The 55,590-nt window shown below is 71.7% G+C and carries 54 protein-coding genes and 2 tRNA genes (2 of these 56 only partly in view); 28 read left to right on the top strand and 28 right to left on the bottom strand.

Annotation, left to right across the window (positions count from 1 at the left end):
• The 4 genes in view from ACWGO8_RS08485 to fdxA are tightly spaced (each overlapping or abutting the next) and all read left to right on the top strand, a layout consistent with a single transcriptional unit that may run on beyond the window.
• On the top strand, nt 1-932 hold the 3' portion of the coding sequence (locus ACWGO8_RS08485; RefSeq protein WP_452042634.1) for an ABC transporter permease. The gene continues 61 nt to the left of window position 1, outside the view; 932 of the gene's 993 nt are visible here — the last part of the coding sequence; its start codon lies off the left edge, out of view; its stop codon occupies nt 930-932.
• Nucleotides 929-1,750, top strand: a complete 822-nt coding sequence (gene cobA / locus ACWGO8_RS08480) for a uroporphyrinogen-III C-methyltransferase (protein WP_452042633.1) — start codon at nt 929-931, stop codon at nt 1,748-1,750. Before ACWGO8_RS08485 ends, cobA begins: the two co-directional genes overlap by 4 nt.
• Nucleotides 1,747-3,228, top strand: coding sequence for an FAD-dependent oxidoreductase (locus ACWGO8_RS08475; protein WP_452042632.1), 1,482 nt, complete (start codon nt 1,747-1,749; stop codon nt 3,226-3,228). Before cobA ends, ACWGO8_RS08475 begins: the two co-directional genes overlap by 4 nt.
• Nucleotides 3,225-3,551, top strand: coding sequence for a ferredoxin (fdxA, locus tag ACWGO8_RS08470; protein ID WP_452042631.1), 327 nt, complete (start codon nt 3,225-3,227; stop codon nt 3,549-3,551). Before ACWGO8_RS08475 ends, fdxA begins: the two co-directional genes overlap by 4 nt.
• A 30-nt stretch (nt 3,552-3,581) precedes the next feature.
• Here fdxA and ACWGO8_RS08465 read toward each other — a convergent pair whose 3' ends face one another.
• Nucleotides 3,582-4,286, bottom strand: coding sequence for an arsenate reductase/protein-tyrosine-phosphatase family protein (locus tag ACWGO8_RS08465; protein ID WP_452042630.1), 705 nt, complete (start codon nt 4,284-4,286; stop codon nt 3,582-3,584).
• Nucleotides 4,283-5,569: a glycosyltransferase family 4 protein gene (locus tag ACWGO8_RS08460; protein WP_452042629.1), complete on the bottom strand. Its 1,287-nt coding sequence runs from the start codon at nt 5,567-5,569 to the stop codon at nt 4,283-4,285. The genes ACWGO8_RS08465 and ACWGO8_RS08460 overlap by 4 nt, the downstream gene beginning before the upstream one ends.
• A gap of 217 nt (nt 5,570-5,786) precedes the next feature.
• Between ACWGO8_RS08460 and ACWGO8_RS08455 the strand changes: the two genes are divergently transcribed.
• The 6 genes from ACWGO8_RS08455 to ACWGO8_RS08430 are packed head-to-tail and all read left to right on the top strand — an operon-like array spanning nt 5,787 to nt 13,296.
• Nucleotides 5,787-7,796 carry a glycosyltransferase gene (locus ACWGO8_RS08455; protein ID WP_452042628.1) on the top strand — a complete coding sequence of 670 codons (2,010 nt, stop codon included), beginning with the start codon at nt 5,787-5,789 and terminating at the stop codon, nt 7,794-7,796.
• Complete coding sequence (locus ACWGO8_RS08450) at nt 7,793-8,977, top strand: glycosyltransferase family 4 protein (RefSeq protein ID WP_452042627.1); 1,185 nt, start codon at nt 7,793-7,795, stop codon at nt 8,975-8,977. Before ACWGO8_RS08455 ends, ACWGO8_RS08450 begins: the two co-directional genes overlap by 4 nt.
• Entirely contained in the window at nt 8,974-10,107 is a 1,134-nt protein-coding gene (locus tag ACWGO8_RS08445) for a glycosyltransferase family 4 protein (protein ID WP_452042626.1), read from the top strand. The genes ACWGO8_RS08450 and ACWGO8_RS08445 overlap by 4 nt, the downstream gene beginning before the upstream one ends.
• Nucleotides 10,104-11,135, top strand: a complete 1,032-nt coding sequence (locus ACWGO8_RS08440) for a glycosyltransferase (protein WP_452042625.1) — start codon at nt 10,104-10,106, stop codon at nt 11,133-11,135. Before ACWGO8_RS08445 ends, ACWGO8_RS08440 begins: the two co-directional genes overlap by 4 nt.
• Entirely contained in the window at nt 11,132-12,253 is a 1,122-nt protein-coding gene (locus ACWGO8_RS08435; protein ID WP_452042624.1) for a glycosyltransferase, read from the top strand. The genes ACWGO8_RS08440 and ACWGO8_RS08435 overlap by 4 nt, the downstream gene beginning before the upstream one ends.
• Nucleotides 12,250-13,296, top strand: coding sequence for a glycosyltransferase family A protein (locus ACWGO8_RS08430; RefSeq protein ID WP_452042623.1), 1,047 nt, complete (start codon nt 12,250-12,252; stop codon nt 13,294-13,296). Before ACWGO8_RS08435 ends, ACWGO8_RS08430 begins: the two co-directional genes overlap by 4 nt.
• Nucleotides 13,297-13,331: 35 nt before the next feature.
• Here the strand turns inward: ACWGO8_RS08430 and ACWGO8_RS08425 are convergent, their stop codons facing one another.
• Nucleotides 13,332-14,489 (bottom strand): glycosyltransferase family 4 protein, encoded by a 1,158-nt coding sequence (locus tag ACWGO8_RS08425; protein WP_452042622.1) that lies wholly within the window; start codon nt 14,487-14,489, stop codon nt 13,332-13,334.
• Between the two features lie 79 nt (nt 14,490-14,568).
• Here ACWGO8_RS08425 and ACWGO8_RS08420 point away from each other — a divergent pair, with 79 nt between their 5' ends.
• Nucleotides 14,569-15,387 (top strand): ABC transporter permease, encoded by an 819-nt coding sequence (locus ACWGO8_RS08420; protein ID WP_452042621.1) that lies wholly within the window; start codon nt 14,569-14,571, stop codon nt 15,385-15,387.
• A 123-nt stretch (nt 15,388-15,510) separates the two neighbouring features.
• Here the strand turns inward: ACWGO8_RS08420 and ACWGO8_RS08415 are convergent, their stop codons facing one another.
• A complete protein-coding gene (locus ACWGO8_RS08415; protein ID WP_452042620.1) occupies nt 15,511-16,035 on the bottom strand; it encodes a hypothetical protein in 525 nt (174 codons plus the stop codon).
• A 242-nt stretch (nt 16,036-16,277) separates the two neighbouring features.
• Here ACWGO8_RS08415 and ACWGO8_RS08410 point away from each other — a divergent pair, with 242 nt between their 5' ends.
• Nucleotides 16,278-17,486: an ABC transporter ATP-binding protein gene (locus ACWGO8_RS08410; RefSeq protein ID WP_452042619.1), complete on the top strand. Its 1,209-nt coding sequence runs from the start codon at nt 16,278-16,280 to the stop codon at nt 17,484-17,486.
• On the opposite strand, the gene ACWGO8_RS08405 is transcribed toward ACWGO8_RS08410, so the two are convergent.
• Nucleotides 17,467-18,618 carry a glycosyltransferase family 4 protein gene (locus ACWGO8_RS08405; RefSeq protein ID WP_452042618.1) on the bottom strand — a complete coding sequence of 384 codons (1,152 nt, stop codon included), beginning with the start codon at nt 18,616-18,618 and terminating at the stop codon, nt 17,467-17,469. The two genes, ACWGO8_RS08410 and ACWGO8_RS08405, sit on opposite strands and share 20 nt — an antisense overlap.
• Nucleotides 18,619-18,680: 62 nt before the next feature.
• On the opposite strand from ACWGO8_RS08405, the gene ACWGO8_RS08400 reads away from it, so the two are divergent.
• Nucleotides 18,681-19,748: a glycosyltransferase family 4 protein gene (locus ACWGO8_RS08400; protein ID WP_452042617.1), complete on the top strand. Its 1,068-nt coding sequence runs from the start codon at nt 18,681-18,683 to the stop codon at nt 19,746-19,748.
• On the opposite strand, the gene ACWGO8_RS08395 is transcribed toward ACWGO8_RS08400, so the two are convergent.
• Nucleotides 19,745-20,704 carry a glycosyltransferase family 2 protein gene (locus ACWGO8_RS08395; RefSeq protein WP_452042616.1) on the bottom strand — a complete coding sequence of 320 codons (960 nt, stop codon included), beginning with the start codon at nt 20,702-20,704 and terminating at the stop codon, nt 19,745-19,747. The two genes, ACWGO8_RS08400 and ACWGO8_RS08395, sit on opposite strands and share 4 nt — an antisense overlap.
• Nucleotides 20,705-20,824: 120 nt before the next feature.
• Between ACWGO8_RS08395 and ACWGO8_RS08390 the strand changes: the two genes are divergently transcribed.
• The gene (locus ACWGO8_RS08390; RefSeq protein ID WP_452042615.1) at nt 20,825-21,838 is read left to right on the top strand and encodes a glycosyltransferase family 2 protein; all 1,014 of its coding nucleotides are present in this window, start codon (nt 20,825-20,827) and stop codon (nt 21,836-21,838) included.
• The gene (locus ACWGO8_RS08385) at nt 21,835-22,824 is read left to right on the top strand and encodes a hypothetical protein (RefSeq protein ID WP_452042614.1); all 990 of its coding nucleotides are present in this window, start codon (nt 21,835-21,837) and stop codon (nt 22,822-22,824) included. Before ACWGO8_RS08390 ends, ACWGO8_RS08385 begins: the two co-directional genes overlap by 4 nt.
• Nucleotides 22,825-22,833: 9 nt before the next feature.
• Here ACWGO8_RS08385 and ACWGO8_RS08380 read toward each other — a convergent pair whose 3' ends face one another.
• Nucleotides 22,834-24,336: a polysaccharide biosynthesis tyrosine autokinase gene (locus ACWGO8_RS08380; RefSeq protein WP_452042613.1), complete on the bottom strand. Its 1,503-nt coding sequence runs from the start codon at nt 24,334-24,336 to the stop codon at nt 22,834-22,836.
• A gap of 70 nt (nt 24,337-24,406) precedes the next feature.
• On the opposite strand from ACWGO8_RS08380, the gene ACWGO8_RS08375 reads away from it, so the two are divergent.
• Nucleotides 24,407-25,567 (top strand): hypothetical protein, encoded by a 1,161-nt coding sequence (locus ACWGO8_RS08375; protein WP_452042612.1) that lies wholly within the window; start codon nt 24,407-24,409, stop codon nt 25,565-25,567.
• On the opposite strand, the gene ACWGO8_RS08370 is transcribed toward ACWGO8_RS08375, so the two are convergent.
• The 5 genes from ACWGO8_RS08370 to dcd form a co-directional block, all read right to left on the bottom strand.
• Nucleotides 25,564-26,961: an O-antigen ligase family protein gene (locus tag ACWGO8_RS08370; protein WP_452042611.1), complete on the bottom strand. Its 1,398-nt coding sequence runs from the start codon at nt 26,959-26,961 to the stop codon at nt 25,564-25,566. The two genes, ACWGO8_RS08375 and ACWGO8_RS08370, sit on opposite strands and share 4 nt — an antisense overlap.
• Before the next feature lie 114 nt (nt 26,962-27,075).
• On the bottom strand, nt 27,076-27,354 hold the full coding sequence (locus ACWGO8_RS08365; protein ID WP_452042610.1) for a PqqD family peptide modification chaperone: 279 nt from the start codon (nt 27,352-27,354) through the stop codon (nt 27,076-27,078).
• Nucleotides 27,351-28,220 carry a nucleotidyltransferase family protein gene (locus ACWGO8_RS08360; RefSeq protein ID WP_452042609.1) on the bottom strand — a complete coding sequence of 290 codons (870 nt, stop codon included), beginning with the start codon at nt 28,218-28,220 and terminating at the stop codon, nt 27,351-27,353. The genes ACWGO8_RS08365 and ACWGO8_RS08360 overlap by 4 nt, the downstream gene beginning before the upstream one ends.
• Nucleotides 28,217-29,284: a glycosyltransferase gene (locus ACWGO8_RS08355; protein WP_452042608.1), complete on the bottom strand. Its 1,068-nt coding sequence runs from the start codon at nt 29,282-29,284 to the stop codon at nt 28,217-28,219. The genes ACWGO8_RS08360 and ACWGO8_RS08355 overlap by 4 nt, the downstream gene beginning before the upstream one ends.
• A 124-nt stretch (nt 29,285-29,408) precedes the next feature.
• Nucleotides 29,409-30,014 (bottom strand): dCTP deaminase, encoded by a 606-nt coding sequence (gene dcd, locus ACWGO8_RS08350; RefSeq protein ID WP_376953008.1) that lies wholly within the window; start codon nt 30,012-30,014, stop codon nt 29,409-29,411.
• A gap of 110 nt (nt 30,015-30,124) precedes the next feature.
• Here dcd and ACWGO8_RS08345 point away from each other — a divergent pair.
• Together ACWGO8_RS08345 and ACWGO8_RS08340 are read left to right on the top strand one after the other, a co-directional pair.
• Nucleotides 30,125-30,195: transfer RNA gene (locus tag ACWGO8_RS08345), tRNA-Gly, on the top strand.
• 339 nt (nt 30,196-30,534) lie between these two features.
• A complete protein-coding gene (locus tag ACWGO8_RS08340; RefSeq protein ID WP_452042607.1) occupies nt 30,535-31,851 on the top strand; it encodes a DUF2252 domain-containing protein in 1,317 nt (438 codons plus the stop codon).
• A gap of 18 nt (nt 31,852-31,869) precedes the next feature.
• Here ACWGO8_RS08340 and ACWGO8_RS08335 read toward each other — a convergent pair whose 3' ends face one another.
• Nucleotides 31,870-32,256 carry a hypothetical protein gene (locus tag ACWGO8_RS08335; protein WP_452042606.1) on the bottom strand — a complete coding sequence of 129 codons (387 nt, stop codon included), beginning with the start codon at nt 32,254-32,256 and terminating at the stop codon, nt 31,870-31,872.
• Between the two features lie 243 nt (nt 32,257-32,499).
• On the opposite strand from ACWGO8_RS08335, the gene ACWGO8_RS08330 reads away from it, so the two are divergent.
• Nucleotides 32,500-32,844, top strand: coding sequence for a hypothetical protein (locus ACWGO8_RS08330; protein WP_452042605.1), 345 nt, complete (start codon nt 32,500-32,502; stop codon nt 32,842-32,844).
• 115 nt (nt 32,845-32,959) lie between these two features.
• Nucleotides 32,960-33,031: transfer RNA gene (locus ACWGO8_RS08325), tRNA-Gly, on the top strand.
• Between the two features lie 37 nt (nt 33,032-33,068).
• Here the strand turns inward: ACWGO8_RS08325 and ACWGO8_RS08320 are convergent.
• Nucleotides 33,069-33,752, bottom strand: a complete 684-nt coding sequence (locus tag ACWGO8_RS08320) for a TetR/AcrR family transcriptional regulator C-terminal domain-containing protein (protein WP_452042604.1) — start codon at nt 33,750-33,752, stop codon at nt 33,069-33,071.
• A 116-nt stretch (nt 33,753-33,868) separates the two neighbouring features.
• Here ACWGO8_RS08320 and ACWGO8_RS08315 point away from each other — a divergent pair, with 116 nt between their 5' ends.
• The gene (locus ACWGO8_RS08315) at nt 33,869-34,906 is read left to right on the top strand and encodes an NAD(P)-dependent alcohol dehydrogenase (protein ID WP_452042603.1); all 1,038 of its coding nucleotides are present in this window, start codon (nt 33,869-33,871) and stop codon (nt 34,904-34,906) included.
• Between the two features lie 95 nt (nt 34,907-35,001).
• Nucleotides 35,002-35,490, top strand: coding sequence for a DUF6326 family protein (locus tag ACWGO8_RS08310; RefSeq protein WP_452042602.1), 489 nt, complete (start codon nt 35,002-35,004; stop codon nt 35,488-35,490).
• 21 nt (nt 35,491-35,511) lie between these two features.
• Here the strand turns inward: ACWGO8_RS08310 and ACWGO8_RS08305 are convergent, their stop codons facing one another.
• The 4 genes from ACWGO8_RS08305 to speB form a co-directional block, all read right to left on the bottom strand.
• Complete coding sequence (locus ACWGO8_RS08305; RefSeq protein ID WP_452042601.1) at nt 35,512-35,781, bottom strand: hypothetical protein; 270 nt, start codon at nt 35,779-35,781, stop codon at nt 35,512-35,514.
• A 7-nt stretch (nt 35,782-35,788) separates the two neighbouring features.
• Nucleotides 35,789-37,384, bottom strand: coding sequence for a class I adenylate-forming enzyme family protein (locus tag ACWGO8_RS08300; RefSeq protein ID WP_452042600.1), 1,596 nt, complete (start codon nt 37,382-37,384; stop codon nt 35,789-35,791).
• Between the two features lie 175 nt (nt 37,385-37,559).
• A complete protein-coding gene (locus ACWGO8_RS08295) occupies nt 37,560-38,093 on the bottom strand; it encodes a hypothetical protein (RefSeq protein WP_452042599.1) in 534 nt (177 codons plus the stop codon).
• Between the two features lie 116 nt (nt 38,094-38,209).
• Nucleotides 38,210-39,175 carry an agmatinase gene (gene speB / locus ACWGO8_RS08290; RefSeq protein WP_452042598.1) on the bottom strand — a complete coding sequence of 322 codons (966 nt, stop codon included), beginning with the start codon at nt 39,173-39,175 and terminating at the stop codon, nt 38,210-38,212.
• Nucleotides 39,176-39,294: 119 nt separating this feature from the next.
• On the opposite strand from speB, the gene ACWGO8_RS08285 reads away from it, so the two are divergent.
• Both ACWGO8_RS08285 and ACWGO8_RS08280 read left to right on the top strand, forming a co-directional pair.
• Nucleotides 39,295-39,645, top strand: coding sequence for a DUF2200 domain-containing protein (locus ACWGO8_RS08285; protein WP_452042597.1), 351 nt, complete (start codon nt 39,295-39,297; stop codon nt 39,643-39,645).
• Nucleotides 39,642-39,968: a CHY zinc finger protein gene (locus ACWGO8_RS08280; protein WP_452042596.1), complete on the top strand. Its 327-nt coding sequence runs from the start codon at nt 39,642-39,644 to the stop codon at nt 39,966-39,968. The genes ACWGO8_RS08285 and ACWGO8_RS08280 overlap by 4 nt, the downstream gene beginning before the upstream one ends.
• Before the next feature lie 9 nt (nt 39,969-39,977).
• Here ACWGO8_RS08280 and ACWGO8_RS08275 read toward each other — a convergent pair whose 3' ends face one another.
• The 6 genes from ACWGO8_RS08275 to ACWGO8_RS08250 form a co-directional block, all read right to left on the bottom strand.
• The gene (locus ACWGO8_RS08275) at nt 39,978-40,169 is read right to left on the bottom strand and encodes a hypothetical protein (RefSeq protein WP_452042595.1); all 192 of its coding nucleotides are present in this window, start codon (nt 40,167-40,169) and stop codon (nt 39,978-39,980) included.
• A 29-nt stretch (nt 40,170-40,198) separates the two neighbouring features.
• On the bottom strand, nt 40,199-42,025 hold the full coding sequence (locus ACWGO8_RS08270) for a SulP family inorganic anion transporter (protein WP_452042594.1): 1,827 nt from the start codon (nt 42,023-42,025) through the stop codon (nt 40,199-40,201).
• A complete protein-coding gene (locus tag ACWGO8_RS08265; RefSeq protein WP_452042593.1) occupies nt 42,022-43,218 on the bottom strand; it encodes a low temperature requirement protein A in 1,197 nt (398 codons plus the stop codon). Before ACWGO8_RS08265 ends, ACWGO8_RS08270 begins: the two co-directional genes overlap by 4 nt.
• 65 nt (nt 43,219-43,283) lie before the next feature.
• Nucleotides 43,284-44,042 (bottom strand): phosphatase PAP2 family protein, encoded by a 759-nt coding sequence (locus tag ACWGO8_RS08260; protein ID WP_452042592.1) that lies wholly within the window; start codon nt 44,040-44,042, stop codon nt 43,284-43,286.
• A complete protein-coding gene (locus ACWGO8_RS08255; protein ID WP_452042591.1) occupies nt 44,039-44,833 on the bottom strand; it encodes a phosphatase PAP2 family protein in 795 nt (264 codons plus the stop codon). Before ACWGO8_RS08255 ends, ACWGO8_RS08260 begins: the two co-directional genes overlap by 4 nt.
• Nucleotides 44,834-44,888: 55 nt before the next feature.
• Nucleotides 44,889-46,073 (bottom strand): low temperature requirement protein A, encoded by a 1,185-nt coding sequence (locus tag ACWGO8_RS08250; RefSeq protein WP_452042590.1) that lies wholly within the window; start codon nt 46,071-46,073, stop codon nt 44,889-44,891.
• Nucleotides 46,074-46,149: 76 nt separating this feature from the next.
• Here ACWGO8_RS08250 and ACWGO8_RS08245 point away from each other — a divergent pair, with 76 nt between their 5' ends.
• Nucleotides 46,150-47,925: a glycosyltransferase gene (locus ACWGO8_RS08245; RefSeq protein WP_452042589.1), complete on the top strand. Its 1,776-nt coding sequence runs from the start codon at nt 46,150-46,152 to the stop codon at nt 47,923-47,925.
• On the opposite strand, the gene ACWGO8_RS08240 is transcribed toward ACWGO8_RS08245, so the two are convergent.
• Together ACWGO8_RS08240 and ACWGO8_RS08235 are read right to left on the bottom strand one after the other, a co-directional pair.
• Nucleotides 47,904-48,467 carry a dihydrofolate reductase family protein gene (locus ACWGO8_RS08240; RefSeq protein WP_452042588.1) on the bottom strand — a complete coding sequence of 188 codons (564 nt, stop codon included), beginning with the start codon at nt 48,465-48,467 and terminating at the stop codon, nt 47,904-47,906. The genes ACWGO8_RS08245 and ACWGO8_RS08240 overlap by 22 nt on opposite strands.
• Before the next feature lie 37 nt (nt 48,468-48,504).
• Nucleotides 48,505-49,716, bottom strand: a complete 1,212-nt coding sequence (locus tag ACWGO8_RS08235; protein ID WP_452042587.1) for a serine hydrolase domain-containing protein — start codon at nt 49,714-49,716, stop codon at nt 48,505-48,507.
• A 292-nt stretch (nt 49,717-50,008) separates the two neighbouring features.
• On the opposite strand from ACWGO8_RS08235, the gene ACWGO8_RS08230 reads away from it, so the two are divergent.
• Both ACWGO8_RS08230 and ACWGO8_RS08225 read left to right on the top strand, forming a co-directional pair.
• Nucleotides 50,009-50,416 (top strand): DUF4383 domain-containing protein, encoded by a 408-nt coding sequence (locus ACWGO8_RS08230; protein WP_452042586.1) that lies wholly within the window; start codon nt 50,009-50,011, stop codon nt 50,414-50,416.
• Nucleotides 50,417-50,427: 11 nt separating this feature from the next.
• Nucleotides 50,428-50,982, top strand: a complete 555-nt coding sequence (locus ACWGO8_RS08225; RefSeq protein ID WP_452042585.1) for a hypothetical protein — start codon at nt 50,428-50,430, stop codon at nt 50,980-50,982.
• Between the two features lie 125 nt (nt 50,983-51,107).
• Here ACWGO8_RS08225 and ACWGO8_RS08220 read toward each other — a convergent pair whose 3' ends face one another.
• On the bottom strand, nt 51,108-52,433 hold the full coding sequence (locus ACWGO8_RS08220) for an ATP-dependent DNA helicase (protein ID WP_452042584.1): 1,326 nt from the start codon (nt 52,431-52,433) through the stop codon (nt 51,108-51,110).
• Between the two features lie 176 nt (nt 52,434-52,609).
• On the opposite strand from ACWGO8_RS08220, the gene ACWGO8_RS08215 reads away from it, so the two are divergent.
• Entirely contained in the window at nt 52,610-53,656 is a 1,047-nt protein-coding gene (locus tag ACWGO8_RS08215) for a hypothetical protein (RefSeq protein ID WP_452042583.1), read from the top strand.
• A 40-nt stretch (nt 53,657-53,696) separates the two neighbouring features.
• Here the strand turns inward: ACWGO8_RS08215 and ACWGO8_RS08210 are convergent, their stop codons facing one another.
• A protein-coding gene (locus tag ACWGO8_RS08210; RefSeq protein ID WP_452042582.1) for a cytochrome c oxidase assembly protein crosses the window boundary here: on the bottom strand, nt 53,697-55,590 show its 3' portion. Its footprint extends 89 nt past the window's final position; 1,894 of the gene's 1,983 nt are visible here — the last part of the coding sequence; its start codon lies beyond the right edge, outside the window — the gene reads right to left on this strand; its stop codon occupies nt 53,697-53,699.

Below are 55,590 nucleotides of genomic sequence, written 5' to 3'. Positions count from 1 at the left end.
GTCTCGAGACCCCTGATGCCGCGCAGGCGGGTTTCGAGACGCCGCTGCGCGGCTCCTCAACCCGCGAGGCCGACGACCTCCGCAGCCTCGAGGCCGGCCTCGACCGGCTGCAGACCACCCCCGAGCGCCGCGCGAGCGCCTGGCGCCGGTTCACGACGAGCGTGCTGCCGCCCATCCTGTTCGTGGTCGTGCTCATCGCCGCGTGGCAGCTCTACATCGTCGTCGCGCAGCCCCGCCCCGACATCGTCCCCGGCCCGCTCGACGTGCTCGCCGCGATCACCCAGGCGTGGGAGTCCGGCCGGCTCCAGCTCGCCGTCGCCACGAGCCTCGAGCGCGGCGTCATCGGCTTCCTCATCTCGGTCGCGATCGGGACCCCGCTGGGCCTGCTCCTCGCCGAGGTGCGTCCGCTGCGCCGCGCCATCGGCCCGATCATCTCGGGCCTGCAGGTGCTCCCGTCGGTCGCGTGGGTGCCCGCCGCGATCATCTGGTTCGGCCTCTCGGACGCCACCGTCTACTTCGTCGTGCTCATGGGCGCGATCCCCTCGATCGTGAACGGCCTCATCGCCGGCGTCGACCAGGTGCCGCCGCAGCTGCGCCGGGTCGGCACGGTGCTCGGCGCCCGCCGCTGGCGGCTCGCGACCCTCGTCGTGCTCCCGGCCGCGCTGCCCGGCTACGTCGCGGGCCTGAAGCAGGGCTGGGCGTTCTCGTGGCGCTCGCTCATGGCCGCGGAGATCATCGCCATGGGCGGCACGATCGGCTTCGGCCTCGGCTCGATGCTGCAGCAGACGCGCGAGCTGGCCGACCTCGCGGGCGTGCTCGCGACGATCCTCGTGATCCTCGCGATCGGCATCCTCATCGAGCTCGTGGTCTTCGCACCCCTCGAGCGACGGATGCTGCGCCGCCGCGGCCTGCTCGTGGAGCGGGACCGATGACCGCGGCCGGTCGCGTCACCCTCGTGGGCGCCGGCCCCGGCGACGCGGGCCTGCTGACCATCCGCGGACTCCGCGCGCTCGAGGCCGCCGACGTGATCGTCGCGGACCGGCTGGGCGCCCGCGGCGTGCTCGACGGGCTCGCCGCCGAGGGCGTGCAGCTGCGCGCCGAGGTCGTCGACGTCGGCAAGCTCCCGGGCCACCACGCGGTGCCGCAGGACGCCATCAACGAGCTGCTCGTCACGCTCGCGCTCGACGGCAAGCAGGTCGTGCGCCTCAAGGGCGGCGACCCGTTCATCTTCGGACGCGGCGGCGAGGAGCTCGCGTACTGCCGCGACCGCGGGATCGACGTCGAGGTCGTGCCCGGGATCACGAGCGCCATCTCGGTGCCCGCGATCGCGGGCATCCCGCTCACGCACCGCGGCCTCGCGACGACGTTCACCGTCGTCACCGGCCACGACCAGATCCAGTCCCTCGGCGGCGGCCGCGACCACACCGTGGTGCTGCTCATGGGCATCGGCACGCTCGCGAACTCCGCGATCACGCTCGCCCGCGGCGCGCGCGGCGGCGACTGCCCCGTCGCGATCATCGAGGACGGCTACGGACCGCGCCAGCGGGTCACCGTCGGCACGCTCGACACGATCGCGCTGCAGGCCGCGCGTCGCGGCATCCGCTCGCCCGCCGTCGTCGTGGTCGGCGATGTCGTGACCCTCAGCCCATATGCACCCCACCCGTTGGCTGAGCCTGTCGATGCCGGCCTGCCCAAGCTGGTTTCGACGAGCTCAACCAACGAAACGCACCGAAAGGCCACCACCCGATGACCCTCTCCCTTCGCGTCGCGATCGTCGGAGCCGGCCCCGCCGGCATCTACGCGGGCAACATCCTCAACCGCCAGGTCACCGAGGCCGGCGCCGAGGTCGCGATCGACCTGTTCGAGTCGCTCCCCGCGCCCTACGGGCTCATCCGCTACGGCGTCGCGCCCGACCACCCGCGCATCAAGGGCATCGTGAACTCGCTGCACGAGATGCTCGACGCCGGCACGATCCGGCTGATCGGCAACGTCGAGGTCGGCCGCGACGTGACCGTCGAGGAGCTGCGCGAGCGCTACGACGCCGTCGTCTTCGCGACCGGCGCGCTGAAGGACGCCCCGCTGGACATCCCCGGCATCGACCTGCCCGGCTCCTTCGGCGCCGCCGACCTCGTGGCCTGGTACGACGGCCACCCTGACGTGCCGCGCGAGTGGCCGCTCGAGGCCGAGCAGATCGCGGTGATCGGCAACGGCAACGTCGCGCTCGACGTCGCCCGCGTGCTCGCGAAGCACCCGAAGGACCTGCTCACGACCGACGTGCCTGCGAACGTCGTGGCGGGCCTCGAGGCGTCGCCCGTGACCGACGTGCACGTGTTCGGCCGCCGCGGCCCGGGCCACGTGAAATTCACGCCAATCGAGCTGCGCGAGCTCGGCGAGGTGCCCGACGTCGACGTGATCGTCTACGACGACGACTTCGAGCGCGCCGCCGGCGACCCGCACGCCGAGCAGCTGCACGCGTCGAACAACCAGGTGAAGGTCATGACCCGCACGCTGAACGGCTGGCGCCCTTCGGCGGACACCGTTCGCACCGCGTCGCGTCGCCTGCACCTGCACTTCCTCTACAACCCGGTCGAGGTGCTCGGCAAGGAGCGCGTCGAGGGGCTCCGGTTCGAGCGCACGCGCCCGGTCGGCGACGGCAGCGTCGAGGGCACGGGCGAGTTCGTCGACGTGCCCGTGCAGGCCGTCTACCGCGCGGTCGGCTACGCGAGCTCGCCGGTCGCCGGCGTCCCGTTCGACGAGCGCAGCGCCGTGATCCCGAACGACGGCGGGCGGGTGACGGATGCCGCGGGCGCCCACCTCCCCGGCCTCTACGCGACCGGCTGGATCAAGCGGGGCCCCGTTGGCCTCATCGGCCACACCAAGGGCGACGCGCTCGAGACGATCACGAACCTGCTCGCGGACCTGCTCTATGAGCCCGTCGAAGGGAGCGCCACCCGGCGCAGGCTCGCTTCGACCCTTCGACAGGCTCAGGGCACCGCCCTTCGACCGGCTCAGGGCACCGCGAGCTCAGCGAGCGAAGACGACGACATCCTCGAACTGCTCGAAGCCCGCGGCATCCGCTCCACGACCTGGGCCGGCTGGCTCGAGCTGGACGCGCACGAGCGCGAACTCGGCGACGCGTTCGAGGGCGTCGAGCGCGAGCGCGTGAAGGTCGTGCCCCGCGATGAGCAGGTGGAGATCTCCCGCGCCGGCGCGCTGGTCGCCTCGTGACCTACGTCATCGCGCTGCCCTGCGTCGACGTCAAGGACCGGGCCTGCATCGACGAGTGCCCCGTCGACTGCATCTACGAGGGCGAGCGCTCGCTCTACATCCACCCCGACGAGTGCGTCGACTGCGGCGCCTGCGAGCCCGTGTGCCCCGTCGAGGCGATCTACTACGAGGACGACCTCCCCGACGTCTGGGCCGACTACTACACGGCCAACGTCGCGTTCTTCGATGAGATCGGCTCGCCCGGCGGCGCCGCGAAGGTCGGGGCCTACGCCTTCGACCACCCGCTCGTCGCTGCGCTGCCGCCGCAGGGCGACGGGCACTGAGCTCGGCTCGAGCCCGGCCGAGCCGGCACCTCAGGCCTGGCGGCGTCCTCGAGGCCGTTCGTCGTCGCCTGCCGGATCGGACTCGCCTTCGAGCCCGAAGCGCGCCGCCTCCACGGCTTCTTCGTACGCCGCGGCCTCGGCCTTCGGCATCCCGAACAGCAGTCCCGCGATCGCCGTGAGCGCGGGGACCTCCTGGCGCGCCATGAGCCGATAGGCGTCGTCGTCCCTGCCCTGCGGGTCGACGATGTCGTCGCGGTCGCCCGTAGCGGGTGCCATGGCCCGGTTCTCGGCCAGCTTCGCGACTCGCGCCCGCATCTCCTTCGTCGTCGTCGGGGCGATGGACGTGTCGAGCAGGCTCGCGATGCGCCCGGCCTCGCGGATGGTGAACGTCGACCGGAGCGCTCCGGGGACCAGCCCGAGCACGTCGTCGCGCTGCCGGGCGGACGAGACCAGGACCAGGTCGGCGTTGCGGATGGCCGCCTCGGAGATCTGCCGGGCACGGTGCGCCGATCCGTCGGCGCCCAGCGCCTCGGCGATCGTGCGAGAGCGCCGGCCCATGGCGGACCCCTCGGGCGCGCGAAGACCCGCGCTCGTGATGCTGACCCGTCGTGCGGCGTCGGCGGGCAGGTACCAGTCCGTCCAGGTGTCGAGCAGCACCTGCCCGAGCGCCGACCGGTTCACGTTGCCCGTGCAGACGACCAGCACGGTGAAGTCGCCGTCGGCCTGCGCTGTCACGCGGGTCCCGACGCGCTGCTCACGGTGGCGGTGCGCCGCACGACGTCGTCGTAGATCGTCTCGTGCGCACGGCGTCCGCGCGTCGCACGACGACGCACGGCCTCGATCACCTCGTTGTAGAACGTCGCATGGGCCTCGGCGACCTCCACGTCGTCGAGCAGGCCCGGCGTGGACGCGGCGCCGACGCCGAGGCGCTGGCGCAGGGCCGGATCGGCGTCGAGCCGCCGGAGCACCGCGGCGAGCCCCTGCACGTCGCGTGCGGGGAACTGCAGCCCGTTGACGCCGTCGTGCACCCATTCGGTGGGCCCGCCCTCGTCGGCGACCACGACGGCGCGGCCCGCAGCGAGGTACTGCAGCACGTTCTGGCCGAGCGGCTCGGGGCGCGTCGAGGCCTGCACGGCGACGTCCCATTCCTCGATGAGCGCGTCGACATCATCGACGTGACCATGGAAGACGACCTGGTCGGCGACGCCGAGCTCGGCCGCGCGATCCTGGAGCTCCGCCAGGAAGTCCTCGTGGCCGAAGGGCGCCGCACCGGCGAACTCGAGCCGTGCGTCGGTGCCGGCGAACGCCTCGGCGAAGGCGTCGAGCAGCACGCGCTGGCCCTTCCACGGGTCGATCCGGGCGAGCATGCCGACGCGCAGGCCGCCCTGGGTGCGCACGGGCGGCGCCTCGCGGAGCCGGATGCCGGACGCGCTCGGGATGACGCTCATGAGCGCGTCGGGCTTGAGGTAGGGACGGGCCGAGTCGAGCGGCGGGTGCGTGTCGCTGATGATGCCGTCGGCGCGGGGCAGGATGACGCGCCGCATCAGGAAGTGCCCGGTGCGCCCCAGCGCGTCGCGGTCGGTCATGTCGCGCACGTGCACGACGAAGGGAACTCGAGAGAAGCGCGCCGCGAGCGCGCCGTACGCCGCCGCACGAGCCGTGTTGGCGTCCACGAGGTCGGCCGTGCGGAACTCGCGCTGCAGGCGCGTCGCGACGGCCTGGATGGCGAGCCGGACGGTGGCTAGTACCTGGAGGCCGAATCCGCCCCAGCTGACGCCCGCGGGCTGCCGCACGCCGACGACGCGGCACGGCACGTCGGCCGGCAGCGCCTCGTACACGCCCAGCCCCTCGTCGTCGGTGGGCGCGAGCATGATCGACGGCGACCACGGAGCGCCGACCTGCAGCATCCGCAGCAGCGCGAACTCGGCGCCGCCCGCCACAGTGGTGTGGTCGAGATGCAGCACCTTCGGTGCATCCGCGCCCGTGGGTCGACGGCCGGGGCCGGCCTCATGGCTCATCGGCGGGCCCGATCGCGGGCACGACGGCGCACTGCGAGACGCCCGGCGGTTCCACCGGGTCTCACGGCAAGCACAGTGCAGGCGTCGTCGACCACTGTTCTTCCCCCAAGCTTCGGGCCGGCTAGGGCACTCGATCCGTTGCGGCCGACGATGGGTGGTCGCGTGCACGCACGGATATCTTGTAACTGTCAGAGGCAGTCTACGTGGAGGGGGCGGTGTGCGCGCGCTGAGGGTATCGCACAGCGCCGTCGTCGACGAGTGGCGCGGCCGGGAGCGGGCCCTCGCGAGCCTCGGGGTCGATGTCGCCCTCCTGAGCGCCCGGACGTGGCCCGAGGGCGGCGCCCGGGTGGACCTGCACCCACGCCCCGGCGAGCACGTCGACGGGGTGGCCACGATCGGGCGCCACCCCGCCCTGTTCCTCTACGACCCCCGCCCGCTCTGGCGCCGCCTCGGCGAGCACTGGGACGTCATCGACGTGCACGAGGAGCCGTTCTCGCTCGCGACCGCGGAGGTCCTGCTGCTCCGCGCCCTCCGCCGCAACCACGCGCCGGTCGTGCTCTACACGGCACAGAACCTGCAGAAGCGCTACCCGATCCCGTTCCGCTGGCTCGAACGGCACGCGCTGCGCACCGCATCGGGCATCTCGGCCTGCAACACGGATGCCGCGCGCATCGCCGAGGCGAAGGGGTTCGCGGGCCGCGCCCGCGTCATCCCGCTCGGCATCGACCTCGAGCGCTTCAGTGCCGAGCCGGCGGATGCCGCGTCGGCCGCCCCGGCCGCCGCCGACCGCATCGTCGTGGGCTTCGCCGGCCGCCTCGTCGCCGAGAAGGGCCTCGGCGTGCTGTTCGACGCGATGGCCCGCGATCGACGGCTGCACGCGCGCATTGCGGGCGGGGGTCCGATGGCCGACGACCTGCCCGAGATCCTGACGCGACGCGGTCTCCGCGACCGCGTCGAACTGCTGGGTGCACTCGCGCCCGAGGACGTGCCCGGCTTCTACCGCTCGATCGACGTGCTCGCCGTGCCCTCGCTCCCGACGCCGACCTGGACCGAGCAGTTCGGGCGCGTCGCGATCGAGGCGATGGCGTGCGGCGTGCCCGTCGTCTCGAGCGACGCGGGAGCGCTGCCCGACGTCGTCGGCGCGGCGGGCCTCGTCGTCCCGGTGGGCGACGCCGACGCCCTCGCCGCAGCGCTCGCGGAGGCGGCGGGCCCGCGCGCCGACGAGCTGCGGGCGCTCGGACGCGAGCGCGCGGCATCCTGCGACTGGAGCGAGGTGGGCCGCGCGTACCTGGACCTGTACCGGTCGGTGCTGCACGACGCCGAGGCCGTCGCGCCAGCCGGCTCTGCCGGCCCGTCGGACGCCGAGCGCGGCCTCGAGGTCGTCGTCGTGGCCTACGGCGCCCCCGGGCTCCTCCGGCGGGCGCTCGAGCCGCTCGCCGGCCTGCCCGTCACGGTGGTCGACAACTCGTCGCTGCCCGAGATCGCCGCGCTGTGCGCCGAGCTCGGGGTTCGCTACCTCGACCCGGGCCGCAACGCGGGCTTCGCCGCCGGGGTCAACGTCGCGTTGGCCGACCGGCTCCGTCCGGGCGACGACGTGCTGCTCGTCAACCCCGACGCCGTGATCTCCCGCGCCGACATCGACGTACTGCACGCGGCACTGCTGGCCGGGCCCGACCTCGCGAGCGTCGGCCCCTCCCAGGTCGACGAGCAGGGCGCGCCCGCGCAGGTGGAGTGGCGCTACCCGTCGCCGACCGCCACCTGGCTCGAGGCGCTGGGGCTCGCCCGGTTCCGCCGCGGGCCGACGTTCGTCATCGGCTCGGTGCTCCTCCTGCGTGCCGAGGCGCTCGACCAGGTCGGCGGACTCGACGAGGGCTTCTTCCTCTACGCCGAGGAGACCGACTGGGCGTACCGCGCCCACCGCCTCGGATGGCGCCACGCCGAGGTCCCCGCCGCCCGGGCGGTGCACGCCGGTGGCGGCACGAGTAGCGACCCCGCGCGGCGCGAGGCGCACTTCCATGCCTCGCTCGAGCGCTACCTCCGCAAGCACCATGGATCGCTCGGCTGGCAGTCCGCGCGCACGGGGCAGTGGATCGGCTCGATGGCCCGGTCGGTCGCGCTCCCCGGCGAGCGTGGACGCGCCGCTCGCAAGCGCGCAGCGCTCTACCGCCTCGGGCCCGTCCGCGTGGAGGCCAGGTACCTCGAGCCGGCGGACGGAACCGTCGCATGACCCGCATCGTGCAGATCGTGCCGTTCATCGGCCCCGGCTCTGGGGTCGCCGGTGTCGCCTGGAACCTCGAGCAGCAGCTCCGCGCGCTCGGTGCGACCGTCGAGCGCTACACCTTCGACGACGCGCGGCAGGGGCGACCGATGCGCTGGCCGCGTGCCAAGCTGCTGCGGCGATTCGCGCGCGGCTGGCGGGTGGTCTGGTTCAGCACGTTCGGCACGACACGCGCACGTCGCTTCCTGGCCGAACGGCCCGACGCCGTCTCCATCTGCCACAACGACGTCATGGCGGGCGACGTCTACGTCAACCACGGCGTGATCCTCGGGTCGATGCGGGCCCGCGGCAACCCCGCGTGGCTCATGGTGCGCAACCCGTTCCACATCTACATCCACCTGCGCGACCGCGCCCGGTACCGCGGGCGTACCCATCGAGCGGTCGTCGTGCTGTCGCAGCAGGATGTCACGGAGCTGCGCGAGGCGTACGGGCGCGTCCGCCCGCGCCTGCTCGAGATCCCGAACGGGGTCGACCTCGACCGCTTCCGACCGCCGACGCCCGACGAGCGCGTCGAGGCGCGGAGCACCCTCGGGCTCGGCACCGAGGAGCGGGTGGCGGTCTTCGTGGGCCACGAGTTCCACCGCAAGGGACTGCGCTACGCCATCGAGGGACTGCGCTTCGCGCCGTCGGTCCTGCTGCTCATCGTCGGCGGCTCCGACGACATCATCGCCGAGGCCAACGCGTCCGCGCAGGAGCTCGGCGTCGGCGATCGCGTGCTGTTCCTCGGGCCCCGGCACGACCTCGCCCCGTTCCTCGCGGCATCCGACCTGTTCGTGCTGCCCAGCGCCTACGAGGCGAACGCGCTCGTCGTGCTCGAGGCGCTCGCGAGCGGGCTGCCCGTCGTGACGACCCGGGTCGGCTACGCCCCCGAGATCGTGGTGGACGGCGACAACGGCTACCTCGTCGACCGCGATGCGAGGGCCGTCGGCGAGCGGCTCGAGGAACTCGCCGGGCTCGAGGACGACGAGCTCACGGGCTTCCGACTCCGCGCTCGTGCGAGCGTGGAGGGCCACTCGTGGCGCGCGACCGCCGAGCGCTACCTCGCCCTCGCCGAGGAGCTGCTCGCCGAGCGTGCGGCCACGACCGGGCACGGCGCGACCGGCGGCGCACAGGCCAGGGCGGTCGGATGACCCGCATCGTGCAGATCGTCCCCACGATCCGGCCCGGCAGCGGCGTGGCCGGCGTCGCGTACGCGCTCGAACGGGAGTTCGCGGCCGCAGGGGCGACCGTCGAGCGGTTCACGCTGCACGAGGCCGGCAAGCGCCCTCGCCGATCGACCGGGCGCACGACGATCGGGAACCACCTCGAGGGCGCCCGCAACGTGGTCTGGTTCAGCACGATCGGCACGCGGCGGGCGCGCCGGTTCCTCGCGCAGCGTCCCGACGCCGTCTCGATCTGCCACAACGACGTCCTGGCGGGCGACGTCTACGTCAACCACGGACTCCTGCAGGCGGCGATGCGGGCGCGCGGCAACTACGCCTGGCGCATGGTGCGCAACCCCGTGCACCTGTTCACGGCGATCCGCGACCGCATCCGGTACCGGAGTCGCACGCACCGCGCGATCGTCGCCCTCACGTCCGCGGAGGCGGAGCTCCTCGTCGAGACCTACGGACGCGTCCGCGCGCCCATCCACGTCATCCCGAACGGCGTCGACGTCGAGCGGTTTCGCCCGCCCGACGCCGCGGAGCGCTCGCAGGCACGCACGGCGCTCGGCATCGACGACGAGCGCACGGTCGCGGTGTTCGTCGGCCACGAGTACGAGCGCAAGGGGCTCCCGCTCGTGATCGAGGGCCTGCCGCGCGCTGTCGGCGTGACACTCGTGGTCGTCGGCGGCAGCCCCGACATGATCCGCCACGCCGAGTCGGAGGCGCGCGAGCTCGGCGTCGCCGACCGCGTCCGCTTCGTCGGCACGCACGACGACCCGGTGCCGTTCCTCTGGGCCGCCGACACGCTCGTGCTGCCGAGCGCCTACGAGGCGAACGCGCTCGTACTCCTCGAGGCGCTCGCGTGCGGCCTGCCCGTCGTGGCGACGCGCGTCGGGTTCGCTCCCGACCTCGTGCGCGACGGCGAGAACGGCCACCTCGTCGACCGCGACGCGGCATCCGTCGGCGATCGACTCGACCAGCTCGACCGGAGCGACCTCACGGCGCTGCGTGCGGCCGCCAGGGCCACCGCGGAACAGTACTCCTGGCGCGAGATCGCCCGGCGCTACCTCGAGCTCGTGGAGTCGCTCCGGGCCGAACGCGAGCGGCGCGCGTGAACGGCCGGCTGCGGATCCTGCACGCCGTCCGGTCCGACGGGTTCGCCGGCGTCGAGCAGTTCGTGCTGCGCCTCGCACTCGCGCAGGCGGCCGACGGGCACGAGGTGGCCGTCATCGGCGGCGCGGCCGAGCGCATGCGACCCGACCTCGACGCAGCGGGCGTCGAGCACGTGCCCGCCGCTCGTACCGTCGACGTGGAGCGCGCGGTGCGTCCGCGCGCCGCCGAGGTCGACGTCGTGAACACGCACATGACCGCCGCCGATGTCGCCGCCGTCATCGCGCTCACCGGGCGTCGGCGCCCGGCGCTGGTGTCCACGCGCCACTTCGCCCAGCCGCGCGGGCGCCTCGGCCCGGTGCCGATCGACGCGCTCGTGGGGCGGCGCATCGACGCCGAGGTCTCGATCAGCGCCGCCGTCGCGGCATCCGTCGACCGGCCCAGCACGGTGGTGCACACCGGGGTCGACCCGCGCCCGCTGGGCGACGGCCGCCCGCGTGACCGGACGGTGCTCATCGCGCAGCGGCTCGAGCCCGAGAAGCACACGCACGTCGGCATCCGCGCCTTCGCCGCCTCCGGCCTCGCCGCCGACGGCTGGACGCTCGAGGTGGCCGGCGACGGGTCGGAACGGGATGCGGTGCACGCGCTGGCCCGCGAGCTGGGCCTCGAGCCGGTCGTGCGCTTCTCGGGGTTCCGCTCCGACCTGCCCGCGGTGATGGACCGTGCCGGCATGCTCGTCGCCCCGTGCCCGGTCGAGGGCCTCGGGCTCACCGTGCTCGAGGCCATGGCGGGCGGCCTCCCCGTGGTGGCCGCCGCGGCGGGCGGACACGTGGAGCTACTCGAGGGCCTCGACCAGCGCACCCTGTTCACGGCCGACGACGCGGACGATGCCGCGCGGCGGCTCCGAGCGCTCGCGGACGACGAGCCGGGGCGCGCGGACCTCGGGGCCGCGGAGCGCGTCCGCCAGCAACAGGCCTTCTCGACCCGCGCGCAGGCCGATGGGACCGAGGCCGTGTACCGGGAGGTGCTGTGACCGAGCTCGTGGTGGCGTCGCTGGAGCGCTGGGACGACGTTTGGCGTCGCAACCAGCACCTCGTCGCAGGCCTGCTGGAGGCGGACCCCGACCTGCGCGTGCTGTTCGTCGAGCCGCCTGCCGACCCCACGCACGACCTGCGGTCGCGCCGGCGGCCGCGCTTCGGGCGGGGCATCCGGGAGGTCGCGGGCGTGGCGCCCGGGCGGCTGCACTCGGTGCGTCCGGTGAAATGGCTTCCACGGCGGCTCGACCGTCGCGCCGACGACCGGCTCGCCCGCTCGATCATGCGCGCCGCTCGCAAGCTGGGGATGCGGCATCCGTTGCTCTGGATCAACGACCCGGGCATGGCGCCGCTGGCCGAGCAGTCGGGGTGGCCCGCGCTCTACGACGTCACCGACGACTGGCTCGCGGCCGACCGGCCGGCGGCCGAGCTGCAGCGGACGGCCGCGAACGAGGCGACGCTCGTCCGTCTCGCGCGCGAGGTCGTCGTGTGCTCACCCGAGCTGGCCCGGCGCAAGGGCGAGCAGCGGCCCGTCGTGCTCATCCCGAACGCGGTCGACGTCGACGCGTATCGCCGGCCCCGGCCGCGTCCGTCCGACCTCCCGGCGGGACCCGTCGCGCTCTACCTCGGAACCGTGCACGCCGACCGCATCGACGTCGACCTGTGCGAGGCCACCGCGCGGGCGCTCGGCGCGACGGGGACGCTCGTGCTCGTCGGCCCGAACCTCCTCGGCGGCGACGACGTTCGACGACTCGAGGACGCCGGCGCGCGCCTGCTCGGCCCACGCCGACGCGATGAGGTCATCGGATACCTCCAGCACGCCGACGTGCTCGTCGTGCCGCACGTCGTCGACGCGTTCACCGACAGCCTCGACCCGATCAAGTTGTACGAGTACCAGGCCGTGGGACGCCCGGTGGTCTCGACCCCGGTCGCGGGATTCCGCGATGCGGTCGATCCGCGTGTCACGATCGCGGATGGCGCGGGGTTCGCGGCCGCGGTCGCGGCGGCGGTGCCGGCTCGGTCGGCCTTCCCGGCCGGCGCCGATGGGCCGGTGCCGGACTGGGCCCAGCGGGCGCGCGCGATGGGCGAGGTGCTCGGCCGGATGGTTGAGGGATGAACGACATGGAGCGCGAAGCGACAAGACCACCGTTGGTCTCGGTCATCATCCCGCTGTACAACGGCGGGGCGTACATCCGCGAGACGCTCCGCGCGATCCTCGCGCAGACGCACACCGCGCTCGAAGTGCTCGTCATCGACGATGGCTCGTCGGATGACGGCCTCGAGGTCGTGCGACGAATGCTCGACGATCGACGACTCTCGTTGGCTGTCAAGGAGCCCCTCGGCATCGCCGGCACGCGAAACGTCGGCCTCGGGTTGGCGAGTCCCGACAGCGAGTTCGTGCTCTTCGTCGATCACGACGATGTGATCGCGCGCGATCTCGTGGCCCGACTCGTCGAGCTGCTGGCCCGGAGGCCCGACGCCAGTGCCGCGTTCGCGATCGCGGACTTCATCGACAGCCAGGGCGACCCGTTGCATCCCGGGGAGTTCGCGTCGTTCATGCGCGATCGCACAGCGGCGACGCCGGAAGGGATGCGAGCGGTCGCTCCCACCGCAGACGTCACGCTTCCTGAGATCTTCCTCGGGAACCACGTCTACCCGCCCAGCGGGGTCCTCATGCGGATGCCAGCAGTGCGAGCCATCCGCGGCTTCGATCCCGCCTATCGAGTCGCAGACGACTGGGACGCGCTGGTGCGGCTCTCCCGGATCGGGCCTATCGTGCCGCTGGACCTGGTCATGGTCGGGTATCGCCGACACGGCCGCAACGCGTCGATGAATACCGGACTCAACGTCCGTGAGACGCGCGCCGTCTGGGCCAACACGTACTACTCCGACGAGAACGCCGCAGAGGACCGCCGTCGGTTGCGCTCGGCGTGGCGAGTCTTCCAGCGCGACACGAGTAAGCGGAAGCTGACGGACGCCCGGTCCGCCCTCAGGGAACGGCGGCTGTATGAGTCTCTCCGCATCGGAGCTGACGGCGTTGCGCACCGTGCACTCCGCGCTCCGCTTCGACTTTGGCGGCTGCGAGGGCGAGGATCCGAACGTAGGCTCTCCGAGTACGCGGCACTGGCCGTGCGCGAAGGATCCGGCGAACAGGAGTAGCGTGCGGGTCCCGCACGCCTCCATTCCCACGCGGGTCAGAGGTCCCGCAGGACCTCGGCGAGGTTCGACCATGACCACGACCAGTCGTGCCGGACCGCGCGCTCCCTCGCCGCCACGCCCATGCGGGAGCGGAGCGCAGTGTCATCGGCGAGGAGGGCTATAGCGGCCGCCAGAGATCCGAATTCCTCGGGTTCCACGTAGAGTCCGGCCGAGCCGAGCACCTCGGGAATGCCTCCGATCCTGCTCGCGACCACGGGGAGACCCGTCGCCATCCCCTCGCCCACGGTCAGACCACTCGGCTCCGGCCAACGCGACGGCACGACGAGCATGCCTGCCGTACGCATGAGGCCGGGCAGGGCGCGCCGGTCGACGAACGGCTCGAAGACGATGCGGGCGGAACCCTCGGCGACGAGGTGACGCAGCTCCTGCTCGTGGCGGGACAACGGCGCGTTCCGATCGAATCCCTCACTGCCGACGAAGACGAACTCGAGGTCGGAGCGCGCCAGGGAGTTCGCCGCCTTCACGAGGACGTCGGCGCCCTTCTCGCGGACCATTCTTCCCACGAACATGACACGGAACGGACGTTCCGGAGTCGGAACGTAGACCTCGCCCTGCGCCGGTCGGAACTGTTCGCTGTCGACACCGTTGCCCACCGTGTGCACGCGCTCGCGGACCCGCTTGGGCAGGTCGCTGCGCATCCGATCGGCCAGGGAGTCGCTCACGCAGACGATGGCCGCGGCACCGTCGAGCACTCGCGCTGCCTCACCTCTCGTGAACGTGCGCAGCAGGCGGTTGTGCGCATAGAGCACGACCCGGTGCGGCGACTCGCGGAGCAGCCACGGCACGATCGGTGCATTGTGTGCGATGACGATCGACGGCGGCCGCCGCAGGACGACCTCGATCGCCGGACCGAAATACTCGACCTCGGCACGCCGCGCTCGCCCCGAAGCCCCGCGCGCGATGTCCGCCACCCGCTCACGGCGCGACACGGGTGCGTTCCCCGCGAACTCGAGAGCGTCCGCGGTCTCGTAGCGGGGGCGATACGTCGCGGCATCGACGACGACGAATTGCGGCATGTTCGGCGTCGTGCGGGCAGCCGCCCCTGCGAGTCCATTGACGACGGTAGAGGTCGCCGACCCGGTCAAGGGCGAGTAGTGGTCGCCCGGGGTGATGAGGTGGACCACATCTGTCACCTCGCCATGCTATTGCCGAGCGACGGGTAGCATTCGAGGGTCCCTCCGATCGGCGGGTCACCTCTCGAAACGGACCGGCATGCGACCCACGGTGATCACCCCTCCCGGCCGCTTCGCGCTGCCGCACTGGCACGAGCTCTGGGAGGCTCGCGAGGTCGCCCTGCGGTTCGGCCAGCGCGACGTGGTGCTGCGTTACCGCCAGACCGCGATCGGCGTCATCTGGGTGCTGATCCAGCCTCTCGCCGCGGCGGGCATCTTCTCGATCATCTTCGGCGGCGTGGCGGGGCTGCCCACCGGGGGAATCCCGTACTTCCTGTTCACGTTCATCAGCATGCTCGCGTGGACCCTGTTCAGCAGCATCGTGAGCCGTTCCGCGCCATCGCTCGTCGCCAACCAGGCGCTCGTCTCGAAGGTCTTCTTCCCGCGGATGCTGGTGCCGATCTCGACCGTCATGGCCGCGCTGCTCGACTTCGTCGTCGGCCTCGGGCTCGGCATCGTGCTGCTCATCGTCTTCGGCGTGAATCCCGGATGGGGAGTCCTCCTGATGCCGGTCTGGGTGCTGCTCTTCGTGTTGCTCGGGCTCGGCATCGGGCTCGCGACCTCAGCGTGGATGGTGCGCTACCGCGACGTCGCCTACGTGCTCCCGTGGGTCATCCAGATCGCGCTCTTCGCCACTCCGGTCGCCTACTCGCTCGAGGCGGTGCCCGCGGGCCTCGAGCCGCTGTTCCTCGCGAACCCGCTCTCGTGGCTCATGGAGCTCTGGCGCTTCTCGATGCTCGGCACCGCGTTCCCGCCCGCCTGGCAGGCCGTCGGCGCGGTCGTGATCAGCTTCGGCGTCTTCTTCGCCGGCTCGATCGTGTTCCAGCGCAACGAGCGCTCGTTCGCCGATCTGATCTGATCGTCATCCCGACGCGGGCCGACAGCCAGTGGAATCGGTGTGCAGCACACTCACGGCACCGAAGGTGCTGGACAGGCGAAGGGCCCGGTCGATCCGACCGGGCCCTCTGCAACTTCCAATGGATCAGCTCGCTGGCGGCGTGCTAGGGCCGCTGCAGTTCGTCGCGCAGTCGGGCGGAGCCGGGAGCGAGATCGTCTGGACCGTCGGATCGTTGCCGATCTTGTACGAGACGATGAGCGTCGACGCCGAACTCTCCGAGTCGAACAGGATCGCAGTGCCGCCGCAGTTGGGGGCGACCGTCACCGGGACGTTGATCGGGTAGCTGACGCCCGGCGTGAGCGGGGTGAGCGGCTTGTTCGAGTTGTTCACGATGCCGGTGACCGTCGCGACGAGGCCGCCCGGCGGCAGTGCGCACTGCGCACCGACCGTGACGCAGATCTGCAGGATGTAGCCGAACTTGACACCCGTGGAGCCACCAGGGCACTTGCAGCTCTGGCCGCCGAACGACGGCACGGGCGTACAGGGGCTCGCGGCGTAGGCCGGGGCGGGAACGGCGAGGGCGACCGCGGGTACTGACCACGCCATCGCCTTGGCGACCGTGCGTCGGCTGACGCCCGGCTTCTTCTCTTCGAGATCGAGGTCGCTCATGGCGTGCTTCTCCTGGGCTGTGGACTGGAGGCGGTCGCCTGAGCGCGACCGCTATTCGGGTGAATGCTGTGAGTTTGCAACTCTCGGCCTGAGAGTATCGGTTTTCAGGGGCCAACTCTAGAGCAGAAGCAATCCTCAGTCATATCCTCGTCACCCCGCATTCGGGTGCCATGGCGCGGATGTTAGCGTATGAGTCGCCGTCTGCGGAGCAGCTTGGCACGCAACGAGAACGAGGGGATCGCATGGCGAACGGCACCGCGATTTCGGTCTCGAACCTCTCGAAGACCTACCGCATCAGCCACCAGCACCGCAGCAGTCGCGCCACGGAGGCGATGGTCGACCTCCTCCGCCACCCGTTCCGTCGCGCGGAGGTCGAGCTGTTCGACGCCCTGCACGCGCTCGACTTCGAGATACCGCGCGGCGAGGCGTTGGGCATCATCGGCCGGAACGGCGCCGGCAAGTCCACCCTGTTGAAGCTCCTCACGCGCATCACGGCGCCGACCACGGGCCGCATCGAGCTCGCCGGGCGGGTGGGCAGCCTGCTGGAGGTGGGCACGGGCTTCCACCCCGAGTTGACGGGGCGCGAGAACGTCTACCTGAACGGCACGCTGCTCGGCATGCGACGCCGCGAGATCAAGCGCCGGTTCGACGAGATCGTCGAGTTCGCCGGCGTTGAACGGTTCCTCGACACCCCGGTCAAGCGGTACTCGTCCGGCATGTACGTGCGGCTCGCCTTCGCGGTCGCCGCCCACCTCGACACCGAGATCCTCGCGATCGACGAGGTGCTGGCCGTCGGCGACGCGGACTTCCAGCGCAAGTCGATCGCGAAGATGCGCGACGCGGCGGCCGAAGGCCGCACCGTCCTGTTCGTCAGCCACCAGATGCACACGGTGCTCAACCTCTGCACCTCCGCGATGTTCCTGCAGGCCGGGCGACTCGCGTACCACGGCGATGTCGAGACGACCATGCACCACTATCGCGAGAGCTTCGACGAGCACGCCTTGGCGCAGCAGGAGGCGACGCGGCGACCGGGTTCGGGTGAACTCCGCGCCTCCGCGGTCGCCATGGGGCAACCCACCTACGGGGTGACCGAGGGCAAGAGCGTCACCATCTCGATCCCCGCCGGTCCTCCGGAGATCCGCCGCTACTACGTGTCGGTCCACGTCACCGATTCGAACGGCGCGATCGTGGTCCAGTGCGACTCCCGCCTGACCGGCACCTGGCTCGAACCCGACGCACCGCACGAGGTGACCCTCGACATCGACGGACTCTGGCTGCGCCCGGAACGTTACTCGGTCGACGTGTTCCTCTGCGCCTCGGGGGTCATGGACTCCTGGGAGGGCGCCGCGTCCTTCGAGGTGATGCCCGGCCTCCCGTACCCCGACATGGCCACCGACGACGGCTACAAGCGGGCTGCGGTCCTCAGCGACTTCAGCTACGTCGTGCGCTGAGCGCGTCGTCGTAGATCGCCGAATATGCGCGGGCCACGGCCCCCCAGGAGAAGTCGCCGACGCGGGCGCCCCCGGCGCGGCCGAGCGCCCCGGCGAACGCGGGGTCTGCGAGGACGCGACGCAACGCGTCGGCGACCGCCGCCTCGTCGTCGGGATCGATGAGGACCGCGTCCACGCCGTCACGCGTGAACTCGGGCGGGCCGCCGTGCGTGGTGGCGAGCACGGGGATCCCCGCGCGCCATCCCTCGAGCACGGCGATGCCGAACGCCTCGACCCGGCTCGGCACCACGAGCAGCGCAGCAGATCGCATCGCCCCGCCGACCTCCGGACGGGCGAGCATGCCGGGCATCTCCACCCGATCGGCGATGCCGGATGCCGCGGCGAGCCGGTGGAGCGATCCGGCCTCCGGTCCGTCACCGCCGATCACCAGTCCGACCCCATGGAGCTCCGGCTCGCCGGCGACGCGCGCGAACGCTCGGACGAGCACGTCGAAGCCCTTGTTGCCTGCGAGCCGTCCCACGCCGAGCACGTAGCGCTCGGGCAGGCCGGGGGGCGGCGGCCCGACGGGCTCGTCGGGATCCACGCCGTTGTAGACGACGCGCACGCGATCGGGCGGGAACCCGAATCGCTCGAGGTCGCCCGCCGCCCACGCCGAGACCGAGGTCACCGCGTCGGCCCGCCGCAGCGTGCGGGCCAGCCGATCGCGCAGCAGCGCCGAGACGTCGAAGGCGCCGTCGGCGTCGCCGAACGTCTCGCCGTGATGGCTGTAGACGAGCGGAAGCCGGCGGCGGCGGGCGAGCCACTCCGCGTAGACGCCGTTCGGCCCGAAGCACTGCACGTGCAGCACCTCCGGGGCGTCCTCGCGAAGCGCTCGCGTCCAGACCCGGCGAGCCGCCGGTAGGGCGGCGCCGAACCGGGCGACTCCACTGACCGATCGGGTCGGGAGCGGGCAGGGCAGGTACCTGACGCGGATGCCGCGATGATCGCGCAGCGGAACGTCACCCCGATCGGCCGCCCAGACCACGACCTCGTGACCGCGGTCGCGCAACTCGACGGCGACGTTCGCGACGTGCTCCTCGACGCCGCCGACACGAGGCAGGAAGGAGCTCGCGACGAGGGCGACCCTGGCCATGCCCACCTCCTGCGCGGATCCGTGCGGTGCGCACCGACTAGCCTGTGCCATGAGGAGGCCGGATGCCGCACCTGATCCTAGCGACCACCGCATCGAGCAACCCGATGGGTGCGCAGCGGTACGAGCAGGAGATCAGCCGTGGCGCTCCGGCCGCAGTCCCCGAGTGGACGGTGCGCCGTGAGGTCTTCCGATCCATGCGCTCGCCGCTCGAGGGCACCCGTCGGCTGCCCATGGGCTGGCTCGCGGGAGCGACGCCCCGGGAGCGTCGTCTGCTCGGCGGCCTCGCCTTTCCTGGCCGCGACGATCTGGTGCACCGGATGGACCTCGTGCTGCCTCCCGGCCGGGGTGCCGACGTCGTGACCATCCACGACACGGTCGCGTGGCGGTTCCCCGACGAGTCCGCCCCGATCGCCGCCGCACCCGAGGAGGCTCGACGCGCCGATGCGGTCATCTGCGTCTCGGCGTTCACCGCCAACGAGGTCGTTGAGTTCCTCGGAGTGCGTGATCCGGTCGTCGTCCACAACGGCGTCGACGAACGCTTCTTCGGCGCGCCACCGCTGACCCGGCCCGTCCGCGAGCGCTTGGGGCTTATCGAACCGTTCGTTCTGCATACGGGCGGAGCATCCCGGCGGAAGAACCTGACGGCGCTGGCCGAGGCCTGGCCGGCCATCCGCCGCGCCCGCCCCGGGCTCCTCCTCGCCCTGATGGGACCCGAGCATCCTGAGCGGACGCGGCTCTTTGCCGGCCTCGACGGCGTGCGGCTGCTCGGCCGGCAGCCTGACGAGTTGGTGCCCGCCATCATCGCGAGCGCGGCGGCCGTCGTGGTGCCGTCGACATACGAAGGGTTCGGCCTGCCCGCACTCGAGGCGATGGCCGCCGGCGTGCCGGTCGTGGCCGCCGACACTTCCTCGCTCCCCGAGGTGGTCGGCGACGCCGGCCTGCTCGTTCCGCCGACGAGCGCGGGCATCATCACCGGAGTCGTGGACCTGCTCGGTTCACCCGCGGATGCCGCGGCCATAGTCGCGCGCGGTCGCACCCGTGCGGCGGAGTTCACGTGGCAGCGCGCCGTCGAGGGCCACACCCGGGTGTGGCGCTCCGTCGCTGACCGCGGACCGGCGGACGTCGCCTAGCCTGCCGACCGGCCGAGGCGGGCGCGGAGCTCCTTCCCCAGCGCGTCCTCCCTCGGGGCCGGCAGCGGCCGCCAGCGCGCAGAGCGCAGCGCGGCGGCGGACCCCCATGCGATTCCGAGGACCGTGACGCCCGCGCGACGGAGCTTCCCGCCTACGCCCGTGGCCGCGAAAACATCGCGTACCTGCGCGCCGGTCCAGCGGCGCAGTCGCCGCGAGCGCAGCCCGCCATAGCGCGCGAGGAGCACGATGTGGTTGCGACGGCCGTAGAGCTTGTACCGGGTGTCGAACCGGGCCCCGCGAACATGCGGTGCTGGTAGGTGGTCGACCGCGGCATCCGGAGCGAACACGACCCGGCCGCCGAGTGCCCGGATGCGGAGGAACATGTCGGTGTCCTCGCGGAGCGCGGTTCCGGGGTAGTCATCGCGGAAGCCGCCCAGCTCGGCGAGCATCGAGCGTCGGAACGACATGTTCGCCCCGATCCCGTGGTCGACGTCGACGACTCCGAGTGGCAGCGATGCGAAGCCGTCGGTGAGCGTTCCATCGGGCTGCAGTCGGCCGATCGGAAGGTCGTAGTCCTCCTCGCCGGCGACCCCGTTGCAGGTTCTCCCGGCGACCGCCATAACGGTCGGATCGGCGAACGCGGCCGACACCCCGAGCATCCAGCCCGGGCGCAGCACCACGTCGTCGTCGAGGAAGCTCACGATCTCGCCGCGCACCCAGCGCAGCGCCTCGTTGCGGGAACGCGTCATCCACCCGGCGAGCTCCGGCGCGTGCACGTAGACGACCGACGAGCGCATGCCGCGGGCTAGGTCTCCGCGGTCCTCGGACGATGCGTCGACGACGACGACCTCGGCGTCCGCAGGCAGCCCCGCGTCCAGTGATCGCAGGCATCGCTGCAGGAACTCCGGTCGCTCGTAGGTGACGACGCACACGCTCAGGCTCGGTGCTCCGCTCATCATCCCCCGCGTCCCTCGGTGACGGGGCACGATTCTATCCCGCCGCGGCAGGCCCGACGGCGCCCACTCGTCGCCGGCTTTGGGCGGCCACGGCACCCGAACCGCGGTTAGGATGTGCTGGTGTTCGACGACGCCGACCGCGCAACCGGGCGCCGCTCGTTCGGGCTCGTCATCCCGACGCACCGGCGTCCCGAGTTGGTGCTCCAGGCCGTCGACAGTGCGCTCCGGCAGATTCGCCCGTTCGACCGGGTCATCGTGGTGCCCGATGGCCTCGACGACCCGGCCATCGAGGCCCTCGCCGGCGTGCCGGTCGAGCTCGTCCCCATCGTGCACGCCGGCGTCGCGGCCGCCCGCAACGCGGGGCTGGCGCGGGCGACGACCGATTGGGTCTGCTTCCTGGACGACGACGACCTGCTCCATCCCGACTACCTCGCGCGCGTGGAGCAGGCGGTCGAGGTCGTTCCCGAGCGCGCCGCGTTGAGCACCTGGTACTGGAGCTTCGCCGAGACGTCCGGCCCCGACGACGAGATCACCGGCCGCACACTCGACGACTGCCTCGCCGCGGCCGCCGACGCCGTGCCGCGGCGCGACATGTCGTACCTCGACATCGAGGGCCGCAGCTTCGACCTCCTGCTCGAGCGGCTGCGCGGATCGATGAGCACCGCGGCGGTGCGACGGGATGTGCTCGTCCTCGCAGGCGGGTTCCCGAACGGGATGACGACGGCCGAGGACTGGGTGATGTACGTGAACGTCGCCCGTCTCACCGAGTGGCACACGATCGCGGAGCGCCTCGCGTTCTTCCGCGACCACGCCGGCACGAACACCCGCACGGGCTCTCCGGCCAACGGACTGACGACGCTTCGCGCCATCCGCTCGTTCTGGGAGCCGTCGGAGCTGCCCACGCCTCCGCATCGGCCGCTGGACGCCTACCGGACCGAGTACCGGCACGTGCTCGGCTGGGCCCTCGCGGCCGCGGCCGCGCATCGCGATGCAGCGTCGTATCGGGAGGCCCTGGAGCTCGCGCGCGCCGTCCTTCCGAGGCGGAGCGACCGCCTGCGCGCGTCCGTTCCCGGCTCGGTGCGCGACAGGCTCCGTCGTGCACGCCGACTGACGTCGAAGCGCGGCGACCGATGAACGCCTCCCGATCGTCACGCCCGCGCGTGGCCTACGTCGTGCTGACCCATGCCGACTGGCCGCAGGTGCGGCGCCTCGTCGATGCGATCCGCTCGTCGAGCCCCGATGCGTTCGTGTTGATCGCGCACGACGCACGTCGGGAGTCGTTCCCCGACGAGCCGGTCGATCCGCGCGTCGAGGTGTTCGAGCACGGGCTCGCCGCCGACTGGGGATCCTGGGAGTTGGTCGAGGCAACGCTCGTCGCGCTCGACCGCGTCCGGACGCGCGTCGATCCTGACCTCGTCTGCGTCGTGTCCGGGCAGGACTACCCCGCTCGCCGCCTCTCGGCGTGGGAGTCGGAGGCCCTCTCGGCCGGCAGCTGGATCGGGACCGCGTCGCCACTCCGCTACACGCCGCACTGGGGCAGGCGCCTCGGGGACGGCGACGACGCACTCACCCGCTACAGCCACCGCTGGTTCCAGACGCCGGCGGCGCGCCGCGGCATCCGGCTCGACGGATGCATGGGGCGCGCGTGGCGACGAGTACGCGATGCGGTGACGCTGCGCACGGAACCGGTCCTCTCGGTGCGGGTCCTCGAGCGCGGCCGCGGCGTCTTCTACGGCATCCGACGAGCGCGTTCGCCGTTCTCCGCCGAGCAGCCGTGCTTCCAGGGCAGCCAGTGGATCGCGCTGCGGCGAGTCGAGCTCGATCGACTGCTCGATGTCGACCTGGCCCGCGGATCACGCCTGCGGCGACTCTACGAGCACTCCGTCATCCCCGACGAGTCGGCCCTCGTCACGCCGCTGGCGTGGCGAGCAGCGGCGAGTGCGCTCGCCCCGGTCACCCACGTCGAGTGGGACGACGCCCGTGACCAGCCCGCGGTCTGCACGCTGGATCACCTGGAGGCGATCCTGGCCTCGGGGTCGCCGTTCTGCCGCAAGGTCGACTCCGTCGTGAGCGCACCGCTCATGGACGAGCTGGACCGCATCACCGCCGCCGTGGGGTGATGGTGCGGCTCAGCCGCGACGACCGCGACGACCGGTCTGCGCCGTGGCCTCCTCGACGAGCTCGCTCGCGCTGTCGGGCACGACCGTTCCGGCGGGAACAGGAGTCTCGGCGGCCTCCGCGATGTCGCTTCCCTTGGTGTACTCGCGGCGATACTCGTACGAGTACGGCGACGCGTCGACGCCACGCAACGGGGCCTTGTTGAGGACGATGCCCAGCGCCCGGCCGCGCGCCTTGTAGAGCGTGTCGAGCGCCTTGGTCAGCAGGTCGTGGGTCGTCTTCCCGAGCGTGACCACCACGAGCGCACCGTCGGCCTGGTGCGTGAGCACCGCGCCGTCGGTGACCGGCAGGAGGGGCGGGGCGTCGATGATCACGGTCGCGTGCTTCGTGAGGTCGGCGATCAGCGTGTGCATGCGCTCCGAGCCGAGCACCTCGCTCGGGTTGGGCGGGGTGCTGCCGGCCGCGAGCACCAGGAGATTGTTCGACTTGGGGGTGCGCTGCAGCACCTCGGCGAGGGACGCGCGCCCGGCGAGCACGTCGCTCAGTCCGGCGCCGTCGGGGAGGCCCATGGTCTTCGCGACCGTCGACCGGCGGAGGTCGCCGTCGACGAGCACCACCGTGGTTCCCGCCGCTGCGAGCGTCAGGGCGAGGTTGCACGCGATCGTCGACTTGCCGTCGCCCGGGAGCGGGCTCGTGACGACGATGGTCTTCGGCGGGTGGTCGACGTCCATGAACTGGAGGTTGGTTCGCAGGGCGCGCAGCGCTTCGGTGACGGCGAACGTCCCGCCCTTGCCGCCGCTCGGCGCCGACGGGTCGACGAGACGGGTCGCGGCATCGAGACCCGGCGCCACGGGGATCGTGCCGACGACCGCCACACCCGTCCGGGACTCGGCATCCTCCGCGGTGCGGATGCGACGATCGGACACGGTGCGGATGAGCGCGAACGCGACGCCGAACCCGAAGCCGAGGATGCCGCCCACGAGGAGGGCGGTCTGGAGGTCGGGGAAGGTGGGGGTGGTGGGCAGCGAGGCGGAGTCGCCGGGGATGACCGTGACCGCCGCCGATCCCTCGGACCCGTCCCCCTCGATCTGGTCGATCTCGACGATCATCGCCCGGATCCACGCCTCAGCGAGGTTGCGAGCGTCCTCGGGCGTCGACGCCTCGGCGCTGATCTTCATGATCACCGTGTCGGTCGGATTCGTGACGGTCACGCGGCCCACGAGGGCCTCGGGGGTCGTATCGAGGTCGAGCTCATCGATCGCGTTCTCCGCGACCGAACGCCAACCGGCGATGTCGAGGTACGACTGCACCCGCGAACGTGCGAGCCCGTCGCCCACCGTCGAGAGGCTCACGTCCTCGCTCTGCTTCGCCGCGACGTAGCCGCTCGCTCCTGCGGTGTACACCGGGGTCTGCAGCAGCGTCCAGCCATAGCCGGCGGCGACGCCGACCATCGTCATCAGGACGATGGCGACCCAGTGCCGGCGCAGGCCACGCAGGTAGTCGCGGAACTCCATGCCACCTCCGTGGTGCGTTCGGCCATTCCGGCCGCGGCGCGGCTGACCGTCTGTGAGTAGGCTCCATGGTATGCCAACAGCCTTTGATGTGCGCGCGCTCGCGTCGACGGTCCGTGTCGAGCTCGACGACAGCCTCAGCTCCGACGAGCAGCAGGCGATCGCGGCGCAATGGTCCGATCTCATCGTCGACGACGGCGACGCACCGCACCGCACGATCAGCGCCGGCGTCTCGGGCATGCTCGCCGAGGACGGCGCGCCGACCGTCGTGGCGCCCTCGGCCGACATCCTCGCCGATCTCATCGCCACGGAGATCACCCATCAGGGCATCACGGAGCTCCGTGGCCAGGCATTGATGCTGCACGCGGCGGCGGCCTCTCTCGACGATGGTCGCGTCGTCGGCTTCGTCGGCCCGTCGGGTCGTGGCAAGACGACCGCGTCCCGCGCGCTCGGCACCGTGTTCGGCTACGTCACCGACGAGACGCTCGCGGTGCGACCCGACGGCGCGGTCGTCCCCTATCCCAAGCCACTGTCCCTGGGCGAGCGCCCCGGACACAAGCGCACCGAGGGGGCGACGGCCCTCGGACTGAAGCCGGCTGCCGAGGCCCCGCTCCGCCTTGCGGCCATCGTCCTCCTCGACCGCCAGGCGGACGTCGCGGAGCCCATCCTCGTGCACGTTCCGCTGACCGAGGTGCTGGCCGAGCTCGTCCCCCAGACAAGCTTCCTCCCCGAGCTCGAGAACCCGCTCCGCACCCTCGCCGAGCTCGTGATCTCGACCGGTGGCGTACGCCGGGCCGTCTACGCCGAGGCCGACACGCTGCCCGGCCTCGTCGAGCAGATCCTCGCGAACCCGTCCGACGACGGCGACCCGAGGCTGACCGAGGTGGCCACGCCCGAGCGGGACTGCGACTGCTTCAAGCACCTGCTCCCCGAGCAGTACCCCGACGCCGAGCAGCCCCGCGGTGACGGGCCCGCCGGCACGTTCCGCCGAGCGACCCATCGGGACGCGCTGATGGTCGACGACCAGCTGCTCGTGCTCGTACCGGGTACGGTCACGGTGCTCGACGGCATCGGCCCGATCGTGTGGCTGGCCGCGAACGACTCGACCGAGGCCGAGATCACGGCGGCGGCGGTGCGCCAGCTGCCCGAGCCTCCCGAGGGCGTCGATCCGTCGATGGTCGTGAGCGCCGCGATCCGCGATCTCGTCGAAGCCGGCCTGCTCGTCGCCTTCTAGCGGGTCTCCTTCCACGGGGTCGCGGCTCGCGACGGCGGGCGCAGGGATGCCCCGGGGTGCCGCGCATGCGCGGCATCCGGTTCGCCCTTCGTACCCCGCTCCTCGCGATCCAGCGCGCCGAGACAGATGCCGGCGATCACGAACGGGATCGAGACCTGGGCCGCGATCCAGAAGAGGTCGAACTGGCCCTGCACGATTCGGCTCAGCACGACGGCGACCGCGATCGTGCCGTAGCGCGGATCGACGCGCCAGAGCACCACGAGCACGCCGACCCACATCACGATGAAGCCGATCAGCCCGATGATCCCGGCCGACGCCAGGACCTCCATCTCCGCCTGCGGGGGCTGGAACGGCACGGCCGTCTCGTTGTACCAGTACCGGAGGCCGTGTCCGAAGATCGGGGACTCGCGCCAGTAGTGGAAGACTTCGCGGAACCAGTTCAGCCGCTGGAAGACCGAGTTGAACTCGTTCTGCGAGGCGACCTGGTCGGCGACCATGGTGACGATCAGCCAGCCGGCGGGAATCAGCAGGAGCAGCACGAGCCGGGAGCGGCCCGTGACCCGGCGGCGAATGACCACTACGACGACGGCGAGGATCAGTCCGATCAGGGCCTGACGAGACTGGGTCATGAGGATGGCGACGACGAGCAGGGCGAGCGCCCAGCGCGCGAGCGCCCGGTTCCAGCCCATCCAGTCGGGATTCACATAGACGACGATGGCTGCGAAGGCGAGCGCGGTGCCGATGAAGTTCTTGTGCATCCCGAACGGCCAGGAGACGTAGACGGGGCTGAAGTTCCCCGTCAGGTACTGGAGTCCGCCCTGGATCACGGTGATGACGGCGATCGCGCATGCGGCCACGACGAGGAGGGATAGCGCCAGGCGCGCGTAGCCTGCTGCGCCGAGGGCCCAACCGACGATGAGGGCGCCCGACACCAGCACCCAGGCGTGCACCCACTCGATGGTATTGGCCGCATAGGGATTCACGATGACCGTGAAGAGCGTCGTGAATTGGTAGAAGAGGTTGAACCAGAGCAGCGCCCGGAGCGGCCGGCTGTAGGGACGCTTGCCGAGCAGCACGGCGCACCCGAATGCCGCCGCGAGCGCGAAGTCCGACACCGAGAGGTCGCCCGCACCCAGGCCGACGCGCTGCACGATGAAGAGCGCGGGCATCGACATGAGCGCGACGGCGAGCGGCACCGACGGTGTGAGCACCGCGCCGATGACGAGACCGGCGAGGGCGAATGCCGTCATGGTCGCGTTCTCGAGGCCTTGATTGAGGATGATGTAGGCCGCGGCGGCGGCGGCGCCGGCGAGCAGCACCCATCGCCAGAGTCCGGCCCACCACTCGGCGAGCCGATCGCGCCACAGCTGTGCGCGCAAGCTCGTCGAACCCATGGCCGTGCCCTTCGTGGAATCCGCTCCAGTATCGCAGGGTGAGGACGGCGCGGCATCCGGCCCATGAGCCGCCGCGCGCCGGGCCGAGGTCGACGACGCCTCTCGGCGGCGGCGTCAGGTCGCGCCGTCGGCGTCGTCGGCGACGAGCAGCCCGCGTCGCACGAGATCGTCGACGATGCGCTCGACCTCGGCCTGCACCGTCCGCAGCGGTGCGCCGGTCAGCTCGGCGACGCGCTCGGCGATCGACTCGCGCTCGCCGGCGCGGGCCGCGACCCAGATGGCGGCGGCGCCCCCGTCGAGCACCACGATCGGGCCGTCGGGCACCGGTGCCGCGTACACGACATCGCCCGCCTCGACTACGGCGACGCCTGGTGCCGGGCGCAGGCGGGTCATCGCGCGGCCCCCCGTCGTCGCACGCCCCGCCACGCCTCACCGACCGCCCTCGCCGGCCGGGCGACGAACTCCACGACGATCTCACCGCGGGTGGGCGGGCGCCCGAGCCGGTACTGGAGGTGCTCCACGTTCACGAGGGGCGCCCGCACCACGATGCCCACCGCTTCGGACAACGTCGGCGCCGCGCGCACGCGCCCCCACCACTCCTCGGATCGCGTGCCGCCCGTGGAGACGGCCTTCCACAGCCGGTAGTCGCGTTCCCCGCGGTACTCGTCGAGGTCCCCGACGGCTGCCGCGAAGCCCACGTGCGCGTCGAGCTCGTCGACGAGCGCCTCGATCTCCTGCCGGCGCTCGGGGCTGGCCTGGTGCCAGGCGGCGTCGAGATCGCTCGGATTCGCGCCGCGCGCGCGGGCCACGTTGAGGATGAGCAGCAGCGACTGCGCAACGGTGCTCGGCACGGGGCACCCGATGCCCGCGATCTCGACCGAGCTGCGGTCGACCCACAGCCGCTCGAACGCGGCGTCGGGCGCGAGTCGCACGCCCGGGAAGAAGCGGTGGACGTCGATGTACCCCCATACGTCGTGCAGGTAGGTCTGCGCATGGCCGAACGGCGACCCCGAGAAGAACGTGGTGTGCAGGCGCCATCCGTGAGCCCGCATCGCGTGGTCGAGCGCGACGAATTGGGCTGGCCGCACGAGGACGTCGACGTCGGTGCCGTGCATCTCGGGCGGACGCAGCGAGGGGTCGACGGCGGCCCCCTTGATGTGCAGGAGGTCGACCCTGATCGAGTCGGCGAGGTGCTGCACGGCGGCGTGCCCGAAGCGCAGGCGCACCGGGAGCGGCACGCTCACCCGCGACTCGCTCACGCCCGCTGCACCACCGCTTCGATCACGTCGGTGAGCCGAGCGACGTGATCGTCGCGTCCGAAGGAGCGGCCCCAAGCGCGACACGCCTCGGCGTCGAGCCGACGGGCGAGCACGATCGCCTCCGCGAGGGCCTCGGGCGTCTCGGATGCCGCGTGGAAGCCGTTGATCCCGGGGTTCACGGTCTCGAGGTAGCCGCCCGACGCGATCGTGGCGGCCGGGGTCCCCTCGAGCGCGGCCTCGATCACCGTCAGGCCGAAGTCCTCGCGGCCCGCGCCGATGACCACCGCGGCGTTCCGGTACGCCCAGCAGAGCTCGGCATCGCTGATGCGGCCCAGGCCGAAGACGCCCGACTCGGGCTCGTCGTGCGTGTGCGACCCGGACCCGGCGATCACGATGGGCAGGCCGGCGATCCGCGCCGCCTCCACCGCCAGGTGCACGTTCTTGTAGCCGCGGTTGCGGGCGACCACCACGGCGTACTCCGCGGGGAGCTCCCGCGCAGGCGCTACGGCGACCTGCGACACGGGCTCGACCGGCGGATGCACGACGATCGAGTCGATGCCGTACCACCTGCGTATGCGCTGCTGCGTCACCGTCGAGTTCGCGACCACCGCGCCTGCCCGGTGCATGGCATCGTGGTCGCCGTGCCTCAGCAACGGTGTGCTCAAGAAGAGGCCGGCACGGCGCAACGGACTGAGCCGCACCGCGTAGTCGTCGGCGGCGTAGAGCCAGCGTGCCGGGCTGTGCACGTAGACGACGTGCGGGATCTCGAACTGGAACCGGTGGGCCCACCCGCTGCTCGAGACGAGCGCGACATCGCCGCCGTCGACGGTCGTGCGCGCGGCGATCGACGGCAGAGCCGGAAGCATCCACTCGACCTGGTTCGCGAACGCGCCCGGGATGGTGGCACGCACGTCGAGGTCGCGGAACTCGTCGAAGGTCGATGCGGGGGCGTGCGCCAGCGTCACGACGCGCCGTGCGCCGAATCCGGCGGCCCACTCGGCCACGACGCGCTCCGCTCCACCCACCTGCAGGAGGTAGTCGTGGGCGAGGATCACCTCGGGCACCGTTCCCCCTCCCGACATGCCCGCGACGACAACGCGGGCATCGTCGTCATCGTACCTTCACGGAGACGCGGGCGCAGACGGCTCGGGACAGTGGGCGCCTGCCGTCAACGGTTCGCGGCATCCGTCAGCGACCCGCGGACCCCGCCTCGGTCACCCCGACGTCGGTGCGGTGGAAGTTCTGGAACGACCGCGACGCCGTCGGCCCGCGCTGCCCCTGGTAGCGGCTCGAGTAGTCGGCGGAGCCGTACGGCTTCTCGGCCGGCGACGAGAGCCGGAAGAAGCACATCTGCCCGATCTTCATGCCCGGCCAGAGCTTGATCGGCAGCGTCGCGACGTTGCTCAGCTCGAGCGTGACGTGGCCCGTGAACCCCGGGTCGATGAAGCCGGCCGTCGAGTGCGTGAGCAGGCCGAGCCGACCGAGCGAGCTCTTGCCCTCGAGGCGCGCCGCCACGTCGTCGGGCAGCGTGACGGCCTCGAACGTCGACGCCAGCACGAACTCGCCCGGGTGCAGGATGAACGGCTCCTCAGGCCGCACCTCGATGAGGTGGGTCAGCTCGGGCTGGTCCTCGGCGGGGTCGATGAACGGGTACTTGTGGTTGTCGAAGAGCCGGAAGTACCGGTCGAGTCGCACGTCGATCGACGACGGCTGGATCATCCCGGGCTCGTACGGCTCGAGCCGGATGCGCTCGCGCTCGAGCTCCGCCCTGATGTCACGATCCGAGAGCAGCATGCACGCCAGCCTAGCGAGCGAAGCCGCCTCGTTCCGTCGGTCGCCGAGGGCGCGAGAACGGGGCCGGCAGTTGCTACGATGGTCAACGCTGCATCCACGGATGCCGCCACGCCGATGTAGTTCAATGGTAGAACTTCTGCTTCCCAAGCAGACAGCGCGGGTTCGATTCCCGTCATCGGCTCTTCGTGAATAGTGGCTGATCAGACCCGCATTTTCGTCAACACATCGACGTTCGTGAGTTCGATTTGTTTTCCTCGCGTCACGGTTAACTCACGGTAAATGATTCAACTTGCTTTCGTGAGCGGACCGCGCTGGACCGTGCCGCCGGGCACCCAAGAGTTCTGAGCGGGCCTCCGGCCGCGACGGCCACGGCCACGGCCGATGAGTACGGAGCGTTGGGGCGGCCCGTCCCCCGCTCGCTGGCCGTCGCGCGGTAGCCTGACCTATGGGCAACGGCGAGCGACGGTCACCCGCGGACGAAGTCGGGCGCCGGGTGCGCAAGCGTCTGCCGCGGCGAGGCTTGGCCGAGCTGGTCCTGCCCGTCGACCGAGATCCCCTGGGCATTCTCGAGGAGCAGCACGCGTCGAGGCTGAAGGATCTCGTGCCGGTGCGGGTGGGACGGATGCTGCAATCGCCGTTCGCCTTCTACCGGGGCACGGCGGCGGTCATGGCGGCCGACCTGCGCGGTGCACCCACCACCGACCTCGAGGTCGTCTCCTGCGGCGACGCCCACATCTCGAACTTCGGTTTCTTCGCCTCGCCCGAACGCGCGCTCGTCTTCGACCTCAACGATTTCGACGAGGGCGGCGTCGCGCCGTGGGAGTGGGACGTGCGCCGGCTCACCGCGAGCGTGCACATCAGCGGGCGCGACATCGGCTTGAGCGAGGACGCATGCCGAGACGCCTCCTTCGCCGCCGCCGACGCGTACCGCGAGACGTTGCGGAACTACTGCCGCCTCTCCACTCGGGAGCGCTACTACGCCCGGGTCGACACGTCCTCGGTCGCACGTCACCTCGGCGAGAAAGGCGAGCGGACGGTCCGCAAGGCGGCGAAGAAGGCCCGCGCTCGCACGTCCGAGCGGGTCCTCCAGCGCCTGACGACGTTCTCGGTCGACGGCGGCATCCGCATCGTCGATCAACCTCCCATGCTGCGCCACGTCGACCACGCGACCTTGGGCGAGGTCACCGACCTCTTCACTCAATACCGCGCGACCCTGCGCGAGGACATCGCGTTCCTGCTGGAGCAGTACCGCGTGGTCGACTTCGCCCTGCGGGTCGTCGGTGTCGGCAGCGTCGGGACACGCTGCTACCTGCTCGCCGTCGAGGGCCCCACCGGCGACATGCTGTTCCTCCAGGTCAAGGAGGCTCCGCCGTCTGTCTTGACGACCTACGGGGGCCGGCGGTCGGTCATCCCCGGTCGCCCCGGCGTGACGGACTTCGTCGAGGGCCACCGCGTCGTCGCAGCCCAGCGGATCCTGCAGGCGAACCCCGACCTCTTCGTCGGATGGATGCGCGGTTGGGCCGGCGACTCCGCGGACCGCTACCGGGTGGACTACTACTGGCGGCAGTTCCGCGATATGAAAGGGTCGATCGAGCCGGCCACGCTGGACGCCGACCAGTTCCGCTCGTACGGTGCGCTGTGCGCCGCCCTTCTGGCTCGGGCGCACGGGCAGTCCCCCGCCTCGGCCGCGATCGTGGCCTACCTCGGCCGATCCGAGGAGTTCGCGGAGGCGACGGCGGCCTGGTCGGCCGCCTATGCCGATGTCGCCGAGGCCGACTTCGAGCTGCTGCGCCAAGCCGTCGCATCCGGACGCCTCCCGGCCGAGACCGGCGTCTGAGCCGGGTCCGGGCGCCTCTCAGCCCCGAGGGCGGGCCTCCTCGGACCGCTCGTCCGCCAAACGGGCGCGGCGCTCCTCTTCGCGTTTCGAGTATGCCGCCGCGCGGATCGCTTCGTCCGACTCCAGGCCCGTGCCGAGTGCGCCGGCGAGCGTAGCGACGGACGCGACGAACCAGGTGAATACGAACAGGTCGTCGTAGCCGATGGACGTGCCGAGCGAACCGCCCATCACGGCCGGGTCCAGGACGAACAGCGCCCAGACCAGGTTCACGACGTACAGCGCCAGATAGCAGATGACGACCCCGACCGTCAGCGTCAGCAGTGTCGAGGTGTTGTGGAGACGGGACCGTTCCCGAGCCTGCGCAGAGTCGTCGTCGGGCCGGTCCCAGAGTTGACCGTCGATCACGATCCAGGCGACGACGATCGTGATGGAGCCGATGGTCGCGATCCAGAGGCGCCACCCCGAAAGGGAGGAGGCCAGCAGCCAGAACGTCGGCTCGATGCATGCTCTCCTTGATCGGCTGGTCGATGAGTGCCGTCTTCATCGCGGTGATGACGATGCTCATCGCGTGGATGTTCGGCCTTCCGCTCCGGCACGAACCGAAGCTTCGCGCCCGCTGGCTGGCGAACGGCGAGCTCACCCTCACCGGTGTCCTCCCTCGTCGTCGATCTCGGCCACGACGCCGGCATCGACGACCTCGGCAATACCATCGGCTCACTGGCGGTCCTCGCCGCTATCGCCGCCGGCGACGCGATCTGTGGCGCCGTCCTCGGCGAACGCGCCGCCGGCCAGGACCACGGCGACGCAGTTGCGATGCTGCGCCGCACCGAACCGGGTAAGCGGCTTGCCCAGCATCTCGCGCGGCTGATCGACTCGAAGACCGAGACGCAATACTCCCCGCTGCTGCTCACCGAAGCACGCGCCGCAGACCTGCTCAAGGCGGCACGGCGACTCGTCGACGGCATGGACGACGTTCTCCGCACGCTCAGCTAACCGAGACCACCGCTCTCGGAGCTAGTGGTCACTTGATGGTCACGAATTCCGCATCACAGTGATTCACTCGAGCTCACACTCCCCCGTGATTCCGCGCCTCGTGAGCCCGAGTGAAGCCGAGTGAATCACTACTGGATAACTTCTGCTTCCCAAGCAGACAGCGCGGGTTCGATTCCCGTCATCGGCTCCGATCAGGGTTCTTCCCGTCACCCAGCGGCTTAACGTCAGCGAGGCTGCGCGGAGGCTCTCAGTGGCTCGAGGGCGGCGAGGACGAGGTCGAGGCCGAAGATGAACTGCTCCGCCGGGTCGAAGCCGGCAGCGACGAGCGCCGCGGCAGACTCGTTGAGGTAGGGGAACTCGTCAGGCGGAAGCTGGGGCAGGTAAACGCCCTCGGCCATGCCCGCGAGCTCATCGGCGGTGTCGAACGGCAGGCTTGCCTCCTGCAGGGCGAAGCCGTACACGTAGCTGTCGAGCAACCAGTTGGCGTGCGTCGCCATCACGACCGAGAAGCCGGCCCTCCGCAGGCAGGCGGTGACCGCTTCGTGGTGGCGGAGGTTCGCGGGCCCCGGCGAGGTTCGCGACTCCATCAGGCCGACCGCCCACGGGTGGCGCGCGAGCACCTGGCGGGCGGAGACCGCCCGCTGGCGGATCGCCGACTGCCAGTCGGTCTCCTGGGGCGGGAGCTCGATCTCCTGGAACACGATGTCGACCATCGCGTCGAGCAACTCCTCCTTGTTCGCCACGTAGTGGTAGAGCGACATCGCGCCCGCGCCGAGCGTCGCAGCCAGCCGACGCATGCTGAGCCCGTCGACCCCTTCGCGGTCGGCGAGCCGGATCGCCTCGTCCACCACCCGCTGCTTGCTCAGCCCCGCGTCCGGCATGACCTGACGTCGTTCACTCGCAGACACGGGTCTCCTTCTCGCTCGAACTGCTTGACAATGGTACAGCGTACGAGTAATAGTACAGTGTACGAGTACGGTGTACGAGCCGGCGGGAGTCACAGCCCGGACGTGAGGAGGATCTTGTGGGAGTCGAACAGCGATCGGATGCCGGAGCACCCCGGGTGCCGCGTACGAGTCCGGGCGCGGCGACGATGCGGGCCGTCGTCCAGCACCGCTACGGCCCGCCCTCCGTGCTCGAGGTGTCCGAGGTCGGGCTGCCGCTACCCGGTCGAGGCGAAGTGCTCGTCGAGGTGGGCGCGGCCTCGGTGCATCCCGGTGACTACTTCGTCATGACCGGTCAGCCGTACGTGGTGCGCCTGGCTTTCGGGCTCCGACGGCCGCGCCATGGCATCCCGGGCAGGGACCTCGCCGGTGTGGTGGCAGCGGTGGGTACGGATGTCACGGCGCTCCGCCCCGGCGACGAGGTGTTCGGCTGGTGCACCACGGGAACGCTCGCGGAGTACGCCTGCGTCCCGGTGGACCACCTCGTGTCCACGCCTGCCAACCTGTCGGTCAGCGACGCGGCAGCAGTGCCGACGTCGGCCATGACGGCGTTGCAGGCAGTACGCGACGTCGCGAACGTTCGACCGGGCCAGACGGTGCTGATCACGGGCGCGTCGGGCGGCGTGGGCTCCTTCGCCGTGCAGCTCGCCAAGGCGTTCGGTGCCGAGGTGACAGGTGTGTGCAGCACCCGGAACGTCGACCTGGTCAAGTCGCTCGGTGCCGACCATGTCGTGGACTACACGAGGACCGACTTCACCCGCACCGAGAAGCGCTACGACGTCATCCTCGACAACGTGGAAGCCCAGCCCTTGGCGGATCTCCGCCGCGCGCTCACGCCCACCGGCACCCTCATCCCGAACAACGGACACGGCGGCCGTTGGCTCGGCCCCCTCGGCCGGATCGTCAAGGCGCGCGTGCTGTCCGGGTTCACCCGACAGCGGCTGAAGCCCTTCACGTCGTTCGCGAAGCGCCAGGACCTGCTCACCCTGGCCGACCTGCTCGCGACCGGGCAGGTCAGGCCCGTCATCGACCGCACCTACGCCCTCGACGAAGCGGCCGACGCCCTCCGCCACGTCGCGGCCGGCCACACCAGAGGGAAGGTCGTCATCACCGTCTGACGACCCGACCGACGAGAACGACCCACCCGTGCGTATGCACGCCCAGACCTGCCGCCACCCCGGCGGACGGACCGCTCCACTCAAAGGAAGAACCGATGACCATCCGAACGACAACCCCGAACCTGCTCGACAACCCGCCGATCCCCGTGCGGGCCAAGCTCGCCGCCGCATGGACCAGCTTCATGTTCCTGTACGTCTACGTCGACGTCCTCAACTTCTACAAGCCCGGCGTCGTCGACGGCATCCTCAACGGCCTCGTCTGGAGGTTCGACATCAGTTCGACGTTGTTGACGATCTTCCTCGTCTCCGTGTCGATCCCGGCCCTGATGGTGATGCTCTCCATGACGCTGCCCGCCCGGGTGAACCGCGCCACGAACCTCGTCGTCGCCTCGCTCCTCATCCCCTACTCGATCTTCAACGCGGCTGGGGCGACCTGGGACTGGGCCGCCTTCTACGGCATCTCCATCGGAATCGAGGTGCTGCTCCTGGCCTTCGTCCTGCGCTCCGCCTGGACATGGCCTCGAACCTCCGCCGTCCCATCCGGTCCCGCGACGACCGACCTGCGACCGGGCCTTCGACGGTAGGCCCCTGCTCGATCGGCAGACCTACCAGACGGTGCCGCCGCCGGCCGAGATGCCGCCCCACGTGAGCGCGATGAAGATTCCGGCGAACACGACGGGGGCGATGCCCTTGCCGCTGCGCGCGAGTCCCTTCAAGAGGGCGATCACGGCGAGGATCGCGGCGACGATGGAAAGGCCGCCGCCCAGAATCAGCCCGATGAACAGCGGAATGGGCATGAGCACGAGACCAGCCAGTGCGAACCAGAACGCGGCCCAGGCAGTCGGGTTGGAGCGGGGTTCCACGGACGAGGACATTCGTCCATTATCCCGGGTCCCCGGTCCGGCTCTGATCAGGCACGCCCGCGCCGAAGCCGTGCACCGAGCTCTCCGCCATCCGCTTGAGACCCATGCGGTCCACCTTTCCCGTGGCGGTGGAGGGCATCTCGTCGATCACGACGATCTCCTCGGGTGCCTTGTAGCCGATCTTCGCCCGCGCGAAGCGGATCAGCTCGACGTCGGGCGGCCGCTCGCAGCCCTCTCGCAACGTGATGTACGCGCGCACGTTCTCTCCGTGGACCTCGTCACGGATTCCGATGACGCCAACGCTATCGACGCTCGGGTGCTCCAGCAGGACGTCCTCGATCTCCTGCGGGCTGATGTTCGATCCGTCGTGCACGATGATCTGCTTCCGGCGACCGGTGAAGTAGAGGAAACCGTCGGGGTCTGCGCGGAGGACGTCGCCCGTGTCGAGCCAGCCGTCGGCGAACGCGGCATCCGTCGCCGCGGCGTCAGCCCAGTAGCCGACGCAGGCGCCGTTGGTCTTGATCCACGCCCGACCCTCGCCCCCGGCCTCGACCTCGGCGCCGACGTCGTCGCGGATCGAGAGCGAGACGCCGGGTGCGGCCAGGCCGACTGAGCCGATCCTGATCTCGGCGGGTGGACTCACGCTCACGAGCCCGGTCTCCGACAGCCCGTAGGCCTCGTCGATCGTGGTTCCGCTGAGCGCGATGAACTCGCGTTCGAGTTGGGCGGACACCTTGTCCCCGGCCGCCCGGCACAGGCGGAGGGACGAGAAGTCGTCTTGCGTGGCGCCGTGGTCACGGGTCAGTGCGAAGAGGGCCGAGGGCAGCATCGAGAGCACGGTGGGGCGATCGTCGCGCAGGAGCGCGAGCAGCTCGTCTCCGTCGAACGTGCGGGCGACGGCGATGCCCGCACCGGCACTCAGCGCCCCGAACGACACGTAGAAAGCACCGACGTGCGAGAGCGACGATCCGGCCAGCACGAGGTCACCGGGGCCGAACTCGAGCGCGGCCGCCGCAGTGGCGAACATCCAGCCGAGCGTCGCATGCGTGTGCGTCACGCCCTTCGGGGGACCTGTGCTGCCCGACGTGAAGAAGATGACCGCGGGCGCGGTGGGCGCCGGAGGCTCCAGCGGCCTGGCCGGCCCAGCGCGCTCCAGCAACTCCTGGAACGCGGCCCCGCCATACTCCGCCTCCCGGTAGCCGATCGTGCCCAGTGGGAGTTGCGCCACCCGATCGCTCGCAGCCAGGTCCTCCTCGCGCTCGACGTGGGCGAGCAGCATCCGTGCCTCGCTGATACCGAGCGCGTGGTCGATCTCAGCAGCCGTGTAGCGGTAGTTGAGCGGGGTTGCGACCAGGCCCGCCGTGAAGCAGGCGAGGTAGTGGACGATGAGTTCGTACCGGTTGGGCATGAGCGACGCGACCCGGTCACCCGGCTCAAGGCCAAGCTGGAGGTATCCGGCTGCAAGCCGGTCGGTGAGGTCCTCGAGCGCCTCCCACGACAGGCGCGCCCGCGCCGAGACGAGCGCGAGTCCGTTCGGATCGCGGTCGAGACCGGCACGCAGCAGGTCGCTCGGCGTTGCCGGCTGTCGCAGCTCTGCTCCGGAGTAGGTCCCCACCAAGATCTCCCGACGGCGTGTGGCAGGAGCCTACGCCCCGGTCCGTCTCGCCACCACAGCGGGGCATGGCGACGCGCGAGGCCGGGTTCGATCGCGATCATCGATCGTCACGGTGCGACCGCGGGGCATTCGGGGATCCCGACGAACGGCGCCGACGGATGCGCCTACCCGGCGCTCACATCCGGGTGGCGATGATCACGCTCGAGGTCACGGTGTAGACGATCATCGAGACCACCGGCGCGCACACGGCTACGGCGATCGCCGCGACGCCGTAGGCGCGTCCACGCTTCAGGACCACGGCGAAGATGCCCTGCACCAGCGCCCAGACCCCGATCACGGTGCCGAGCGTGAGCTGCAGCAGGATGATCGATCCGAGCTGGACGTCGACGGTCGAAAGCGGCGCCGCCATGTCCTGCTCGAACGTCGCGGACGGATCGGCCGCCTCACCGGCGATCACTCCAGCCGTCACCGACGCCGCGACCGAGAGGACGAACACGACGATCGCGCCGATGCACGCGACGAGGCCGAGCGTCCGGGGCTTCGCCGCCTCCGGCGACGGGGTGCCGTACGGCAGGACGCCCGCCGTGTCGGGGAGGAAGTGACCGGCCGGAGGGTGCACCTCGGGGGGGAGGACGGCGGTGGAGTACGCAGCGGTCGGGTGCGCGATTGGAGCGTATTCGCCGTACTGCGGGCGAGAAGGATCGGTCATGGTCACCGGGCTTTCGGGTCGGGTCCGCCGGCCCGGATGAAGGGGTGGACCGACGTCAGCGTCGCAACAGTATCCGGACGGCTGGGGTCGTTCGTGACCCCAAAGCGGGGGTGGGCCTACGGTTCGACGTCCGCCCCGCCCAGCCCCATCAGCGTCAGGAGCTCCCACGCCGTGTGCGCGGCGGCGAGACCCGTGATCCCCGCGTGGTCGTACGCCGGCGCCACCTCCACGACATCGGCGCCGACGATGGGGAGACCGCGCAACCCGCGGAGCACGGCGAAGAGCTCGCGGGTGGTGATCCCGGCGACCTCGGGAGTCCCCGTACCGGGCGCCTGCGACGGATCGAGCACGTCGATGTCGATCGACACGTACACCGGACCGGAGCCGAGCCGTCCCCGGACCTGCTCCGCGATGCCGTCCATCGACCGGTGCTGGAACTCCTCGCTCCGGATCATCTCGAACCCGGCGCGGCGGTCGTCGTCGAGCTCGTCGGGGCCGTAGACGCCGCCCCGGATGCCCACGTGCTGGCAGTGGTCGAGATCGAGCAGCCCCTCCTCCGCGGCCCGTCGGAACGGCGATCCGTGCCAGATCGAGGCGCCGTGCAGCACGTCCCAGGTGTCGAGGTGGGCGTCGAAGTGCAGGACCGCCAGGGGCCCATGCGTCGCAGCAGCGGCCCGCAGCAGGGGCAACGCGATGGTGTGGTCGCCGCCGAGCGCCAGGATCCGCGAGCCGCCGCGCACCAGCCGCTCCGCGTTCGCGTGAATGGTCTCGACGGCCCGCTCGATCCCATACGGCCCGACCCCGATGTCTCCGGCATCCGCCACCTGCTGCTCCCGGAACGGGTGGGCCTCGTGGAACTGGTGGTAGGGATGCAGCTGGCGGGAGTGCTCCCGGATGTGGGCGGGCCCGAATCGAGCGCCGGGCCGGAAGCTGGTGCCCGAGTCGAACGGGACCCCGACGACCGCGATGTCGGCGTGGTCGACCTCCTCGAGCCGCGGCAGCAGCGCGAACGTCGCGATCCCCGCGTACCGGGGCAGGTCGGGATCGTCGCGCTGACCGATGATGTCCCGCTCCGTCGTCATCGCCGGCACCTCGCCTTCCGTCCGAGACCGTGATCCTCGTCGCACGGTCACCTCGCATCGTGCCACGGTCTCGTACGCTGGAAAGGGGCATCGCCACGACACGAAGGAGGCCGACGACCATGGAGCACCGGATCTTCGGCATGAGCTTCGCGAGCATCTACCCGCTCTACGTGAAGAAGGTCGAGCGGAAGAACCACAGCCAGGACGAGGTCGACGAGGTCATCCGCTGGCTCACGGGCTACGACGACGACGACCTCGAGCGGGCGATCGACGACGGGGTCGACCTGCGGACCTTCTTCGCGGATGCCCCGGGGCTGAACCCGAATGCGTCGCTGATCACGGGCGTGATCTGCGGCATGCGCGTCGAGGAGATCGAGGATCCGCTCATGCAGCAGATCCGCTACATGGACAAGCTCGTCGACGAGGTCGCTCGCGGCAAGAGGATGACGTCCATCCTCCGCGGTTCATGACGAACGCCTCCCCCGTGGTGCACGGCGCCACCGTCGACGACCAGACCCGCTGCATCCACTACCGCACCGAGCTCGACGTGGTCGCGATCAGGTTCGCGTGCTGCGGCCGGTACTACCCGTGCCACGCCTGCCACGCCGAGGCGGAGACGCACCCGGCGCGGCGGTGGCCGCGCGACGCGGGGGGCGAGCACGCGATCCTCTGCGGCGTGTGCCGCACCGAGCTCACGATCGACGCCTATCGGTCCACCGACGACTGCCCGGCCTGCGGCGCCGCGTTCAACCCCGGATGCCGCCTGCACGCGCACCTGTACTTCGAGGACTGAGCGGCCGCCTCACGTCACGAGGGCGTGGAACAGCTCGTAGACCATGAACGCCGGCCAGAAGATGCCCTGGAAGAACGCCCAGATGAACTCCCAGAACTGATCGGCCTGCTGGAAGAAGAACACCCACGCGCCGATGATCCCGAGCCCGTAGATCGCACCGCCGCCGGCGAAGCACCCGGCGTTCGAACTCCTGTCAGCCATGTCGACCTCCAGGGCTCACGATACGCGCGCTACCGGCCCGATGGGCCCGGTTCGTCAGGCCGAGTCCGACCGTCCGAATCCCCGGATTCTCCGGCGTCGCCGTCGCCGGCATCGCCCTCACGATCGGACGCACCGGACTCACCGGCCCACTTCGTCCCCCGGAGATCGCCGCGCAGCGTCCCCGTGATCTCGTCGACGGCCGCGCCGACCGTCGGGGCGAAGCGGTCGGGCGTGAACCGGTCGGTCACGCCGTAGGCGCGCAGCACGTCGACGACCGGGTCCTTCATCTCGGCGAGGATGAGGCGGATGCCGTGCGAGGCGAGGTACTCGTCGAGTTCGATCAGTTCATCGATCGCCGTCGTGTCGATGCCCGTGATCGGCTCCGCCGCGAGGATCACGGTGTGCACGCCGGTCCCCGCCGCCCGCACGCGCGAGCGGACGTAGTCGTCGAAGATCCCGCCGTTGGCGAAGAACAGCGGCGCGTCGAAGCGGACGATGACGACGCCCGGGATCCGCTCGCCCTCGGGGTACCGCGTCAGGTCGTGGTAGCCACGGAGCCCCTTCACCCGGCCGAGCTCTGCGCGGTAGGGCCGCCACGACTGGTTCACGAAGGCGAGCAGGCTGAGCGCGATCGTGACGGCGATGCCCTCGAGCACGCCGACGGCGAGCACGCCGACGAAGGCGGCCAGCGAGAGGAACGCGTCCACCCGGTCCATCCGGACCAGCCGCACGAACCCGCGCCAGTCGATGAGTCGCGACGCCGCGGCGATCACGACGGCCCCGAGCGTCGCCTCGGGCAGGAACGCGGTGAGCCCCGGGACCAGCAGCATGAACGCGACGATGAGCAGCGCGCCCACGACCCCGGTGAGCTGGGTCCGGGCGCCGGCCTGCTCGGCGACGGGCGTGCGCGACGAGGAGGCCGAGACCGGGAAGCCGCCGAACAGGCCGCCCGCCACGTTCGCGGCGCCGATCGCGGCCATCTCGCGGCTGCCGTCCACCGACTCGCCGCGGCGGGCCGCGAGCGTGCGCGAGAGCACCGCGCTGTCGGTGAACGCCACGAGCGCGATGCCGGCCGCGGGCAGCGCGAGCGCCGCGACATCCGACCACTGCAGGCCGCCGAGCGCGGGCGCGGGGAGCCCCTGCGGCAGGGCGCCGACCATGGGCATCCGCTCGGCGAGCCCGAACATCCAGGTGACGAGGGTCGCCACGACGACGGCGACGAGCACGCCCGGCACGGGCGATCGCAGCCACGTCAGCACGATGATCACCGCGAGCGAGCCGATCCCGAACGCCGCGGCGAGCGGCTCGACCTCGCCGCCGAGGATCCCCTCGACGATGTGGGCGACCTGCGCGAACGGCGAGCCCGACTCGATCGAGAAGCCGAGCAGCTTCGGCAGCTGCGAGATGATCACGAGCAGGGCGACGGCGTTGAGGTAGCCGACGCGGATCGGCTTCGACAGCAGGTCGGTCACGAATCCCAGCCGCAGGAGCCCGCCGACCACGAGGACGGCGCCGACCATGATCGCGAGCAGCCCGGCCAGGGCGATCGCCCGGTCGTCGTCGCCGAGCGCGAGCGGCAGGATCGCGGCCGCGATGATCGGCGCGAGCGCCGAGTCGGGCCCGAGCACGAGGATCCGCGACGGCCCGAGCAGCGCGTACACCAGCAGCGGCACGCTCGTCGCGTAGAGGCCGGCCTCGGGCGGCAGGCCCGCGACCTGGGCGTAGCCCATCCCCGCGGGGATCAGCAGCGCCGTCACGACCACCCCGGCCCGGATGTCGCGCAGCAGCCAGGCGCGCCGGTAGTGGCGGGCCGTGTCGATCCCCGGCAGCCAGCTGAGCCCTCGGTCGCGGGTCATCTCGGGCGCATCGCCCCCTCCACCGCGACCACGGCGGCGACCAGCACCACGGCGATCGCGAGCGCCGCCATCGACGGCACGACGGCGAGCACGGCGACGGATGCCACGAACAGCAGCGTCCCGAGGACCCGCACGACCGGCCACCGCCCCTCGACGAGCCGGGCGAACACGGCCGTGGCCGCGACGAACGCGGCGAGCCCCGCGGCGAGCGCGGACGCGCCGAACCACCCGTACGGCTCCGCCTCGGCGACGTGCGCCATCGCGTCCTCGACGCCGAGCGCCGCGAGGATCACCCCCGCGACGATCACGAGGTGCACGTAGGTGTAGGCGTCGATCGCGAGCTGCACGCGCGCGGCATCCGACCGTCGTTCGAGCGCGTGCTCGCCCGCCTCGGCGAGTCGGCCGAAGTACGCCCACCAGAGCAGCACCGACAGCACCACGGCGAGCGCGGCACCCACCGCGATCGCCGGCCCGATCGGCTCGCGCGCGACGCCCACGCCGATCGCGACGATCGACTCGCCGAGCGCCAGGATGACCACGAGTCCGTAGCGTTCCGCCCAGTGCGCGGTCGAGTGGATGCGCCAGCCGCCGACGCGACGCGAGCTGAGGTACGTGAGGCCGGCGTCGTAGAGCCAGGCCGCGAGCCAGATCCAGGTCTGCCACGGCGAGCCGAGCCACACGCCGACGAGCAGCGCCGCGACCGCCGGCACCATGGCGACCGCCTGCGTGACCAGCACCTGGCGCCGGAGTCCGGCGTCCTCGCCCGCCGCCGCGAGGTACAGGGTCGCATGGATGACGCGCACGGCCGTGTACGCGAGCACGAGCACGAGCGGGCCGTTCCACCCGCCCGGCAGGTCCTCGTAGGCCTCGGGGATGGTGAGCGCCGCGATGAACACCGCGATCATCGCGGCGGTCATGCCGACGCGCATGCCGGGCTGGTCGGCGGGCGCCTGGTTCGCGAGCCAGCCGAAGGCCGCCCAGGTCCACCACATGAGGGCGAGCACGATGAGCGCCTGCAGGATGCCGAACGCGCTGTGCGTGTCGGCCATCAGGCGGCTCACCTGCGTGAACGCGAAGACGTAGACGAGGTCGAAGAACAGCTCGAACGTCGTGACGCGGTTCGACTCGCCGGCGGTGCGGAGGCGCCCGACGCGTCCGCCCGACGTGCCCGTGGGGCTCGGAACATCCTGCATCGCACCAGCATGGCGGAGTCGGTGCCGCCCGATCCAGAGGGGGTGACGGATGCCTCGGGCCCCCGTCACGCCGACGATGCGTCGTCCGGCGTCCTGACCCAGATCGGCGGATGCGGCATCCGATGCTCGCGATAGAGCCGTTCGGCGAACGGCGCCCAGACGATGACGGCCACGCCGGCTCCCACGAGCATCCCGCCGATCGTGTCGGAGACCCAGTGCGCGCCGAGGTAGGTGCGGCTCAGCATCATCAGCAGGGTGTACACCGCACCTGCGACCCAGACCCACGTGCGCAGGAAGATGATGCCGAGCGCCGTCGCCACGACCGCCGCGTTCGCGCTGTGGCCCGACGGGAACGACCCGAAGTCGGGCGTCACGAGGATGTCCTCGGGCCGCGGCCGCGCGACGATCACCTTGATGACGCGGGTGACCGTGGCGCTCGCGATTGCGGCCGCCACGTAGTACAGCGCACCCCACGGGCGGCGCCACAGCAGCAGGCCGGCGACGATGACCCCCGGCACGACGATGGTCGAGATGAGGCCGCCGCCGAGCGCGTTGAACACGAGCGCCGGCACCGTGAGGAGGTCGCTGCGCGCGGCCACCAGCACGCTCATGAACTCGACCTCGAACCCGAACGGCTTGTTGCTCTCGCGGTAGACGATGACGAGGGCCAGCAGCACCACCAGCGCGAGGGCCGCGCCTCCCGAGACCACCCACCAGAGCCGGGACACGCGTACCGGTGCCGGTGCGCCGGTCTCGGGCGGAAGGCCGGACGCCGGGTCGGGCCTCGTCGCGTCGTCCGTCGGTCCCGTGACGCGCTCGGTCATCCCAACCCCTCGTTGCCCGGGCGCTCGGCCGCGGCCTCCGACGCCGCCACCTCCTCGGGCGTGCCGACCCTGACGGTGCGCCACGTGTCGACGGCGATCACGATCCCGAGCACGACGAGCGACAGGCAGATCGAGGCGAGCGCGTCGGTCGCCCAGTGGTAGCCGAGGTAGATGCGGCACGCCGCCGTCAGCGCGATCACCGCGACGGCGACGGTATACGCGGAGACGGCGATGCGGGGGCTCCGGTGCCGCGAGAACACGAGGTAGGTCGTGATGAGCAGGAAGTCGGCGACGCCCATCACGTGGCCCGACGGGAACGACGCGGTCGTGTCGACGTCCATGAGCATGTCCTGTGCGGGTGGGCGCTCGCGGTCGATGAGCGGCGCCATGACCTGCACGACGATCACCCCCAGCAGCATGCCGCCCGCGAGCAGCAGCGGACGCCACGCGTGCTTCGCGAGGACGCCCCAGGCGACGGTGGTGATCACGATGATGATCGGCATGACCACCGGCCCGAAGACGACCGCGATGACGCTCATCACGACCGTCAGCCAGTCGCTGCGCGCGGTCTGCAGCCACGCCTCGACCGGGGCGTCGATGCGCGAGAGGTCGTCGGCCTCGGCCACGGAGTCGAACACCACGAGGAAGCCGACGAGGCCGACCACGATGAGCCCGACCGCCGTGAGCTGCAGGCGACGGCGAGCGGATGCCGGGACCACGCGCTCCTCGACGAGGAACCGCTCGTTGAAGCGGCGGAGCCGTCCCTGCCGCTCGCTCGTCGATGTGGCCATGGATCCCATCCTGCGACGTGGGGTGCGATCGACGACACGGGTTGACGCGCGCCTCTCAGCCCCCCGCGCGTCGCCCGCGCCGCACCCGGTCGACGGTCTCCATCGCGGCCACGACCGCCAGCACCGCGGTCGACACGGCGCCGACGGCGAGCGGCGTGAGCACCGCCGACACCGCCGCGACCGCCACGAGCCCCAGCAGGCCGGCGACCTGCGCCGTCGGCCAGCGCCGTTCGAGGAGCCGACGGAACACGAGCGTGCCGGCGAGGAACAGGACGGGTCCGCCGAGCACGGTGACGACCGCTGACGCGCTCTGCTCGTCGGGGTGTCCCAGGAGTTCCTTGTCGCCGACGCTCGCGAGCACGATGCCGCCGATCACGAGCAGGTGCACGAACGTGTACGCCGTGCGCGCGAGACGGCCCGGACTGTCGGAGCCCTCCATGGCCTCGGCCCCGACGCGCTCGCCGTGGTCGAAGTAGATCCACCACATCGCCGCGGCCGACGCGAACGCGAGCACCATGGCGGTCGCCGTCTCGGGCGTGATGTCGAGGTCCACGAACGCGAAGCCGGTGACGAGCAGCCCCTCGCCGAGGGCGATCAGCACGAACAGCGACGACCGCTCGGCGATGTGCGCGCCCGAGAGGTCCCAGCGGCCCATGTCCATCGGCCCCATCATGGGCAGCGGGAAGCCGAGCAGGGCGCCGAGCACCTCGAGGCCGAGCGCCATCGCCCAGAACGGCAGCTGCGCCGGCAGTGGGAGCAGCGCGCCCACGATCCAGAGCACGCTCCCCGCGGCCGTCCACGCGAGCACGCGCGAGAAGTCCCGCGCCGCGTGCCGATCGTGCCGCCAGGTGGCGTAGACGATGAACCCGGTGCGGCCGAGCTGCAGCACGACGTAGGCGATCGCGAACATCCACGCCCGCTCGCCGAAGGCGTCGGAGATCGAGATGCTCATGACGAGCGCGACGAACGCGAGGGCGATGACCGCGCCACGCACCGGCAGCTTCACCGGATCGAGCCAGTTCGTCACCCACGTGGTCGCCACCCAGGACCACCAGAGCGCGACGACCATGATCGCGCCCTCGACGGCGCCGAGCGGGTCCTGGTGCTGGTAGAGGTACGACGAGAGCTGCGTGAGGGCGAAGACGTAGACGAGGTCGAAGAAGAGCTCGACGTAGGTCACCCGGTCGGCGCGCGGCGTGCCCGTGGGCCGGAGCACGTCGCGACGGAGTCCGAAGGGCATGCCACATGATGGCACGGGCGGCAAGGGGGCGACCGGTTCGCCGTGCAACGCCGCAGGCGTCGTTAGCCTTGGGTGGATGGCGGGCGGCACCTCGGAAGCGCGGCGGCACGTCGCGACGGCCGCCGGGTCCGCGCTGCCCGACGGACGCCAGCTCGCGGTGACCTGGGGCATCCCCGAGCCCTTCGGCGGCATGACCTCGGCGCTGCTGCACCGCTCCCGCGCGTTCGTGCGGCTCGCGGGCCGCGAGGTCGACGTGGTGACGTTCGACCCGAGCGCCGATCTCGATGCCGCGCGCGATCGCCTCGTCGACGCGGGGGAGCTCATCCCCGGCATCCGGCTCCGCAACGTCTGGGAGGACCTTCGCGGCGGCCCGGGCGGATCCTCGGTGACCACGCGCGGCGCCGACGGCGGCCTCCTCGTCGAGCACCTCCGCGCCGACGGCAGCCTCGCCGTGCGCGACGAGCGGTTCCCGGCGAGCGCGGAGGGGCCCGCCCGGCTCATCACCGCCCACGACGGCGAGGGCACGGTCGTGCGGCAGTGGACCCGCGCCTGGGACTGCTACGCCGACTGGCTCGACGGCATGGTCGGCGACGAGCGCGCGTACGCCATCACCGACAGCAAGACCGCCGCCGAGTTCATGACGCGGTACCGGCGACCGAACGTCGTGTCGCTGCACCTGGTGCACAACTCCCACCTCGTCGGGCCCGCGCGTCCCTGGGGCGTGCTGCGGCCGTCGCGTCGGCGGGTGTTCGCCCACCTCGAGCGCTTCGACGGCGTCGTGTTCCTGACCGAGCGACAGCGAGCGGATGCCGCGACCCTCCTCGGCGACCCCGGCAACCTCGCGGCCGTCCCCAACGGCATCGATCCCGTCGTGGGCGAGCCCGACGCCGACGCCGAACGCGATCCCGCGGCGGGGGTCGTGCTCGCCCGCCTGACCACGCGCAAGCGCGTCGACCACGCGATCGAGGTGGTGCGGCGCTGCCGTGACCGCGGCGTGCCGGCGACCCTCGTGGTCTACGGCGACGGCCCGGATGCCGCGGCCCTCCGCCGCCGCGTCGACGACGCGGGCCTCGGCGACGCCGTGACCTTCGCGGGGCACCGCGCCGGGGCAGCCGACGCGTTCGCCCACGCCTCGTGGACCCTCGTGACGAGCACGTTCGAGGGCTCGCCGCTCGCCCTCGCCGAGGCGATGGCCCGCGGATGCCTCCCCGTCGCCTACGACATCCCCTACGGCCCGGCCGACCTCATCGCCGACGGCGTCGACGGCCTGCTCGTGCCCGACGGCGACCTCGACGGGGCGGCCGAGGCGCTGGCGCGGCTCGTCATGATGCCGTCCGACGAGCGCGCGCGGATGCGGGAGGCGGCGCGCGCGACCGCCGCGCGACACGACGACGCGCACGTGGTCGCGGCGTGGGGCGGAGTGCAACGCGACGCCGCCGCCCGGCACGACCGTCCCGCCCCGCCGCTCGAGGTCGAGCTGGAGCGGCTCCGGATGCGGTTCCGGCGCGGCCGCCTGCTGGTGTCGGTGACGCTGCGGGGCGCGCCGCGCGGCGCGTCCCTGGTGATCACGCTGCGCCGGCGCGGGCGCGGCGCGATCGTGCGGTCCCGACATCCGGCCCGCGACGGCCGCGCGGTGTGGCGGCTCGGTGAGCAGGCGACGAGCTTCGTGGGCGGGCGGCATCCGCTGACGTGCATCGTCGAGGTCGAGCACGACGGCACGCTCGTGGAATCGGGGCGCGTCACCGCGTACCCCGACACGCGGTCGGTCGCGCGACGTGCGGCCCGGCGACTGCGCGGGCGACTCGGCCGACTCGGCCGGCTCGGCCGGGGTCAGCCCCGCAGCACCGCGTAGCGCAGGTACATCACGCCGGAGTCGAACCGATGCTCGTCGAGCAGCTCGAGCTCGAGCCGGACGCCGTCGGGGAGCAGGGCCGTGCCCCCGCCGACGATGACGGGGTGGACGAACATGCCCACCTCGTCGACGATGCCCGCGTGGAACGCGTGGGCAGCGAGGTGCGGTCCGGCGATCGACACGTCGTCGCCCGACTCGGCCACGAGCCGTCGGACGTCGCCGGCGTCGAAACGGCGCTCCAGCCGAGTGCGCTCCGTCGTGACCTCGGCGAGCGAGCCCGAGTAGACGACCTTGTCCGTGTCCTTCCAGATGGCGGCGTACTCGCGCTCGGGCTCGGGCAGGTCGGGGAGCTCGTCGGCCGTCTCCCAGAAGCGCATGACCTCGTACATGCGCCGCCCCATGAGCTGGGTGCCGATGCGCCGCTCGAGCCCGTTCACGAACGTGTGCACCGCGGCATCCGGCGTGGCCCAGCTGAAGTCGCCCTCGTCGTCGGTGATGTACCCGTCGAGCGAGGTGAGGCCGGTGACGATGAGCGAGCCCATGGGAGCCTCCGTGTCGGGGTCGTTCCGCCTGCAGCGGCTACGCCTTCGGGCAGACGCCGAGCTCCTGCATCTTCGCCGTGGCCTGGTCGGCCGACCAGGGCAGCTCGATGAGGGGCTGCTCGCCGCCGGCGGCGGGCACCGCCTTCGACGCGAGCGACGCGAGGGCGAACGCCACCTCACGCACGAACGCGGGGCCGGGCGTCGAGTTGTTGAGCGCGACCACGACCGTGAGGCCGCTCGCGGGGTCGGTGAACGCGGCCGTCAGCGCTCCGGCCGTCTCGCCGGCGGTGCCGCGCATCGGCCCGTACTGCAGGCCGCCGACGCCCGCCGACTGCCAGGCCGGTGCGTCGCCGCCCAGCGGCACGGTGTTCCACTGCGCCCGCTCGGTGCGCTCGCTGAGGAGCGCGCCCGTCGCGAACGCCTCGCTCAGGGCGCGGGCGTCTTCGAGTGTCGAGATCGCGCCGGCAGCAGCGCCGCCCATCGAGCTCGAGGCCTCGGTGTCGTCGAGCAGCACGGCGCAGTCGACCGAGCCGGTGGGGGTGATCGACGAGTAGCCGCCCATGACGCCGGCGTGCTCGGTCACCGTCGCGGCCGGCACCGAGGTGTCCTCGAGGCCCAGCGGCCCGAAGACGTACTGCTGGGCGAGCTCGTCCCACGTCTTGCCCGTGCGCCGCTCGAGCGCGAAGGCGAGCAGCAGGATGCCGGTGCGCGACTCGCGCACCTGCTCGCCGGGCGGTCCGATGCGGTTCAGCGCCATGCCGTTCGCGAGCAGCTCGTTCGCGGGCCATACGCGTCCGGGATTGGCGTCGAAGCTCGCGCGCAGCACGGGGTAGTAGTCGGCCAGGCCCGAGGTGTGCCGGCACAGCTGCTCGAGCGTGATGCCGTCGAGCTTCGGGATCCAGTCGACGTACGTGGACACCGGGTCGTCGAGCTGGAGCTCGCCCTGGTCGACGAGCCGCAGCAGCACCGTGCACGTGATCTCGGTGGTCACGGTAGCGAGGCGGAAGCCGGTGCCCTTGGTCATGCGCGGCGGGTTCTCGCCGAAGTCCTGGGTTCCGGATGCCGCGGTCCACTCGCCCGCCCACGGCGCCCACACCCCGGCGACGCCGCCGCTCGAGCCGCTGAGCGCGACCGCCTGGTCGAGCACGCCCTGGAGGCCCTCGGCGAGGTCCTTCGACAGCGGGGCGTCGACGGGCGAGAACTGCGCCGAGGGATCGACCGACGTGCCGAAGCATCCGGTCAGTGCCATCGCCAGGGCCGCCGCCATCGCGGCGACAGGTCCAACCCGCCGCCGGGACCTCCCCGGACGGTCTGCCACCGAGCCCCCCTCGCCGTGCGTTCCGGTGCGATTGTAACCCGCCAAGGCGGGTTGGCCGATGTCCCATGACGCAGGAGCTTCGACGGTGTCGCGGCGGGCCACCGCGGATGCCCCGGCCGGATGCCGCCCGAGGCGTGTCCCCCGACGACCAATCCGTTCCCCGTGGTGCGCCGAACCACCGGCATACCCGGCGATCGCCGGGCCCCATCGAAGGAGGCACCTCATGCGCAACTCCCCGAACCGCATCGTCGCAACCGTGTTCGGCGCGGTCTACGTGCTCGTCGGGTTGCTCGGCTTCGCCGTGACGGGCGGCGTCGGGTTCATCGCCACCGAGGGCGGACTGCTGCTCGGCATCTTCCAGGTGAACCCATTGCACAACGTCGCCCATCTCCTGATCGGCGCCGCGCTGCTCATCGCCGGACTCGTGTCGGCGACGGCCGCCAAGACCGTGAACATCGTCGTCGGCGGGGCCTACCTGCTGCTCGGCATCGTCGGCTTCTTCCTCGCCGGCACCGCGGCGAACATCCTCGCCCTCAACACCGCCGACCACTTCCTGCACCTCGCGAGCGCCATCGTGCTGCTCGGCGTGGGGCTGGCGGCCGAGCGGACCGCACGCGTGGCCACGGCGTAGGGAGCCGGGCCATGACCGCACTGTCGGCGCTCGCGCGCACGTGGCCGATGCTCTGCGCCCTCGGCGCCGGGCTGGTGCTGCTCGCCCTCGCCGCCGGTGCCGGGGGGATGGCGGGCGGCGTCATGGCCGCGGCCGGTGCAGCCGGCCTCGGCTGGGGCGTCCTCTCGCTGCGGGCGGGCCGCGCCCTCGTGCCGGGCCTCGCGCTCGGCACGGGCGCGGCCCTCCTCGTGGGGGCGGGCGCGCTCGTCGGCAGCGGCCTCGCCGCGGCGGACGACGTGCCGGTCGGGCCGCTGCTCGCGGCATCCGTGTTCATCGTCGTGGTCGCCGGCCACTGCGCGGTCGTGCTGCGCAGGCGGGCCCGCCGCGTTCGCGAAGGCCGCGCGGATGCCGCCGCGCCACGGACCGCGGCCGTCGACGGGCGGCTCCCGCTCGTCGGCCTCGTCGCGGGTGCGTTGCTCGTCGCGGGACTCGCGACCCCCGCCCTCGCGGCGACCGAGGCGGGTCGGCTGGCGGTCCCGCACGGCGAGCACGGCTCAGTGGTGACCGACGAGGGTCACCACCACTGACCGCGTCCGGGGGTGCGTGGCGACGACATCCCCGGACGCATCCCGGGGGCGGCGCGCGACGGGGGCGCGTCGCCCCATCTCACGCGGATCGACGCACATCTCTCCGCCGTAACCCGACGCGCAGGTTACGGCTCCGAGGTCGGCCCGACCGCGTCCGCGTCGATCTCGCGCATGGCCCCGGCCATGAACCGCTCGACGTCGCGGTCGACCATGATGTCGCTCGGCCGCAGCGGCCGGGCGAGGTAGAGCCCGTCGAGTGCGGTGAGGCGGCTCAGCGCGACGTAGGTCTGCCCGGGGCTGAAGGCCCGCGACCCGAGGTCGACGACGGCCGTGTCGTAGCTCGCCCCCTGGGACTTGTGGATCGTGACCGCCCACGCGAGCCGCAGCGGGAACTGCGTGAACTCGGCGACGATCTCGCGCTCGAGCTTCTTCCGCACCGGATCCCACGAGTAGCGGTACTTCTCCCACGTCGCGGGCTCGACCTCGTGCTCCTCGCCGTCGACCTCGACGCGCAGCTCGCGCGTGAGCGACGTGACGGTGCCGATCGTGCCGTTGACCCAGCGCGGGCCCTCGCCGCGCAGGGCCACGTCGTTGCGCAGGAACATGACCTGCGCGCCGACCTTGAGCTCGAGCCGCTCGTCGGCCGGGAACGCGCGCCCGCCGAAGTCGCCGTTCACCTCGGCCTCGTTGGCCTGCGAGTGGCCGGGCAGCCGGTGCAGCTGCTGCGCGTTGATGCGGTTCACCGTGTCGTTGCGGGTCGCGAGCGTGATCGCGCCGTGCTCGGGCAGCGGGCGGCGCGCGCCCACGTCGTTGAGCACACCGGCGATCTCGGCCGTGACGCGGCCGTGCCGCACGGCGTTGAGCATGAACTTGAACTCGTCGTCGTGCTGGCGGTGCACCTCGCCGAGCTCGAAGATGCGCAGGTCGGCGTCACGCCACACCTTCGCGTCGAAGAACCACATCGACTCGTAGGTGTCGGCGAAGTAGCGCCGCTCCTCGCCGTCGCCCGGCACCGGAGCGAGCTGGTACGGGTCGCCGAACAGCACGACCTGCGCGCCGCCGAAGGGCTCGTGCGGCCGCTGCCGCGCCTGCCGCAGCGAGCGGTCCATCGCGTCCATGAGGTCGGCGTTGACCATCGACACCTCGTCGATCACGAGCGTGTCCATGGCGTTCAGGAGCTTGCGCACGGCGTCGTTCTGGTCGATGTCGCGGTCGGCGATGACGCCGATGGGCAGCCGGAACAGGGAGTGGATCGTCTGCCCGCCGACGTTCAGCGCCGCGACACCCGTGGGCGCGCAGATGACGATCTGCTTCTGCGTGTGCCAGTTGAGGTGGTTGAGCAGCGTCGACTTGCCGGTGCCTGCGCGCCCGGTCACGAAGACGTGCTCGCGGGTGCCCTCGATGGCCTGGTACACCGCGGCCTGTTCGCGGGTGAGCGTGAGGTTCTGCACTGGTGGCCTTCGGCGAGCGGATGCCGCGGGCCCCTCCCGCGGCGGCGCCCCTCCGGGCGCGCTCCCACTGTAACCGCGGCGCGCCCCTCGTCGGCCCAGGCGGCGGACACCTGTGGGTGCTCGCGCACGCCTGTGGATGTCCGGGCGAGCGACCGGCGCCCGCTTAGACTGTGCGGGTGGGGAGCTCGGGCGCGCGACGGGGACCGGTGTCGCCCGCCGCGATCGCCGGCTGGGCGATGCTCGCGGTGCTCGTCGTCGGGGCGTTCCTCGCCGCCCTGGGTTCGCTGAACCAGACCATCTACGGCGCCCCGAGCTTCGTCGAGCGCTACCTCGAGGCGATCGCCGCCGACGACATCGCCGCGGCATCCACGACCCCGGGCGTCGCGCTCGACGCCGGGGAGCTGGCCGCCCTCGGCCTGCCCGAGAACGTCTCGACGGCGATGTTCCGCTCGGACGTCGTCGAGAGCGGACCGGAGGACATCCGCATCATCAGCGATGTCGCCCTGGCGGACGGATCGCATTCGGTGACAGCGAGCTACCGGCTCGACGTGTCGATCGTCGAGACCACGTTCGACGTACGACCCATCGCTCCGCTCTACGGCGTGCTGAACCGTTGGGAGTTCTCGGTCAGCCCACTCGCCGTCATCGACGTCACGGCCGCGCACAACCCGCTGTTCACCGTGGGCTCGCTGACGCTCGACACCCGTGCGACGAAGTCGGGCGCCGACCTCACCGCCTTCACGCAGACCGCCCCGTACCTCGCCATCGCGCCGGCGGTCTACGAGTTCGGCTACACGTCGACGCTGCTCGAGGCCGTCCCGACCGACGTGCCGGTCGAGCCGTCGTCCCGACCCGCGGTCACGGTCGACTCCGTGCCCACCGCCACGTTCGTCGAGCGCGTGCAGGTGCAGGTGAACGGCTACCTCGACGAGTGCGTGGCCCAGGCGGTGCTGCAGCCGGCCGGATGCCCCTTCGGGATCGAGATCGACGACAAGGTCGTGAGCGACCCGGTGTGGACCATGATCACCTATCCGACGGTGACGCTCACCGCCGGAGAGACCGCCTTCGAGATGCCGCCCACCGAGGGCGTGGCGCACATCTCGGTCGAGGTGCAGTCGCTGTTCGACGGCGAGTTCTCCCAGCTCGAGGAGGACCGGCCGTTCATGCTGGCGCTCACGGCGACGATCCGGCCCGACGGGAGCATCGCGATCCAGCTCATGTAGCGTCCGGTGATCGACCCGCCCCGCGGCATCCGCTCGCCCGCTATCGGCCGGCCGGGCCCTGTGCGTCCTGCTCGGCGATGGCCGCGAGCCGCGCGTTGTACGCCTCGAGCTCGGCGTCGCCCGTGCGGTCGGCGTGCCGGTCGCGGCGGCGCGACTCCTTCTCGTCGCTGCGCGCCCATTGCACGGCAACGGTGATCGCGAGCGCGACCGTCGGGATCTCGCCGACCGACCAGGCGATGCCGCCGCCGAGCTGCTGGTCGGCGAGCGCGTCGGTGCCCCAGCCCATCGCGCCGTACCAGTCGCTCAGGAGCAGGCCGGTGCCCGACATGATCGCGAGGCCGAAGAACGCGTGGAACGCCATGGTGCCGAGCAGCAGCACGAGGCGGAACGGGTAGGGGAGCCGGTACGGCACCGGGTCGATGCCGATGAGCGACTGCACGAACAGGTAGCCCGTGATGAGGAAGTGGGCGATCATCCACTCGTGGCCGATGTGGTCGGTCATCGTCCAGCGGAAGAGCGGCGAGTAGTAGAAGACCCAGAGCGAGCCGACGAAGAGCGCCGCGGCGACGATCGGGTTCGCGATGATCGACGCGAAGCGGGAGTGCACCCCGAGCAGGATCCACTCGCGACCGCCCCGCGAACCGTCCTTGCGGGGGTGGATCGAGCGGGCGGCGAGCGTGACCGGCGCGCCAGGCACGAGCAGCACCGGCACCGCCATGGTGAGCGCCATGTGCGCGCCCATGTGCGCCGAGAAGAGGTACTCCTCGTAGACGTTCACGCCGCCGTTCGTGATGTACGCGAGCACCACCAGGCCCGCTACCCACAGCACGGTGCGATACACCGGCCAGTGGTCGCCGCGACGGCGCAGCCGCCACACGCCGGCGAGGTAGAAGAAGATGCCGAAGCCGCAGAGCAGCAGCCAGATGAGGTCGACGTTCCACTCGGTGAAGAAGCGATACCACTCCGGCCACGGCGGCAGCGGCACGCTCGTGAGGATCTGAGCGGGCGTGCGCGCGATCGAGCCGACCTCCTCGGTCACGGGCGTCGCCGTGCGCGCGAGGGCCGCGGCGACACCCGACGCGAGCCCCATGAAGGCGAGCTCGATGACCACGAGGAACCAGAAGTCGCGGGTCGCGGATGCCTCGGCGCGCGCGATCCGGTTGATGAGGAAGCGGCGCTGGAGCGCGCCGAAGAGCCCGAGCGCGATGAGCGCGGCGACCTTGGCGAGCACGAGCACGCCGTATTGGGTCGCGAGCTGGTCCCAGGTGCCGATGCGGAGCGCGGCGCTCGCATAGCCCGAGATCGCGACGACGATGAAGCTGATGAGCGCCACGGTCGAGTAGCGGGCCAGCACGACCGGCAGGCGGTCGGCCTCGAGCTGGTTGCGCAGCAGCACGATCGTGAGCAGCCCGCCGAGCCAGGCCCCGGCGAAGACGAGGTGCAGGCCGAGGTCGGCGACGGCCGCGTTGTGCCCGGCGGCGCCCGCCGCGTGGCCCTGCTGCGCCATCGGGACCAGGGAGAACACCGCGAGCGCGGCGACGAACACGAGGGCGGTGTGGTTGCGCACCGCGAAGCACAGCACGGTCACGGCGGCCGCCACGAGCGTCGTGGTCAGCCACGCCTGGCCGAGCTCGATCGACGTGACGAACAGCCCGAGCTTCTGCCCGAACGCCTCGCCGAGGTCGAGCGTCTCGCCCGTCACGACGAGGAAGGTGAGCACGCCCGTCGCGGCGCTCGCCACGGTCATCACGGCAGCGGATGCCGCGGCGATGTCGAGCGCGACGTCGAACTCCTTCTTCGACGGCGCGAGCGCCCACACCGCGAGCACGAGCGAGCCGATCATGCCGGCCGCGCCGAGGTTCACCAGGAGCTTGGCGACCGGGAGGCCCCAGCGGGCGATCGGGCCGGGGTCCTGGATGGGGAAGGGGGCCGCG

The sequence above is a fragment of the Agromyces sp. NPDC055661 genome (assembly GCF_053618135.1).
This window is presented reverse-complemented; position numbering and strand designations above follow the sequence as displayed.

Bases quoted from the DNA above. Each gene is read 5' to 3' on its own strand.
- ACWGO8_RS08265 (WP_452042593.1), bottom strand. From the start codon at position 43,218: ATGCAGGATGTTCCGAGCCCCACGGGCACGTCGGGCGGACGCGTCGGG.
- ACWGO8_RS08280 (WP_452042596.1), top strand. From the start codon at position 39,642: ATGACGAACGCCTCCCCCGTGGTGCACGGCGCCACCGTCGACGACCAG.
- ACWGO8_RS08310 (WP_452042602.1), top strand. From the start codon at position 35,002: ATGACCATCCGAACGACAACCCCGAACCTGCTCGACAACCCGCCGATC.
- ACWGO8_RS08225 (WP_452042585.1), top strand. From the start codon at position 50,428: ATGACCGCACTGTCGGCGCTCGCGCGCACGTGGCCGATGCTCTGCGCC.
- ACWGO8_RS08270 (WP_452042594.1), bottom strand. From the start codon at position 42,025: ATGACCCGCGACCGAGGGCTCAGCTGGCTGCCGGGGATCGACACGGCC.
- ACWGO8_RS08285 (WP_452042597.1), top strand. From the start codon at position 39,295: ATGGAGCACCGGATCTTCGGCATGAGCTTCGCGAGCATCTACCCGCTC.
- ACWGO8_RS08260 (WP_452042592.1), bottom strand. From the start codon at position 44,042: ATGACCGAGCGCGTCACGGGACCGACGGACGACGCGACGAGGCCCGAC.
- ACWGO8_RS08305 (WP_452042601.1), bottom strand. From the start codon at position 35,781: ATGTCCTCGTCCGTGGAACCCCGCTCCAACCCGACTGCCTGGGCCGCG.
- ACWGO8_RS08230 (WP_452042586.1), top strand. From the start codon at position 50,009: ATGCGCAACTCCCCGAACCGCATCGTCGCAACCGTGTTCGGCGCGGTC.
- ACWGO8_RS08410 (WP_452042619.1), top strand. From the start codon at position 16,278: ATGGCGAACGGCACCGCGATTTCGGTCTCGAACCTCTCGAAGACCTAC.
- ACWGO8_RS08475 (WP_452042632.1), top strand. From the start codon at position 1,747: ATGACCCTCTCCCTTCGCGTCGCGATCGTCGGAGCCGGCCCCGCCGGC.
- ACWGO8_RS08295 (WP_452042599.1), bottom strand. From the start codon at position 38,093: ATGACCGATCCTTCTCGCCCGCAGTACGGCGAATACGCTCCAATCGCG.
- ACWGO8_RS08380 (WP_452042613.1), bottom strand. From the start codon at position 24,336: ATGGAGTTCCGCGACTACCTGCGTGGCCTGCGCCGGCACTGGGTCGCC.
- ACWGO8_RS08240 (WP_452042588.1), bottom strand. From the start codon at position 48,467: ATGGGCTCGCTCATCGTCACCGGCCTCACCTCGCTCGACGGGTACATC.
- ACWGO8_RS08370 (WP_452042611.1), bottom strand. From the start codon at position 26,961: ATGGGTTCGACGAGCTTGCGCGCACAGCTGTGGCGCGATCGGCTCGCC.
- ACWGO8_RS08430 (WP_452042623.1), top strand. From the start codon at position 12,250: ATGAACGACATGGAGCGCGAAGCGACAAGACCACCGTTGGTCTCGGTC.
- ACWGO8_RS08405 (WP_452042618.1), bottom strand. From the start codon at position 18,618: ATGGCCAGGGTCGCCCTCGTCGCGAGCTCCTTCCTGCCTCGTGTCGGC.
- ACWGO8_RS08385 (WP_452042614.1), top strand. From the start codon at position 21,835: ATGAACGCCTCCCGATCGTCACGCCCGCGCGTGGCCTACGTCGTGCTG.
- ACWGO8_RS08395 (WP_452042616.1), bottom strand. From the start codon at position 20,704: ATGAGCGGAGCACCGAGCCTGAGCGTGTGCGTCGTCACCTACGAGCGA.
- ACWGO8_RS08275 (WP_452042595.1), bottom strand. From the start codon at position 40,169: ATGGCTGACAGGAGTTCGAACGCCGGGTGCTTCGCCGGCGGCGGTGCG.
- ACWGO8_RS08245 (WP_452042589.1), top strand. From the start codon at position 46,150: ATGGCGGGCGGCACCTCGGAAGCGCGGCGGCACGTCGCGACGGCCGCC.
- speB (WP_452042598.1), bottom strand. From the start codon at position 39,175: ATGACGACGGAGCGGGACATCATCGGTCAGCGCGACGATCCCGACCTG.
- ACWGO8_RS08445 (WP_452042626.1), top strand. From the start codon at position 8,974: ATGACCCGCATCGTGCAGATCGTCCCCACGATCCGGCCCGGCAGCGGC.
- ACWGO8_RS08450 (WP_452042627.1), top strand. From the start codon at position 7,793: ATGACCCGCATCGTGCAGATCGTGCCGTTCATCGGCCCCGGCTCTGGG.
- ACWGO8_RS08255 (WP_452042591.1), bottom strand. From the start codon at position 44,833: ATGGCCACATCGACGAGCGAGCGGCAGGGACGGCTCCGCCGCTTCAAC.
- ACWGO8_RS08250 (WP_452042590.1), bottom strand. From the start codon at position 46,073: ATGCCCTTCGGACTCCGTCGCGACGTGCTCCGGCCCACGGGCACGCCG.
- ACWGO8_RS08460 (WP_452042629.1), bottom strand. From the start codon at position 5,569: ATGAGCCATGAGGCCGGCCCCGGCCGTCGACCCACGGGCGCGGATGCA.
- ACWGO8_RS08400 (WP_452042617.1), top strand. From the start codon at position 18,681: ATGCCGCACCTGATCCTAGCGACCACCGCATCGAGCAACCCGATGGGT.
- ACWGO8_RS08420 (WP_452042621.1), top strand. From the start codon at position 14,569: ATGCGACCCACGGTGATCACCCCTCCCGGCCGCTTCGCGCTGCCGCAC.
- ACWGO8_RS08415 (WP_452042620.1), bottom strand. From the start codon at position 16,035: ATGAGCGACCTCGATCTCGAAGAGAAGAAGCCGGGCGTCAGCCGACGC.
- ACWGO8_RS08375 (WP_452042612.1), top strand. From the start codon at position 24,407: ATGCCAACAGCCTTTGATGTGCGCGCGCTCGCGTCGACGGTCCGTGTC.
- dcd (WP_376953008.1), bottom strand. From the start codon at position 30,014: ATGCTGCTCTCGGATCGTGACATCAGGGCGGAGCTCGAGCGCGAGCGC.
- ACWGO8_RS08235 (WP_452042587.1), bottom strand. From the start codon at position 49,716: ATGGCACTGACCGGATGCTTCGGCACGTCGGTCGATCCCTCGGCGCAG.
- cobA (WP_452042633.1), top strand. From the start codon at position 929: ATGACCGCGGCCGGTCGCGTCACCCTCGTGGGCGCCGGCCCCGGCGAC.
- ACWGO8_RS08365 (WP_452042610.1), bottom strand. From the start codon at position 27,354: ATGACCCGCCTGCGCCCGGCACCAGGCGTCGCCGTAGTCGAGGCGGGC.